This is a genomic window from Geodermatophilus amargosae, assembly GCF_900116515.1.
Lineage (GTDB): Bacteria > Actinomycetota > Actinomycetes > Mycobacteriales > Geodermatophilaceae > Geodermatophilus > Geodermatophilus amargosae.
On the sequence record NZ_FPBA01000026.1, the window covers coordinates 1 to 55,741 of the forward strand.

The 55,741-nt window shown below is 75.1% G+C and carries 62 protein-coding genes and 1 pseudogene (1 of these 63 cut by a window edge); 17 read left to right on the forward strand and 46 right to left on the reverse strand.

All coding sequences use genetic code 11. The annotated features are described in order from the left end of the window. The coding region (locus BM414_RS23650) for an ATPase, T2SS/T4P/T4SS family (RefSeq protein ID WP_245784942.1) at positions 1-248 on the reverse strand (248 nt) is incomplete at its 3' end. Between the two features lie 52 nt (positions 249-300). Further along, a complete protein-coding gene (locus BM414_RS23655) occupies positions 301-1,074 on the reverse strand; it encodes an enoyl-CoA hydratase/isomerase family protein (protein WP_093583587.1) in 774 nt (257 codons plus the stop codon). Between the two features lie 362 nt (positions 1,075-1,436). Here BM414_RS23655 and BM414_RS23660 point away from each other — a divergent pair, with 362 nt between their 5' ends. Further along, complete coding sequence (locus BM414_RS23660; protein WP_093583589.1) at positions 1,437-2,693, forward strand: serine hydrolase domain-containing protein; 1,257 nt, start codon at positions 1,437-1,439, stop codon at positions 2,691-2,693. A gap of 96 nt (positions 2,694-2,789) precedes the next feature. On the opposite strand, the gene BM414_RS23665 is transcribed toward BM414_RS23660, so the two are convergent. After that, positions 2,790-3,755 (reverse strand): EamA family transporter, encoded by a 966-nt coding sequence (locus BM414_RS23665; RefSeq protein ID WP_093583591.1) that lies wholly within the window; start codon positions 3,753-3,755, stop codon positions 2,790-2,792. A 34-nt stretch (positions 3,756-3,789) separates the two neighbouring features. On the opposite strand from BM414_RS23665, the gene BM414_RS23670 reads away from it, so the two are divergent. Beyond that, entirely contained in the window at positions 3,790-4,308 is a 519-nt protein-coding gene (locus tag BM414_RS23670) for an Lrp/AsnC family transcriptional regulator (protein ID WP_093583709.1), read from the forward strand. Positions 4,309-4,344: 36 nt separating this feature from the next. Here the strand turns inward: BM414_RS23670 and BM414_RS23675 are convergent, their stop codons facing one another. The 12 genes from BM414_RS23675 to BM414_RS31085 form a co-directional block, all read right to left on the reverse strand. Continuing rightward, on the reverse strand, positions 4,345-5,172 hold the full coding sequence (locus BM414_RS23675; RefSeq protein WP_093583593.1) for an ABC transporter ATP-binding protein: 828 nt from the start codon (positions 5,170-5,172) through the stop codon (positions 4,345-4,347). After that, complete coding sequence (locus BM414_RS23680) at positions 5,169-6,221, reverse strand: FecCD family ABC transporter permease (protein ID WP_093583595.1); 1,053 nt, start codon at positions 6,219-6,221, stop codon at positions 5,169-5,171. Before BM414_RS23680 ends, BM414_RS23675 begins: the two co-directional genes overlap by 4 nt. Beyond that, positions 6,218-7,261: a FecCD family ABC transporter permease gene (locus BM414_RS23685; RefSeq protein ID WP_093583596.1), complete on the reverse strand. Its 1,044-nt coding sequence runs from the start codon at positions 7,259-7,261 to the stop codon at positions 6,218-6,220. The genes BM414_RS23680 and BM414_RS23685 overlap by 4 nt, the downstream gene beginning before the upstream one ends. After that, complete coding sequence (locus BM414_RS23690; protein WP_093583598.1) at positions 7,258-8,286, reverse strand: ABC transporter substrate-binding protein; 1,029 nt, start codon at positions 8,284-8,286, stop codon at positions 7,258-7,260. Before BM414_RS23690 ends, BM414_RS23685 begins: the two co-directional genes overlap by 4 nt. Before the next feature lie 262 nt (positions 8,287-8,548). Further along, positions 8,549-8,815 (reverse strand): hypothetical protein, encoded by a 267-nt coding sequence (locus tag BM414_RS23695; protein WP_093583600.1) that lies wholly within the window; start codon positions 8,813-8,815, stop codon positions 8,549-8,551. Between the two features lie 297 nt (positions 8,816-9,112). Next, positions 9,113-9,817 carry a class I SAM-dependent methyltransferase gene (locus BM414_RS23700; protein WP_093583602.1) on the reverse strand — a complete coding sequence of 235 codons (705 nt, stop codon included), beginning with the start codon at positions 9,815-9,817 and terminating at the stop codon, positions 9,113-9,115. 56 nt (positions 9,818-9,873) lie between these two features. Beyond that, complete coding sequence (locus BM414_RS23705) at positions 9,874-10,341, reverse strand: CPBP family intramembrane glutamic endopeptidase (RefSeq protein ID WP_217644909.1); 468 nt, start codon at positions 10,339-10,341, stop codon at positions 9,874-9,876. Positions 10,342-10,359: 18 nt separating this feature from the next. Then, on the reverse strand, positions 10,360-10,575 hold the full coding sequence (locus BM414_RS30395; RefSeq protein ID WP_217644910.1) for a hypothetical protein: 216 nt from the start codon (positions 10,573-10,575) through the stop codon (positions 10,360-10,362). Positions 10,576-10,601: 26 nt separating this feature from the next. Further along, a complete protein-coding gene (locus BM414_RS23710) occupies positions 10,602-11,174 on the reverse strand; it encodes a dihydrofolate reductase family protein (RefSeq protein WP_093583711.1) in 573 nt (190 codons plus the stop codon). A 119-nt stretch (positions 11,175-11,293) separates the two neighbouring features. Beyond that, positions 11,294-12,634, reverse strand: a complete 1,341-nt coding sequence (locus BM414_RS23715; protein WP_245784943.1) for a dicarboxylate/amino acid:cation symporter — start codon at positions 12,632-12,634, stop codon at positions 11,294-11,296. 190 nt (positions 12,635-12,824) lie between these two features. Beyond that, on the reverse strand, positions 12,825-13,277 hold the full coding sequence (locus BM414_RS23720) for an SRPBCC family protein (RefSeq protein WP_093583604.1): 453 nt from the start codon (positions 13,275-13,277) through the stop codon (positions 12,825-12,827). Positions 13,278-13,421: 144 nt separating this feature from the next. Further along, a complete protein-coding gene (locus BM414_RS31085) occupies positions 13,422-14,966 on the reverse strand; it encodes a DUF4389 domain-containing protein (protein WP_093583606.1) in 1,545 nt (514 codons plus the stop codon). 230 nt (positions 14,967-15,196) lie between these two features. On the opposite strand from BM414_RS31085, the gene BM414_RS23730 reads away from it, so the two are divergent. Beyond that, on the forward strand, positions 15,197-15,967 hold the full coding sequence (locus BM414_RS23730) for a sensor histidine kinase (RefSeq protein ID WP_175551768.1): 771 nt from the start codon (positions 15,197-15,199) through the stop codon (positions 15,965-15,967). Positions 15,968-15,979: 12 nt separating this feature from the next. On the opposite strand, the gene BM414_RS23735 is transcribed toward BM414_RS23730, so the two are convergent. Together BM414_RS23735 and BM414_RS23740 are read right to left on the reverse strand one after the other, a co-directional pair. After that, positions 15,980-16,648 (reverse strand): response regulator, encoded by a 669-nt coding sequence (locus BM414_RS23735; protein ID WP_093583610.1) that lies wholly within the window; start codon positions 16,646-16,648, stop codon positions 15,980-15,982. Positions 16,649-16,780: 132 nt separating this feature from the next. Continuing rightward, positions 16,781-17,179: a hypothetical protein gene (locus BM414_RS23740; protein ID WP_245784944.1), complete on the reverse strand. Its 399-nt coding sequence runs from the start codon at positions 17,177-17,179 to the stop codon at positions 16,781-16,783. A 186-nt stretch (positions 17,180-17,365) separates the two neighbouring features. Between BM414_RS23740 and yidD the strand changes: the two genes are divergently transcribed. Further along, complete coding sequence (gene yidD / locus BM414_RS31090) at positions 17,366-17,788, forward strand: membrane protein insertion efficiency factor YidD (protein ID WP_245784945.1); 423 nt, start codon at positions 17,366-17,368, stop codon at positions 17,786-17,788. A 23-nt stretch (positions 17,789-17,811) separates the two neighbouring features. On the opposite strand, the pseudogene BM414_RS31095 reads toward yidD, so the two are convergent. From BM414_RS31095 to BM414_RS23765, 4 genes and pseudogenes are all read right to left on the reverse strand, one after another. Next, positions 17,812-18,231: pseudogene (locus tag BM414_RS31095) on the reverse strand (uroporphyrinogen decarboxylase/cobalamine-independent methonine synthase family protein); the annotation flags it as partial. Between the two features lie 58 nt (positions 18,232-18,289). Next, entirely contained in the window at positions 18,290-18,484 is a 195-nt protein-coding gene (locus tag BM414_RS23755; RefSeq protein WP_093583612.1) for a YbdD/YjiX family protein, read from the reverse strand. Continuing rightward, positions 18,481-20,694 (reverse strand): carbon starvation CstA family protein, encoded by a 2,214-nt coding sequence (locus BM414_RS23760; RefSeq protein ID WP_281246778.1) that lies wholly within the window; start codon positions 20,692-20,694, stop codon positions 18,481-18,483. The genes BM414_RS23755 and BM414_RS23760 overlap by 4 nt, the downstream gene beginning before the upstream one ends. A gap of 139 nt (positions 20,695-20,833) precedes the next feature. Next, on the reverse strand, positions 20,834-21,364 hold the full coding sequence (locus BM414_RS23765; protein ID WP_093583616.1) for a DUF1353 domain-containing protein: 531 nt from the start codon (positions 21,362-21,364) through the stop codon (positions 20,834-20,836). Between the two features lie 62 nt (positions 21,365-21,426). Here BM414_RS23765 and BM414_RS23770 point away from each other — a divergent pair, with 62 nt between their 5' ends. After that, positions 21,427-22,482: an iron-containing redox enzyme family protein gene (locus tag BM414_RS23770; protein WP_245784946.1), complete on the forward strand. Its 1,056-nt coding sequence runs from the start codon at positions 21,427-21,429 to the stop codon at positions 22,480-22,482. 121 nt (positions 22,483-22,603) lie between these two features. Then, a complete protein-coding gene (locus tag BM414_RS23775) occupies positions 22,604-24,163 on the forward strand; it encodes a methyl-accepting chemotaxis protein (protein ID WP_093583618.1) in 1,560 nt (519 codons plus the stop codon). A 122-nt stretch (positions 24,164-24,285) separates the two neighbouring features. On the opposite strand, the gene BM414_RS23780 is transcribed toward BM414_RS23775, so the two are convergent. The 4 genes from BM414_RS23780 to glnA form a co-directional block, all read right to left on the reverse strand. Continuing rightward, positions 24,286-24,609: a CDGSH iron-sulfur domain-containing protein gene (locus tag BM414_RS23780; protein WP_093583620.1), complete on the reverse strand. Its 324-nt coding sequence runs from the start codon at positions 24,607-24,609 to the stop codon at positions 24,286-24,288. Between the two features lie 43 nt (positions 24,610-24,652). Then, a complete protein-coding gene (locus BM414_RS23785) occupies positions 24,653-27,757 on the reverse strand; it encodes a bifunctional [glutamine synthetase] adenylyltransferase/[glutamine synthetase]-adenylyl-L-tyrosine phosphorylase (protein WP_093583622.1) in 3,105 nt (1,034 codons plus the stop codon). Positions 27,758-27,761: 4 nt separating this feature from the next. Then, entirely contained in the window at positions 27,762-28,499 is a 738-nt protein-coding gene (locus BM414_RS23790; protein ID WP_245784947.1) for a type 1 glutamine amidotransferase, read from the reverse strand. Between the two features lie 285 nt (positions 28,500-28,784). Then, a complete protein-coding gene (gene glnA, locus BM414_RS23795) occupies positions 28,785-30,125 on the reverse strand; it encodes a type I glutamate--ammonia ligase (protein WP_093583717.1) in 1,341 nt (446 codons plus the stop codon). A gap of 292 nt (positions 30,126-30,417) precedes the next feature. On the opposite strand from glnA, the gene BM414_RS23800 reads away from it, so the two are divergent. After that, positions 30,418-32,259, forward strand: coding sequence for an NAD+ synthase (locus BM414_RS23800; RefSeq protein ID WP_217644911.1), 1,842 nt, complete (start codon positions 30,418-30,420; stop codon positions 32,257-32,259). After that, a complete protein-coding gene (gene panB / locus BM414_RS23805; RefSeq protein WP_093583625.1) occupies positions 32,256-33,086 on the forward strand; it encodes a 3-methyl-2-oxobutanoate hydroxymethyltransferase in 831 nt (276 codons plus the stop codon). The genes BM414_RS23800 and panB overlap by 4 nt, the downstream gene beginning before the upstream one ends. Before the next feature lie 87 nt (positions 33,087-33,173). Here the strand turns inward: panB and BM414_RS23810 are convergent, their stop codons facing one another. After that, on the reverse strand, positions 33,174-33,551 hold the full coding sequence (locus tag BM414_RS23810; protein WP_093583627.1) for a DUF2784 domain-containing protein: 378 nt from the start codon (positions 33,549-33,551) through the stop codon (positions 33,174-33,176). A 140-nt stretch (positions 33,552-33,691) separates the two neighbouring features. Here BM414_RS23810 and BM414_RS23815 point away from each other — a divergent pair, with 140 nt between their 5' ends. Continuing rightward, positions 33,692-34,312, forward strand: a complete 621-nt coding sequence (locus BM414_RS23815; RefSeq protein ID WP_093583629.1) for a hypothetical protein — start codon at positions 33,692-33,694, stop codon at positions 34,310-34,312. A gap of 47 nt (positions 34,313-34,359) precedes the next feature. Continuing rightward, positions 34,360-35,469 carry a glycosyltransferase gene (locus BM414_RS23820; RefSeq protein ID WP_093583631.1) on the forward strand — a complete coding sequence of 370 codons (1,110 nt, stop codon included), beginning with the start codon at positions 34,360-34,362 and terminating at the stop codon, positions 35,467-35,469. A gap of 6 nt (positions 35,470-35,475) precedes the next feature. On the opposite strand, the gene npdG is transcribed toward BM414_RS23820, so the two are convergent. The 3 genes from npdG to BM414_RS23835 form a co-directional block, all read right to left on the reverse strand. Further along, positions 35,476-36,177, reverse strand: coding sequence for an NADPH-dependent F420 reductase (gene npdG / locus BM414_RS23825; RefSeq protein WP_093583633.1), 702 nt, complete (start codon positions 36,175-36,177; stop codon positions 35,476-35,478). 73 nt (positions 36,178-36,250) lie between these two features. Further along, positions 36,251-36,433 (reverse strand): hypothetical protein, encoded by a 183-nt coding sequence (locus tag BM414_RS23830; protein ID WP_093583635.1) that lies wholly within the window; start codon positions 36,431-36,433, stop codon positions 36,251-36,253. A 145-nt stretch (positions 36,434-36,578) separates the two neighbouring features. Continuing rightward, entirely contained in the window at positions 36,579-37,049 is a 471-nt protein-coding gene (locus BM414_RS23835) for a cupin domain-containing protein (protein ID WP_093583636.1), read from the reverse strand. A gap of 87 nt (positions 37,050-37,136) precedes the next feature. On the opposite strand from BM414_RS23835, the gene BM414_RS23840 reads away from it, so the two are divergent. Both BM414_RS23840 and BM414_RS31515 read left to right on the forward strand, forming a co-directional pair. Beyond that, entirely contained in the window at positions 37,137-38,318 is a 1,182-nt protein-coding gene (locus BM414_RS23840) for a GGDEF domain-containing protein (protein ID WP_093583638.1), read from the forward strand. A 58-nt stretch (positions 38,319-38,376) separates the two neighbouring features. After that, complete coding sequence (locus BM414_RS31515) at positions 38,377-39,711, forward strand: M24 family metallopeptidase (protein WP_093583640.1); 1,335 nt, start codon at positions 38,377-38,379, stop codon at positions 39,709-39,711. Here the strand turns inward: BM414_RS31515 and BM414_RS23850 are convergent. Genes BM414_RS23850 through BM414_RS23870 form a run of 5 tightly spaced genes read right to left on the reverse strand, consistent with a single transcriptional unit; the run spans position 39,702 to position 42,220 of the window. After that, positions 39,702-40,127, reverse strand: coding sequence for a ChaB family protein (locus BM414_RS23850; protein ID WP_093583642.1), 426 nt, complete (start codon positions 40,125-40,127; stop codon positions 39,702-39,704). The two genes, BM414_RS31515 and BM414_RS23850, sit on opposite strands and share 10 nt — an antisense overlap. Before the next feature lie 9 nt (positions 40,128-40,136). Further along, positions 40,137-40,577, reverse strand: a complete 441-nt coding sequence (locus tag BM414_RS23855; protein ID WP_093583644.1) for a thioesterase family protein — start codon at positions 40,575-40,577, stop codon at positions 40,137-40,139. Continuing rightward, complete coding sequence (locus BM414_RS23860; protein WP_093583646.1) at positions 40,574-40,804, reverse strand: hypothetical protein; 231 nt, start codon at positions 40,802-40,804, stop codon at positions 40,574-40,576. Before BM414_RS23860 ends, BM414_RS23855 begins: the two co-directional genes overlap by 4 nt. 10 nt (positions 40,805-40,814) lie before the next feature. Next, the gene (locus BM414_RS23865) at positions 40,815-41,072 is read right to left on the reverse strand and encodes a DUF2795 domain-containing protein (RefSeq protein ID WP_093583721.1); all 258 of its coding nucleotides are present in this window, start codon (positions 41,070-41,072) and stop codon (positions 40,815-40,817) included. A gap of 14 nt (positions 41,073-41,086) precedes the next feature. After that, complete coding sequence (locus tag BM414_RS23870) at positions 41,087-42,220, reverse strand: baeRF2 domain-containing protein (RefSeq protein ID WP_093583648.1); 1,134 nt, start codon at positions 42,218-42,220, stop codon at positions 41,087-41,089. A 153-nt stretch (positions 42,221-42,373) separates the two neighbouring features. On the opposite strand from BM414_RS23870, the gene BM414_RS23875 reads away from it, so the two are divergent. Beyond that, positions 42,374-42,709, forward strand: a complete 336-nt coding sequence (locus tag BM414_RS23875) for a DUF8129 domain-containing protein (RefSeq protein WP_093583650.1) — start codon at positions 42,374-42,376, stop codon at positions 42,707-42,709. Positions 42,710-42,765: 56 nt separating this feature from the next. Here the strand turns inward: BM414_RS23875 and BM414_RS23880 are convergent, their stop codons facing one another. The 9 genes from BM414_RS23880 to BM414_RS23920 form a co-directional block, all read right to left on the reverse strand. Next, on the reverse strand, positions 42,766-43,665 hold the full coding sequence (locus BM414_RS23880) for a type II secretion system F family protein (protein ID WP_093583652.1): 900 nt from the start codon (positions 43,663-43,665) through the stop codon (positions 42,766-42,768). Next, entirely contained in the window at positions 43,665-44,606 is a 942-nt protein-coding gene (locus BM414_RS23885) for a type II secretion system F family protein (protein ID WP_093583654.1), read from the reverse strand. The genes BM414_RS23880 and BM414_RS23885 overlap by 1 nt, the downstream gene beginning before the upstream one ends. Next, on the reverse strand, positions 44,606-46,051 hold the full coding sequence (locus BM414_RS23890) for a TadA family conjugal transfer-associated ATPase (RefSeq protein WP_093583656.1): 1,446 nt from the start codon (positions 46,049-46,051) through the stop codon (positions 44,606-44,608). The genes BM414_RS23885 and BM414_RS23890 overlap by 1 nt, the downstream gene beginning before the upstream one ends. Beyond that, the gene (locus tag BM414_RS23895) at positions 46,048-47,241 is read right to left on the reverse strand and encodes a CpaE/TadZ family protein (RefSeq protein ID WP_093583657.1); all 1,194 of its coding nucleotides are present in this window, start codon (positions 47,239-47,241) and stop codon (positions 46,048-46,050) included. Before BM414_RS23895 ends, BM414_RS23890 begins: the two co-directional genes overlap by 4 nt. Then, entirely contained in the window at positions 47,238-48,050 is an 813-nt protein-coding gene (cpaB, locus tag BM414_RS23900) for a Flp pilus assembly protein CpaB (RefSeq protein WP_093583659.1), read from the reverse strand. Before cpaB ends, BM414_RS23895 begins: the two co-directional genes overlap by 4 nt. A gap of 10 nt (positions 48,051-48,060) precedes the next feature. Then, positions 48,061-49,047: a pilus assembly protein TadG-related protein gene (locus BM414_RS23905; protein ID WP_245784949.1), complete on the reverse strand. Its 987-nt coding sequence runs from the start codon at positions 49,045-49,047 to the stop codon at positions 48,061-48,063. Further along, positions 49,035-49,430 (reverse strand): TadE/TadG family type IV pilus assembly protein, encoded by a 396-nt coding sequence (locus BM414_RS23910; protein ID WP_093583661.1) that lies wholly within the window; start codon positions 49,428-49,430, stop codon positions 49,035-49,037. Before BM414_RS23910 ends, BM414_RS23905 begins: the two co-directional genes overlap by 13 nt. 81 nt (positions 49,431-49,511) lie before the next feature. Further along, entirely contained in the window at positions 49,512-49,727 is a 216-nt protein-coding gene (locus BM414_RS23915; protein WP_175551769.1) for a Flp family type IVb pilin, read from the reverse strand. 183 nt (positions 49,728-49,910) lie between these two features. Next, positions 49,911-50,495, reverse strand: coding sequence for a prepilin peptidase (locus BM414_RS23920; RefSeq protein ID WP_245784950.1), 585 nt, complete (start codon positions 50,493-50,495; stop codon positions 49,911-49,913). Between the two features lie 305 nt (positions 50,496-50,800). On the opposite strand from BM414_RS23920, the gene BM414_RS23925 reads away from it, so the two are divergent. From BM414_RS23925 to BM414_RS31105, 4 genes are read left to right on the forward strand one after another with little or no spacing between them, the layout of a single operon-like run. Further along, a complete protein-coding gene (locus BM414_RS23925) occupies positions 50,801-51,646 on the forward strand; it encodes an alpha/beta fold hydrolase (protein ID WP_093583665.1) in 846 nt (281 codons plus the stop codon). Positions 51,647-51,669: 23 nt separating this feature from the next. Further along, positions 51,670-51,996, forward strand: coding sequence for a hypothetical protein (locus BM414_RS23930; RefSeq protein ID WP_139246015.1), 327 nt, complete (start codon positions 51,670-51,672; stop codon positions 51,994-51,996). Between the two features lie 30 nt (positions 51,997-52,026). After that, positions 52,027-52,293: a DUF1905 domain-containing protein gene (locus tag BM414_RS23935; RefSeq protein WP_093583669.1), complete on the forward strand. Its 267-nt coding sequence runs from the start codon at positions 52,027-52,029 to the stop codon at positions 52,291-52,293. A 40-nt stretch (positions 52,294-52,333) separates the two neighbouring features. After that, complete coding sequence (locus BM414_RS31105; protein WP_245784951.1) at positions 52,334-53,161, forward strand: DUF222 domain-containing protein; 828 nt, start codon at positions 52,334-52,336, stop codon at positions 53,159-53,161. A gap of 1,053 nt (positions 53,162-54,214) precedes the next feature. Here the strand turns inward: BM414_RS31105 and BM414_RS23945 are convergent. From BM414_RS23945 to BM414_RS23955, 3 genes are all read right to left on the reverse strand, one after another. Then, positions 54,215-54,604: an alpha/beta fold hydrolase gene (locus BM414_RS23945; protein ID WP_093583671.1), complete on the reverse strand. Its 390-nt coding sequence runs from the start codon at positions 54,602-54,604 to the stop codon at positions 54,215-54,217. After that, on the reverse strand, positions 54,604-55,344 hold the full coding sequence (locus tag BM414_RS23950) for a hypothetical protein (RefSeq protein WP_093583673.1): 741 nt from the start codon (positions 55,342-55,344) through the stop codon (positions 54,604-54,606). The genes BM414_RS23945 and BM414_RS23950 overlap by 1 nt, the downstream gene beginning before the upstream one ends. A 154-nt stretch (positions 55,345-55,498) precedes the next feature. Next, positions 55,499-55,741, reverse strand: the 3' portion of a protein-coding gene (locus tag BM414_RS23955; RefSeq protein WP_175551770.1) for an SIMPL domain-containing protein. The gene runs 405 nt beyond the window's last position; only the last 243 of its 648 coding nucleotides appear in the window; the start codon falls outside the window, past its right edge — the gene reads right to left on this strand; it ends in the stop codon at positions 55,499-55,501.

Genomic DNA, 55,741 nt, shown 5'->3' on the forward strand with positions numbered 1-55,741 from the left:
GGCAGCGGCACCCGGAGCTCGAAGACCTCCTCGCAGGTGATCACCCGCTCCCGCGCCGGGATCGCCGCGCACAGGCAGTTGAGGAGGGTGGTCTTCCCGGCCTGCGTGCCACCGGAGACCAGGACGTTCAGGCCAGCGCCGACGGCGGCCTCGAGGAACCGCGCCGCCTGCAGGGTCAGCGTGCCGGTGGCGACCAGCTCGTCGAGGCCGTGCGCACGCAGCACGAACTTGCGGATGTTCACGGCCATGTGCCGCCGGGTGATGTCGGAGTGGCGCCCTCGGATCGGATCCGGTCCCAGGTCAATCCGACCAGACCGGTGGCCGTCTGCCGAGGAAGGCGTCCAGCCCCTCACGGAAGTCCGCCGTCGCGCCGAGTGCCACCGCCTCCTCCCGCTCGATGGTCAAGCCCTCCTCGAAGGGCAGGTCGACGCCCTCGGTGATGCAGCGCCGAATCGCCGCCAGCGCCCGCGCCGGCTTCCGGGCCAGCCCCTCGGCGTAGCTCTGCACCTCCCCACGCAGCCGCTCGGCACCCACCACGACGTCGACGAGGCCGATGGCATGCACCTCCTCGGCGCTGAGCAGCGTGCCGTCATAGAGCAGGCGCAGCGCTCGTGCGCGGCCCAGCAGGCGGGCCAGTGCCTGCGTCGCGCCGACCGGCGGGATGAACCCGATGTCGATCTCCGGCTGCCCGAGTCGGGCGGTGCTCGCGGCGAAGCGGACATCGCAGTGCAGCACCATCTCCAGGCCGCCGCCGACCGCGGTGCCGTGGATCGCCGCCAGCAGCGGCTTGGGCGACGCGCGCATCCTGCGCACGAGGTCGTGGCACACGTCGACCCAGCGGCGCATGCCTTCGTCGTCCATGTCGGAGAAGACCCGCAGATCGGCGCCGACGCTGAAGTGGGCGTCCAGAGCGCTGGCGAACACCACCACCCGGACGGCGGGGTCGGTGAGGTGCCGCTGCAACGCGTCCGGGACCTCTCGCAGCATCTCCCAGTGGAAGGCGTTGACCGGCGGGCGGTCGTACTCGATCCAGCCCACCCGGTCGTGCACCGTGACCCGCAGGAAGTCGGTCATCGACCCTCACCCTCGCATCGTCGACCGACCCTAGAGGCCAGGCTCGACATGCCGAGGTGTTCGGCTTGCTCCCACAGGAGCGACAGAGAACCGCAGATGCCGGTGAGTGAGCGCCTCGGTCCTACGCGCGGGCATGCGCACGCCGGCCGCTGGAGAAGTCCGACGCCCCCCTACGCCAGGCCGGTCCGCGCGCGAGGGCCAGCGCGCGGAGTCGAGTCGTCGACCGTCCTCACCCGACGCGTCTCGTCGAAGGGCCAGACGGACCTACGTCCCTGGCGAACGCAGGGTGCGGGCGACCGGGCGATCGCCGGATGCGCCACGGGCGTATGGTCGGCGCCCCTCCCGATCGAAGGAGTCCGTGAATGACCCAGGTCGAGTCCCAGCTCACGTCTCCGGAGTCGGTGGGGATGAGCGTCAACCGCCTCGGGCGCATCGCGCCCGCGCTGCAGAAGTACGTCGACGAGCGCGGCTACCCGGGCTTCACGACGCTCGTGTCGCGCCGCGGCCAGCTCGTCCATGCGGGGCGGATCGGCTGGCAGGACCGCGAAGCCGAGGTGCCCCTGGCGGAGGACACGATCTACCGCTTGTACTCGATGACCAAGCCGATCATCTGCACTGCGCTGATGACGCTCTTCGAGGAGGGGAGGTTCCAGCTCGTCGACCCGGTCGCCAAGTGGATCCCGGCGTTCGGGGCGACGAAGATCGCCGGGCCGGGCGGGACGCTCGAGGACCAGTCGCCGCTGCGCCCGATGCAGATCCGCGACGTGATGAGCCACACCAGCGGGCTCACCTACGACTTCCTCGAGGACTTCCCGGTCGCGGAGCAGTACCGCGCGAAGCAGCTCATGCACGACCCGACGCGCACGCTGGAGAAGCTCATCGACGAGCTCGCGACGATCCCGCTCGCCTTCGCGCCCGGGACGATGTGGCACTACAGCCTGGGCACCGACGTCACCGCGCGCCTGATCGAGGTCATCTCGGGCCAGGAGCTCGGGGACTTCCTCCAAGAGCGCCTCTTCGGACCGCTCGGGATGACCGACACGGCCTTCGGCGTGCCGGAGTCCGCGCGCGGCCGCATCTCCGCCATGTACGGCCTGCCGGACATCCTCGCCGAGGACATGACGTTCAGCACCCTGGCGGGCGCGTTCGCCGCCGGCGACGTCGGCCGCCGCGACGTGGAGTCGACCTATCCGAGCGACGCGGCGGACGTCTTCCAGCGTGGCGGCCTCGGCCTCTTCGGGACGGGCTCGGACTACATGCGCTTCGCGAACATGCTGCTCACGGGCAAGGCGGAGGACGGCACACGCATCCTCGGCCGCAAGACGCTCGAGCTGATGCACACGAACCACCTCGCACCGGCGCTGCGCCCGTACGCCCTCGCCGGCGTACCGGCCCTCGGCTACGGGTTCGGCCTGGGCTCTCGCGTCGCCATGGACATCGGCCAGAGCGCGCTGGCCGGCTCCCCCGGCGAGTTCGGCTGGGCCGGTGCGGCGAAGACCTACTACTGGGTCGACCCCGTCGAGGAGATCGTCGGCGTGCTCCTGACGCAGCACATGGTCGGCTTCGACCTGCCCGAGGCCGACTTCCGGGCGGTCGTGTACCAGTCGATCGAGGACTGACCGGCGGTCCCGGGCGGCGGCGGGTCCCCGCCGCCGCCCGGGGGCGATCATCGCGCGTCGAGCCGCGTGAGCCGGGTCGGCTCGGCGTCGCAGGCCCTACGTGTGCCCGGGACGCGACGTGTCGGGCTCTCGCTCGTCGACCGGCCGTGGCGGCCGTGCTGGGCGGTACAGGGCCACGCCGGCAACGACCGGTGCGACACCGAGGACCTCTCGCGCCGTGGGCAGCTGGGCCAGGACCACCACGCCGATGACGGTGGCCGTGGCGGGCAGCAGGGAGACCATCAACGCATAGGTGGCGCGGGCGAGCCGGGCCATGGCGAGCTGGTCACAGACGTAGGGGATCACCGAGGAGGCGACACCGACGCCGACACCCGCGGCCAGGGCGACGGGGTCGACGAACGCGGGAGCGGCCGGCACCAGGCCGATCGGCAGCGCGATCAGCGAGGCGATGACCATCGACAGGGCCAGCCCGTCGAGCCCGGGGACCTGACCGCTGCTGGCGACGCGGTGGGCCAGCACGACGTAGCCGGCGAACAGCAGGGCGTTGGCGGCGGGGAAGGCCAACCCGACCGGCTCGGCCGCGAGGTGCACGTCGGTGAGCAGGTGGACCCCGGCCACGGCGGCCAGCAGCGCACCGGCGTTCCGCGCGCTGCGCACGGCGATCGCGGCCAGTGCGATGACCGGCAGGAACTCGACGGCCGCGACGGTGCACAGGGGGAGCCGGTCGATGGCCAGGTAGAAGCAGCTGTTCATGGCAGCGAGCACGGTCGCCCAGGCGACGAGCAGGCGTCGGGTGCCGCGATCGAGGGTCCGCCACACCCGCCCGGGTCTGCGCCACAGCGCCAGCACCAGCGCGGCCGAGGCGATCCGCAGCCACGCCACCCCGAGCACGTCGACCCGGGCGAAGAGGAGCACGGCGAACGCCGGCCCCAGGTAGTGGAACACCGCACTCACCACGAACCACGCATGCGGCGGCACCCGCTCGACCACGCGGCCCAGCTGACCGGGCCGCGCACCCGCCCCGTCAGTGGCCGGGCGAACGGGATCCCTCGGCTTCGCCATGCCCCTGTCCTGCGAAGGCACCGCAGCGGTGACCATGCACGAGTGGAGGAAGGCGCCCGTTTTGGCCTCCCGGAGAGAAGCCAGGAGCCGGAACAGCAGTCGCTTCGGAGCGCCGGCTCTGGACGACGTCGACCGGCGCCTGCTCGCGTCGCTGACCGAGGATGCCCGCGCCTCGGCCGCGGAGCTCGCTCGGCGCGTCGGGATGTCGGCCCCCGCGGTCCGGGAGCGGATCGCCCGCCTGGAGGAGACCGGGGTCATCCGGGGCTACCGACTCGACGTGGACCCCGCCGCGCTCGGCCTGCCGGTGGCCGCATGGGTGCGCATCCGGCCGGGTCCTGGTCAGTTGACCAAGGTCACCGACCTGGCCGCGCGGCTGTCCGAGGTGTCGGAGTGTCATCGGATCTCCGGGGAGGACTGCTTCCTGCTCAAGGTGCACGCCCCGTCGATCGAGGCCATGGAGGACGTGCTCGACCGCCTCCTGCTGCACGGTCAGACGATCAGCTCCTTCGTCGTCTCCACCCCGGTTCCGCCCCGCCTCCCGTCACCGAGCTGACCGGGCGCACCGTCGTGCAAGCGACCACCGGTCGGATCAGCCGGCCCACGGGGCGGCGGCGGGCGCAGCCACGTTGTGCCGGCCGAGGGGCAGCACCAGGGGCCGCCCCGACGTCGGGTCGACGATCACCCGGCTCTCCAGCCCGAACACGACCCGCACGTTCTCCTCGGTGAGCACCGCGGCGGGGTCGCCGGCGGCGTGCACCCGGCCGGCGGCCAGGGCCACCAGGTGGTCGGCGTAGCGGGCGGCGAGGTTCAGGTCGTGCAGGACCATCACGATCGTCGTGCCGCGGGTGCGGTTGAGGTCGGTGAGCAGGTCGAGGACCTCCACCTGGTGCGCGACGTCGAGGAACGTGGTCGGTTCGTCCAGCAGGAGCAGATCGGTCTGCTGGGCGAGGGCCATCGCGATCCACACGCGCTGGCGCTGGCCGCCGGACAGCTCGTCCACCGGGCGCTCGGCGAGGTCGGTGGTCTGCGTGGCCTCGAGCGCCGTGGCCACCGCGACGTCGTCCTCCCGGCTCCAGCGCGAGAAGACGCGCTGGTGCGGATGGCGGCCGCGGCCCACGAGGTCGGCGACGGTGATGCCCTCGGGGGCCAGCGGCGACTGCGGGAGCACCCCGAGCGTGCGGGCGAGCTCCTTGGCCGGCATCCGGTGCACCGCCCGGCCGTCGAGCAGCACCCGGCCGGCGCGCGGGGCGAGCAGGCGGGACATCGACCGCAGCAGGGTCGACTTGCCGCACGCGTTGGCGCCGACGATCGCCGTCATCCGGCCCGCCGGCAGGACCAGGTCGAGGTCGTCGATGACGGCGCGCTCGCCGTACCCGAGCACGAGCTCCTCGGCGGCGAGGGAGTGGGTGGTGGTCACAGCGAGCCTCCGGCCCGGTTGGTGCGGACGATCAGGTAGACCAGGTACGGCGCGCCCAGCACGCCGGTGACGACACCGACGGGGAAGCGGGTGTCGAGCGCGAACTGCCCGACGAGGTCGGCCACGAGCACCAGCAGCGCCCCGACGAGGGCCGCCGGCACGAGCAGGGAGCCGTTCGGCCCCACGACCCGGGCGGCGATGGGGCCGGCGAGGAACGACACGAACGCGATCGGTCCGCACGCGGCCGTGACGAAGGCGATCAGCCCGACCGCCGCCACGATCGCCACGAGCCGGGTGCGCTCGACGCGCGTCCCCAGGGCGGAGGCGGTGTCGTCGCCCAGCTGCAGCGCGGCGAGGTCGCGGGTCTGCGCGAGCAGCACGGGCCCGAACACGAGCAGGGCGACCACTGCCGGCAGCGTCGCCTCCCAGGTCGTGCCGTTGAGGCTGCCGGTCAGCCAGCGCAGCGCCTCGGCGAAGTCCCAGGTCCCGGCCTTCGACAGCACGTAGGAGACGACGCTCCGGGACATCGCGGCGACGCCGATGCCGATGAGGATGAGCCGGGTGCCCGCGACCCCGCCCGTGGAGGCCAGCGTGTAGACCAGCAGCGCCACGCCGAGCGCGGCGACGATCGACGTGACCGAGACCGCGGTCCCCGACAGGCCGAGGAACACGATCGCGATCACCGCCGCGGCGCTGGCGCCGGCGCTGATGCCGATCACGTCGGGGCTGGCGAGCGGGTTGCGCAGCATCGTCTGGAACGTGACGCCGGCGAGGCCGAAGCCCAGCCCCGCCACGACCGCGAGCACCGCCCGCGGCAGCCGCAGCCGCCCCACCGTGAAGGTGGCGCCGGGTACGTCCTGGCCGAGGACGACGCGGAACACGTCGCCGGGCGGGTAGACGGTGCGCCCGATCATCAGCGTGACGCAGAAGGCCGCGACGACGAGGCCGGCGAGCACGGCGACGACCAGCCGCCGGCGCGAGGCGCGGCGGAGCCGGCCACGGGCGACGGCGTCGACGGCCGACGACGGCGGGACCAGTCCCGCGGTCACAGCTCACGCATCCGCTGCCGGCGCACGAGGGCGATGAAGAACGGGGCGCCGACCAGCGCGGTGACGATGCCGACGTCGATCTCGCTCGGGCGCGCCACGATCCGGCCGAGCACGTCGGCGCCGACCAGCAGGCACGCGCCGGTCAGGGCCGTGAACGGCAGCAGCCAGCGGTGGTCCACGCCCACCAGCAGCCGGCACAGGTGCGGGACGACGAGCCCGACGAAGCCGATCGGCCCGGCCACCGCGGTGGCGGCCCCGCACAGCAGCACCGAGCCGGCCGCGGCCAGGCCGCGGGCCAGGGCGACGCGCTCGCCGAGACCGGCCGCGAGGTCGTCGCCCAGGGCGAGGGAGTTGAGGCTGCGCGCCGACAGCAGGCTGACGACGAGCCCGACCGCGAGGAAGGGCAGGACCGGGGTGATGGTCGCCGAGGTGGCGCCGCCGACCCCGCCGACCTCCCAGGACTGGATGCTGACGGAGAGGTCACCGCGGGGCAGGGCGATGGCGGTGATGAACGAGGTGAGCGCGGCGGCGGTCGCGGCCCCGGCCAGCGCGAGCTTCAGCGGGGTCGGGCCGCCCCGCCCCAGCGCGCCGACGGCGTACACGAACACCGTGGAGACGGCGGCCCCGGCGATCGCCGTCCAGATGATGCTGGCGGCCGAGAACAGCCCGAACCAGGCCAGCCCGGCGACGACGGCCAGCGACGCCCCGCTGTTGATGCCGAGCACGCCCGGGTCGGCCAGCGGGTTGCGGGTCACGCCCTGCATGACCGCGCCGGAGAGCCCGAGCGCCGCCCCGACGAGGACGGCGAGGACCGTGCGCGGGATCCGCTTGGTGACCGCCGCCTGGCCGAGGTCGTCCGACGACCCGCCGAGCGCGGCCAGGACGTCGCTCCAGCCCACCCCCCGGGACCCCACCGCGATGGAGGCGGCGGCGAGGGCGGCGAGGACCCCGACGACGACGAGCAGCCACAGCAGCCGGACCGGCCCCGGGCGCCGCGCGCCGGCGGTACCCGGGGCCGGAGCGGGTCGGAGCGCGGTCACTGCGCCTCGTCAGCCGCCTCGGCGAGCATCGAGACGTAGTCCTCGAGCACCCAGGAGATGGCCAGCGGGGTCGGGTTCGCCGCGGTGCCGGGGGGCGTGTCGGGCAGCAGGACGATCGCCCCGTTCTGCACCGCCGGGATCTGCGAGAGCAGCGGGTCGGCGTTCAAGGCGTCGACCAGCGCCTGGTCGCCGTAGGTCACGATGACGTCCACGTCGTCGAAGACGTCGATCCGCTCGGCAGTCACCGTCCCCGAGAACTGCTCGCTGTCGGTCGAGACGCTCGCGACGCTCTCGGGCGTCGAGAGCCCGAGGTCCTCGAAGAAGGCGCTGCGGGTGTCGAACGGCGTGCAGAAGCTGACCTCGCTGAGGTCGGTCGTGTCCACGTGGGTCAGGAACATCGTCGACGTGCCCTCGAGCTGCGGGTGCTCGGCGACCGTGTCGGCGATCTCCCGCTCGATGTCGGCGACGAGCTCCTCGCCCTCCTCGGCCATCCCCATGCCCGCGGCGTTGACCTCGATCATCTCCCGCCACGGCGTCGCCCACGGCGCCACCGGGTAGGCCACGACCGGCGCGATCTCGCTCAGCGTGTCGTAGTCCTCCTGGGTCAGCCCCGAGTAGCCGGCGAGGATGACGTCGGGGTCGGTGTCGGCGACTGCCTCGAAGTCGATGCCGTCGGTCTCGTCGAACAGCACCGGAGCGTCGGCACCGAGCTCCTCGAGCCGCTCCTCGACCCACGGCAGCAGGCCGTTGCCGTCGTCGTCGCCGAAGTTGGCGGCGGCCATGCCCACCGGGACGACGCCGAGGGCCAGCGGCACCTCGTGGTTGGCCCAGTTCACCGTGGCGACCCGCTCCGGCGTCGACTCGATCGTCGTCGTGCCGAAGGCGTGCTCGATGGTCACGGGGGCGGAGTCGCCGGAGGCCTCCGCCTCGTCGCCGGCCGCGGCCGACGACTCGGAGCAGGCGGCGAGTCCGCCGACGAGCAGGGCAGCGGTCGAGAGCGCTGCCAGACGTGGTGCCGAACGCATGGTGTCCTTCCGGTCCTGGCCGCGCTGAGGTCCAGCGCGGTCGTCCTCCACCGGTCGGCGGGGCCCGGGCGCAGGGGCAGCCGCTGACCGGCCCGCGCACGCGTCCACGCGGTGCACGGGGACACCCGACCGAGACGAGATGAGGCTTGCCTAACCAAACTTAGGGTGCCCTTGCTCGTCAGGCAACCACGAACAGGTCACGACACGGAGCAGCGCCCCGGCGGGGGTGCCGGGGCGCTGCGGTCGTGCGGTGGAACGCGGCCTACCGGAAGGCCACCGGCAGGTCCTGCATCACGGCGGCGTCGCAGTCGAACGGAGCGGGCTGGACCTCCGCGATGACGGCCACGGTGACGCCGCACACGTTGGCGGCGACGCCGATCGGGATCTGCACGTTCACGTCCTCGATGTTCACGTTGACCAGTCCACCGGTGAAGATCGGCTGGGCACTCGCAGGCGCGGCCAGGGCGACGCCTCCGATACCGAGGGCGGCGACGCTGGCCAGGGTCACGGCGGTTCGACGGATCTGCATGTCGGTACTCCTTCGTCACACCCGCGAGGGGTTGTACCGGTGACACGCCCCGACGCCTCCGGCATGACGCCGGTCACACAGCCGTCCGTCCGGCTCCGAGGCCCCTCGGGCTCCCACCCGGGCGCCCACAGCGCACGCCTCCAGCAGGCGGAGGCGCCCCTGACCTGCGGACACACGGCGAGGACGACCCCGTGCCGCGGCCCGGCGCCCGGGAGCCCGCGCCGCGCCGCGGTCCGGGCCCACGTCATCGACCCCGGCCGGACGCGTCCTCACACCCGGGACCGGACCGCCGGCACCTCAGGCGACGGGCGGCTCCGGCCGCTGGGTCAGCACCGCCTGCTGCCGGTACCGCGGGATGCTCACCGATCGTGCGGCCAGGCCCGAGGGCCGCTTCGTGGACTGGGGCAGCCGGAGGACCCGCCGGACCAGGAGGCCGGCAGCGGCCAGCGGATAGGAGATGGGGGTCAGGTCCTCCGCGACGACGGTGAGGCCGGCCCCGGCCAGCACCTCGTTCACCGCCGCGGCCGACCGGTACTCCCGGACGTGGGTGGAGTCCAGGACCCAGCCCGCCTGCGGGTTGCGCCGGAAGTACCAGGCACCGGGCAGCTTCACCGGCGTCTCGACGTAGACGAACCCCCCGGGCCGGGTGATCCGCAGCAGCTCCCGGGCGAAGACCCCGTCGTCGGGGACGTGCTCGATGACGTGGCTCGCGGTCGCGACGTCGAACGAGCCGTCCTCGACCGGCACGACGCCGTCGGGCGAGGTGTGGACGGTGTGGCCGTGACTGCGCGCCATCTCCGCACGGACACCGGACACCTCGTAGCCGGTCAGCGTCCACGCGTCCCCGTAGCCGGCTCGCAGCCGGTCGAGCAGCGCGCCCTCGCCGCAGCCGACGTCGATCAGCGTGCCGCTGGAACCGTCGAGCACCCGGCGCAGCAGTGGCGGGACGGTCGACTCGTCGTCGAGCTGCCGGTATGTCTGCGCGTACGTGTCCCAGTCCATCTGTCCTCTCAGCAACCGTCCAGGTGCACCCCGGGTGGGCAGGCTGCGGATGCTACTCAGGTCACACGGCGACCGGTGGCCGCGGCGGCGAGGACGCCGAGGTCGTTGGCGGCCAGGTGCAACACCGCTGGGGCCAGCAGGCTGCCGCTGCGCCGGCGCAGCCAGGCGAACAGGACGTCGACGCCGGCGGTGCCCAGGCACGCGGCGGCCACCGCCCCGGCCCGGCGCGCCGGTGCCGCGTCGAGGCCGTTGACCGCGAGCCCCTCCAGCGTCGGCGCCACGTGCCAGAGCCCGAACAGGACCGCGGCGGCAGCGTCGGCCTGCCGCCCGGGCAGCACCCGGCGCAGCGCCGGAGGCAGGACGCCGCGGAAGGCGACCTCCTCCCAGAGCACCGTGCCGACCGGGATGCGCACCAGCACCCGGGCGGTCAGGTCGGGGGGGTCCAGCCCGGTGACCCGCGCGTCGGCGAGCAGCGGCCGGAGCACGGGGACGGCGAGGGCTCCCGCGTAGCCGGCGCCGACCACCGCGGCGCAGGTCCCGCCTCACCGCGCGCCGGAGCGCAGCCGCCGGGGGTCGAGACCCAGCTCGTCCCAGGAGGTGCCCCGGGCGCGGGCGGCCGCCAGCAGCGCGGCGGTGGCGGCGGCGTTGACCGGCACGTATGCGCGCGGTGGCAGCCGGGGCACCACGAGGTCGTTCCACGCCGCGAGCAGCACGGCGAGTCCCGCCGCCCAGCCGGCGTCGGAGCGGGCGGCCGGCACCCCCGAGCCCGCCGCCGCGGAGCCCCTCAGCGCTGCCGCACGTAGCTGAGGACGGCGGGGCCGCCCGGGAAGGTCCGCACGTCGTCCAGGGCGAAGCCGGTGGGCGCGAAGTGCGCGCCGAAGGCCGGGCGGCCGGCTCCGGCGACGACGGGGTACTGCTTGACCACCAGCCGGTCGATCTCGCCGAGCAGCTGACCGGCCAGCTGCCCGCCCCCGGCCAGGTAGACGTCGAGGCCGGACTCCGCCTTGAGGGCGCGGACCGCCGCGACCGGGTCGTCGCGGACGACGGTCACCTCCGGGCTGGGCGACTCCAGCGTCCGCGAGACGACGACCTGCCGGAGGTGGGCGTAGGGACTCACGATGCCGGCGCCCAGGGCCGGGTCGTAGGTCCGCCGTCCCATCACGATCGTGTCGAAGCGCCGGTTGGGCGTGCCGTCGACCCCCATGGCCCGGCGCACGTGGGTGGGCAGCGCGTCGGCGTACTCGGCCGCCATCCACTCCGTGAACGGCTCCCCCAGGACGTAGAAGTCCACCTCGTCGTCGGGGCCCGCGATGACCCCGTCGATCGAGACCCCGATGTAGTAGACGAGATCGCGCACCCGCACCCCTCCGCCGTCGCCGGGCGCCACGGTCCCGGCCCGCGGCACGGCGCGCAACCGACTTCGGGCCGGCGACCTCCGCGGGGAGGTCGCCGGCCCGGGGAGGGGACCAGCCGGGGTCAGACGGCCGCGGGCTGCCGCAGGTCGGCGTCGACCCCGCCGGTCCCGGCGGCGACCGGGGCGGACGCGCGGCCCGTGCGGAAGCGCTCGAGGTCGAGGATGCCCTCGCGCTTGGCGACGATCGTCGGGACCAGCGCCTGGCCGGCCACGTTCACCGCGGTGCGGCCCATGTCGAGGATCGGGTCGATCGCCAGCAGCAGGCCGACACCGGCCAGCGGCAGGCCCAGCGTGGACAGCGTGAGCGTCAGCATGACCACCGCGCCGGTGACGCCGGCGGTGGCGGCCGAGCCGACCACGGACACCAGGGCGATGAGCAGGTAGTCGGTGACCGACAGCGGCACGTCGAAGAACTGCGCCACGAAGATCGCCGCGAGCGCCGGGTAGATGGCCGCGCAGCCGTCCATCTTCGTCGTCGCCCCGAGCGGGACGGCGAAGGAGGCGTAGGACCGCGGCACGCCGAGGCTCTGCTCGGCGACCCGCTCGGTCACCGGCAGCGTGCCGATCGAGGACCGGGAGACGAAGGCCAGCTGGATCGCCGGCCAGGCACCGGCGAACCACCGCAGCGGCGAGAGGCCGTGCAGGCGCAGCAGCACCGGGTAGACGACGAAGAGCACCAGCGCGAGGCCGGCGTAGACCGAGCCGGCGAAGACGCCGAGCGAGCCCAGGGAGTCCCACCCGTAGGTGGCCACGGCGTTGCCGATCAGACCGACCGTGCCGAGCGGCGCCAGGAGGATGACCCACCACAGCACCTTCTGGACGATCGCCAGGGCCGAGCGGACCAGGCCGAGGAACGGCTCGGCCGGCTCGCCGACCTTGAGCACGGCGATACCGATCGCGACCGACAGCACGATCAGCTGCAGGACGTTGAACGACAGCGAGCCGTCGGGCGAGCCCTGCAGGCCCAGGATGTTCTGGGGCACGAGACCGGTCAGGAAGTCCCACCACGAGCCGGTCGACTCCGGGACGGCCTGGGCGGCGGCGTCGACGCTGCTGTTGCGGCCGGGCTGGGTGAGCAGGCCCAGGCCGATGCCGATGGAGACCGCGATCAGCGCGGTGATCGCGAACCACAGCAGGGTCTGGCCGGCCAGCCGGGCGGCGTTGGAGACCTGCTTGAGGTTGGCGATGCTGACGATCACCGCGGTGACGATCAGCGGCGGGACCAGCACCTTGAGCAGCGTGACGAAGGTGCCGCCGACGGTCTGCAGGGTGCTGGTGAGCCAGTTCGGCGTCCCGTCGGCGACGGGACCGAGGTCGCGGGCCACGAGGCCGAGCGCGACGCCCACGACGAGGGCGAGGAGGACCTGCGCCGCGAACGGGACGCGGCGGAGACGGACGAGCACGGAGGGGCCTTTCGAGGAGGACTTCAGAGGCGACGGAGCACGGCGTCGCGTCGACAGCCCGCGGTCGTCACCCGGCCGAAGTCCAGCTCACGCCGCCGCGTGAGCCCCCAGACGTTCTGCACGGAAGGGGTCAATGCGGACGCGGCGGCGGTGCATCCCGGGTGTGCCGGTTGTCACCCCGGGACCGGGGTCAGGAGGCCGCGCGGTCCTCCCGCGCGAAGCGGTCGAGCGACCGCTTCGACGCCCGCGCCAGGACGTGCGGCCCGAGCAGGCCCTTGAGGGCGAGGACCACCGGACCGAGGACGCCCTTCGGGCCGTGCTCCTCGATGGCGATCTCGACCCGGGCTCCGCCCTCCTCCCGCGGGGTCACCGTCAGCCGCCCCGCACCACGCTGGCAGAACGTGCTCTCGAGCAGGGTCCAGCGCACGCCGCCCGGGTCGTCCCACTCGTACCGGAGGACGACGCCCATCCGCAGGCTGCCCTCCCGGACGACGGCCCAGGTGTCCCCGACGTCGACGACGGCGAAGTCCTCCGGGCGCAGCGTGTCCCGCCAGGTCTCCAGCCGGCGGTCGGTGAAGTCGGTGTAGGCGCGCAGCACCTGCTCGGCGCTCGCCTCGGTCGTGAACCCGCAGCGCATGCGCACGGACCACCACTCCTCCCCGGAGGGCGACGTCCCCGTGCGCGACGCATGTTCCCCGGGCAGGGGGCACCGCGTCCACCAGTGACGGCCGGACTCCCCCGGTGGGTCCGTGCGGTGCCCGGGCTGCCCGGGCACCGCACGACGTGCTCACCGCCGCTGCGGGCCGCCCGTCAGCACCGGGGCCGGCGGCGGTCCGGCAGCGGGCACCCCGCCCGGCGGCGGGTTGGCGGTGCCGGCCCGGTGCACGCCCAGGACCACCAGCGCGGTGCCCACGCCGGCCAGGAGCACCCCGCCGAGCAGCAGCAGGACCGAGATCCAGGTCAGGCCCGGCACGGGGGCCGCGACCGCGACCTCCGCGGAGACGCCGGCCGAGCCGTCGGCGCGCATGAGGACCAGCGTCCAGTCGCCGTCGGCCGGTCGCCAGTCCAGGTCCCGGGTGCCCGCACCGGCCACCGACGTCACCCAGATCCCCGCCTCCCCGGGCGCCGCGGCAGGTGCCGAGCCGGGGACGTCGCGGGTGGTCACCGCGTCGGAGGGGACGCCGTCGCCGCCGATCTCGTCGAGCACGGAGTGCCCGACGCCGTCGAGGTAGCGGGACACGTCGGCGGTGCGGCCGACCCCGACGAACAGCTCGTCGTCCGGATCGGCCGGGGTGGCCCGCAGCCGGACGGTGCCCAGGAGGTCGTCGACGACCCAGTCCAGCCCCTGCCCGCCGAGCGCCAGGTCCCCGGTGGTGACGGCGTACCGGTCGCTGGTGACGTCGGCGTCGGCGGACCACAGCAGGCCGTCCTCGCGCTGGGTGGTGTCGGCCCACAGCAAGGCCCCGCCGGCGGCCAGGGGTCCCGTGGAGGCGGCCAACAGCAGCGCACCGACGACGACGGCGACCACGCGCCCGGCCGTCCACCGGCCCGGCACCGGGTACGGACTCGGCGGCGCGGTGGCCGGCCCCGCCGGTGTGCCGGTCAGCACCGCGCCCGCGGGAGCAGTCACCGGGGAGGACACCGCGGGTCCCGAGCCGGGGTCGGTGCCCCCGAGGTCCAGCCGGAACGGCGGGTAGGTGTCGGTGAGCAGGCCGGTGTAGGCCGCCACGCGCAGCACCCAGCGGTCCATCCCCAGCACGATGTCGTGCACCGGCTCGGGATAGCGGCCGGTGACGAGCAGCACCAGCGCCGCCACGACGACGAGCAGGGGCACCAGCCCCCCGAAGGCCCAGCCGTCGTCCCAGACGTCGTCGGACCCCCAGCCGGCGGTCCCCACCCAGACGCCACCGCCGATGAACAGCGCGACCACCAGGTAGTGCGGCAGGGCGAGCAACCACTTCACCAGGACCAGGCCGCGCGACATCCGCTCCGGGTACGAGACGGAGAACGAGGCCGGGTAACCAGGGACCTCGCCGAGAGTGAACGGCGGGTACCGGTCGGTGCCGAGCGCGCTGTAGCCGTAGTACTGCACCCGCCAGGTCCAGCGCAGCACGCCGACGGAGAAGTCGAACAGCGGCCGCGGGTACCGGCCGGTCACGAGCACCGCGAAGAACGCGGCGACGGTGCACCCGATCCAGGCGAGCCACAGGACCACGAGCACGACGACGTGCGGGACCAGCAGCAGCCACTTGACCAGCCACAGCCAGCGGGAGAGCGGGGCGTCGAGCACCCCGTCCACCCGCACCGGGTGGACCGTCCGCGTCTCGGTCACCAGAGCCCTCCTCCCCCGCCGTGTGCGGTCCGCGACCGGTCGTCCCGGGTCGCCGGCGGACCTCCCCGAGATTCCTCGCGGCCGTGGGCGCCGGACACCGACCGAGGACCCGGGGCGCCCGGGACCTCCGCCCTCGGGCGCTGAGGCCACGCGGCGCGCCGGAAGCGGGTTCCCGGTCGCCGGGTCCGGTGCCAGGCTGGGGCTGCGAGGCTGACCGAGAGGAGGCGGCCGTGACCGTGTCCCGGATCGTGCCCGCCCCGGGCAGCGGCGGCGGCGTCGTGCTCGACGAGGTGCGCGAGCGCCTGGCCGACGTCCACCGCAGCCAGGAGCGGGTGGCCGACCTGCTCGACGCACTGCTCAGCACGGCCCCCGGGACCGATCCGGTCGCGCCGTCTGACACGCCCTCCGAGGTCGAGCTCGCCGTCTCCGCCGACCGCGACCGCATCGCCCGGGACCTGCACGACCACGTCGTGCAGCAGGTCTACGCCGCGTGCCTGTCCCTGCAGTCGGTGCTGCCGCGGGTGGCCGACCCGGCGGCCCACCGCCGGATCGTCGAGGTCGTCGAGCAGCTGGACGGGACGGTGCACGATCTGCGGATGACGATCTTCGACCTGCACGGCGGCGACTCCGGGGGCCTGCGCCGCCGGCTGCTGGACGTCGTCACGGCGACGGCGGGCCCGCTGTCGTCCACCGTGCGCGTGTCCGGGGTCGTCGACGACCTGGTCACCGGGTCGCTGGCCGCCGACGTCGAGGCGGTCGCCCGCGAGGCGGTGAGCAACTGCGTCCGCCACGCCGGGGGGCGGCACGTCACCGTCACCCTCGACGTCACCGGCGAGGTGGTGCTGGAGGTGGCCGACGACGGCCGCGGCATCGACCCCCGGGCCGCCCGCAGCGGGCTGCGGGACCTGGCCGAGCGCGCGCAGCGGCGCGGCGGCGGGCTCACCGTCTCCCCCCGGCCCGGCGGCGGCACCTGCCTGCGCTGGTGGGCGCCGCTCGGCTGACCGTCCGGGCGCTCAGCGCGGCAGTGCCCCCGTGCGGATCTCGGTGGCGAGCACGGCCGCCTGGGTGCGCCGCTCGAGGCCGAGCTTGGCCAGCAGGTGCGAGACGTGGTTCTTCACCGTCTTCTCGGCGAGGAACATCCGCTGGCCGATCTGCCGGTTGGTGAGGCCCTCCCCGATCAGCTGGAGCACCGCCCGCTCCTGCCCGGACAGCCGGGTCACCGGCCCGGGGGCCTCGACCGCCCGGCGCAGCCGGGCGAAGACCGCCGCCGTCGCCGTCGGGTCCAGCAGCGAACCGCCGGCGGCGACCGTGCGCACACCCTCGACGAGGTCCCGGCCGAGGACCTGCTTGAGCAGGTAGCCCGACGCGCCGGCGAGGATCGCGTCGACGAGGGCCTCGTCGTCGCTGTAGCTGGTGAGCACGACCAGCGCGAGGCCGGGCACGCGCGAGCGCAGCTCGCGGCCGACCGTGATGCCGTCGCCGTCGGGGAGCCGGACGTCGATGACGGCGACGTCCGGGTGCAGCGCCGGGACCCGAGCCAGCGCCTCGGCCGCGGTCCCCGCCTCGCCGACGACGGTCAGGTCCGGGGCGGCACCGAGGACGGCGGCCACGCCCCGCCGGACCACCTCGTGGTCGTCGAGCACGAAGACGGTCGTCGCGCGGGTCCGCCGGTCGGTCTCCACCGGTCGCCCTTCCGTCCCGCCGCCGCAGCGGCGTCCGGCCACCGGCCCGCCCGGTGGCGTCCCGTGGAACGCAGGCTAGGCCCGCGGACCGCCGGGCACACGGGGTCGGAGGTCCCGGTGCGGTTGCCGCGCCTACGCCGCGTCGTCGATGGCGTCGTCGATGGAGCCGTCGAAGGTGTCGTCCACGGCATCGACGATGACGTCGTCGGCGGCGTCCTCGAGGCCCACCATGACCTCGTTGGTCTGCAGGGTGACCAGCCGGGCCAGCGCGTGGTCCTCGACCGGCCGGCCGGAGACCTGCGCGATGGCGTCGAGCTGCGCGGCGACCAGTCCGCGGGCCGCCTGGTAGACGTCGGCGGCGGAGACGGCCATGTCGAGCTCGTCGAGCCACAGCCGGCCGTCGGGCAGCACCCGGACGTCGGAGTGGCCGCCCACGCCGAGGTCGGCGGCAGCACTGGTCAGGACGGACATGCCGGCGCGCAGCTCGGTCAGACGGCGGGAGCGGCGGTCGGGGGACGACGGCACGGACATGACGTCTCCTCTCGGACGGGCCCGATGACCTCGGGACGTGCCCTCAGAGTCGGCACCCCGGTCGCGCCGCTGGAGTCCTCCTGTGGCGCGCGCCGACCCGAGTGACGGGAGGGACGAGACGTTGCGCGCCCGACCCGCGCGGCGGGCCCTTCCCCCGGGGAGCGGCGACCTGCAGCATGCCCCGCCGTGACCAGCCGTCCCGGGTGCACCCGCCGTCGTCAGCGCTCCGAGCGGAAGGCCGGCGGTTCCGGCGACGGCTGCGACGGCTGCGAGAGCGGCTGTGACGCCATCAGTCTGTTCTCCCTGCTGTGGCTGGCCCTCCCCGCGGCGCTGGTCACGCCCGCGCCGGCCGGGACGCCGTGGGGGGCGCGCTGGCCGGTCCGGCTGGTCGTCGCCTACCGCGCGCGGGTCAGCCCGGCCCGGCCGCCGTGCTGCCCGTTCACGCCGACCTGCTCGACCTACGGGCTCGACGCGCTGCGGAACCACGGGCTCCTGCGCGGGGGCCGGCTCACCGTCGCCCGGCTGCGCCGCTGCCGCCCGGGCGCGGGTGGCAGCGACCCGGTGCCCGCCCCGGCCCGGGCCGCCTCCCAGGCCCTCGTCCAGGCGTAGCCCCACACCTCCTGGGCCACCGCGACGACCAGCGCCAGCTCGGCCACCTGCTCGTCGCGGGTGAGGGCGTTGCCCTCCACGGTCGAGGAGAAGCCGCACTGCGGCGAGATCGCGAGCCGCTCGAGCGGGACGTACCGCGCGGCCTCGTCGATCCGGCGCCTGAGGTCGTCCCTGCTCTCCAGCTCCGGCCGCTTCGTCGTCACCGGGCCGAGGACCACCCGCTTGCCCCGGGGCACGGAGCGCAGCGGCTCGAACCCGCCGGAGCGGGCGTCGTCGTCCTCGAGGGAGAAGCCGTCGACCTCCAGTCCGCCGAACAGCGCCTCGGCGACGAGGTTGTAGCCGCCCTCGGCCACCCACGAGGAGCGGAAGTCGCCCCGGCACATGTGCGTGGTGACCGTCAGGTCCTCCGGCCGCCCGGCCAGCGCGGCGTCGGTCTGCCGGATGTAGCGCTCGTGCTGGTGCTCGTCGCTCTCCCTGCGGGGGACCGGGGTCGCGCAGGCCTCAGCAGCAGCGGCTCACGGGGTTGCGCTCGAGCGCGTCGGCGCGCCGCCGCTCGAACTCCCGCCGGGACACCGGCTCGTGCCCGTGCTCGGCACAGTGCGCCAGGTAGTCGTCCCAGCGGGCCTCGCCGGTGAACTCCTTCAAGTACCAGCGCACGCCCTGCCAGGCCCGGACGACCGCGGCGGACGCCGTCACTTCTCCTCCGCCTCGGTGCGGCCGGCGCCGGCGCCGACGAGTCGCTCGTGCTCGGCGATGGCCCGCTTCTCCTCCTGCGTCGCGAACAGCCCGGCCGGCTCGACGAGCTTCGACGGCACGGCCGGTTCCTCGGTGGTCGGGAGACCACGGTTGCGGATCGCCTTCACGATGATCACGGCCGCGTGGGCGGCCACGACCAGCGTCAGCAGTGCGAAGAGGGCCTGCAGGATGCCGTTGAGCGTCGAGTTGAAGATGACCTGGTCCATCTGGCCCTGGTCCTGGGCGGGCGCCAGGACCTCCCCGGCGTCCTGGGCGTCGCGGTAGACGCCCGCCTGGGTGAAGTACCCGACCCGCGGATCACCGGAGAAGACCTTCTGCCAGCTCGCGGTCATGGTGATGACGAGGTCCCAGACCAGCGGGATGCCGGTCACCCACGCGTAGCGCAGCTTCCCGTGCTTGACCAGCAGCACCGTGCAGAGCGTCAGCGCGATGGCGGCGAGCAGCTGGTTGGCGATGCCGAACAGCGGGAAGAGCTGGTTGACGCCGCCCAGCGGGTCGGTGACGCCGATGTAGAGCACCGAGCCCCACAGGCCGACGACGACGGCGCTGGCGATGATGTTGCCCGGCCGCCACGACAGGTCGCCGAACTTCTTCCAGACGTTGCCGATCGTGTCCTGCAGCATGAACCGGCCGACCCGGGTGCCCGCATCGACGGCGGTGAGGATGAACAGCGCCTCGAACATGATCGCGAAGTGGTACCAGAACGCCTGGCCGCCGCCGCCGAACGCCTGGCTGAACACCTGCGCAAGACCCACGGCCAGCGCCGGGGCGCCGCCGGTCCGGGAGATCAGCGTGTCCTCCTGGACCGCCGCCGACGCCGCGCCGAGGCTCTCCGCGGTGGTGTCGAAGCCCAACCCCTGCACGAACGTGGCCGCCGACTCCACGGTCCCGCCGGTGGCACCGGCCGGGCTGTTCATCGCGAAGTAGAGGCCCTGGTCGATCACGCAGGCGGCGATCAGCGCGCTGACGGCCACGAACGACTCCATCAGCATGCCGCCGTAGCCGATCAGGCGGACCTGGCCCTCCTTGGCGACCATCTTCGGCGTCGTCCCCGAGGAGATCAGCGCGTGGAATCCGGACAGGGCGCCGCACGCGATCGTGATGAACACGAAGGGGAACAGCGATCCGGCGAAGACCGGGCCGGTGCCCTCCCGGGCGAAGTCGGTGACGGCCTCGGCCTGGAGCACCGGCCGGGCGATGATCAGGCTGATCGCCAGCAGGACGATGACGCCGACCTTCATGAACGTCGACAGGTAGTCGCGCGGGGTCAGCAGCAGCCAGACCGGCAGCACCGAGGCGACGAAGCCGTAGATGACCAGCGCGAGGACCAGCCACTCCTTGGAGAGGGTCAGCGCGTCGCCGAGACCGGTGTCCTCGATCCAGCCGCCGGCCACGATCGCCAGCAGCAGCAGGGCGACGCCGATGCCGGTCGCCTCGAGCACCCTGCCCGGCCGGAGCCGGCGCAGGTAGACGCCCATGAACAGGGCGATGGGGACGGTCAGCCCGATCGAGAACACGCCCCACGGCGACTCGGCCAGCGCGTTCACCACGATCAGTGCCAGGACGGCCAGGATGATGATCATGATCGCGAAGACCGCGATCAGCGCGGCGACCCCGCCGACGACGCCGATCTCCTCGCGGATCATCTGGCCGAGGCTCTTCCCGTTGCGCCGCATCGAGAAGAACATGACGACGAGGTCCTGGACGGCTCCGGCGAAGATGACGCCGACGACGATCCAGATGGTCCCGGGCAGGTAGCCCATCTGGGCCGCGAGGACCGGGCCGACGAGCGGGCCGGCGCCGGCGATCGCGGCGAAGTGGTGGCCGAAGAGCACCCGGCGGTCGGTGACGTCGAAGTCGACGCCGTTCTCCAGCCGCTCGGCCGGGGTCGCCCGCTTGTCGTCGGCCCGCAGCACCTTGTAGGTGATGAACCTCGAGTAGAAGCGGTACGCGATCGCGTACGAGCACAGCGCGGCGAACAGCAGCCACAGCGCCGAGATCGTCTCGCCGCGGGCGATGGCCAGCACGCCCCAGCAGACCGCGCCGACGACGGCGACCGCCGTCCACACGAGGACGCTCTTCAGCGGAGGGCGGCCCGTCCCGGCAGGAGCCCCGCCGTCGGTGTCCGACCTGTTGACGGTGGTGGACACGGGCATCCTCCTCGGTGCGCAGACGGCGCCCGGACGACGCCGTCCTGGAGACGCGGCGAGCATGCCAAGGGTGCGCACCGACCGCCCGCTGAGGCGTCCGGTCGTGACCGGCTCGTGACCGGCCCGCGGCACCGGCCGGTCAGCGGCGGGACGACCAGGGCCGCACCCCGGCCTCCCCCGACACCAGCCGCTCGACCGCCCCGTAGACGAGCAGGCCGGGGACGACCAGCAGCGACGGCGGCAGCACCAGGGGCGCAGCCAGCAGCGAGATCACCAGGACGCCCGGCGCCGACAGCACCCACCCGCGCCGTCGCTGCGGGTCGGCGAGGGCTCCCCACCGGACGCCGGTCCACATCAGCCAGCGCAGCACCACCGGGACGCCGGCCTCGCGCATCGCGCGGCGGAAGACCCCATCGGCGTCGCGGGAGGAGACGGCGCCGGTGGCGATGCCGACGGTGCACAGCCAGTCGTGCAGCACCGCCGCGAGCGTGTAGCGGCCGGCCCGGGGCACCAGCCACAGCACCGGCCGCGGCACCGTGGCCAGGTCGGTGCTGAAGCCTGCCGGGACGACGAAGCGGTCGCGCCGGCCGTGGTAGGCGAGCGGCTCGACCAGCGTCCAGCCCTCGGCGCCGGTGGTGCGCAGGAGCGCGGCGGAGGTCTCGAAGGGCACGCCGCGATCCTGCCGTCCGGGGGCCGCGCCCGCGCGGACGGCTCCTCGCGCGGCATCACATCGTGCGCGGTGCATCGAACCCGCCGCGGCTGGGCATGGCCGGGACCATGCGCCTGCCCGAGCCACGGGGCCCCCTGTCCGACGCCCTCCGCGACGACCTGCTCGCCGGGTCGGTCTCCCCCGCGACCGTCGACCTGGCCCGCACCACCGCCGAGACCAGTGCCGACCCCCTGCACGACGACGACCTGCAGCTGGCACTGGCGCTCTGCTACGAGGTGCACTACCGCGGGTTCGACGGGGTCGACGACACGCTCGAGTGGGACCCCGACCTGCTCACCCTGCGGGCGCACCTGGAGCGCCGGCACCTCGCGGCGCTGCGCGAGCTGACCGGACCCGTTCCCGCGACCGGCGACCCGGTGGACCAGCAGCTGGCCGCGCTGATCGCCGCCGACGACGGCCCGTCGCTGTCCTCCTACATGGCCAAGCGGGGCACCGCGGAGCAGTGGCGCGAGTACCTGACCCTGCGGTCGGTCTACCACCTCAAGGAGGCCGACCCGCACACCTTCGCCATCCCGCGGCTGTCGGGCCGCGCCAAGGCCGCGATGGTCGAGATCCAGGCCGACGAGTACGGCGGCGGTGCACCCGAGCGCATGCACAGCGAACTGTTCGCCGGGATGATGCGCGACCTCGGCCTCGACGCCGGTTACGGCGCCCTGTGGGACGACGCCCCCGCCGTGGCGTTCACCTCCGTCAACACCATGTCGCTGTTCGGCCTGCACCGGCGCTGGCGGGGCGCGGCGCTGGGGCACCTCGCCTGCGTGGAGATGACCTCCTCGGAGCCCAGCCGCCGGTACGCGGCCGGACTGCGCCGGCTCGGCCACGGCGGGGCGACGACCGTGTTCTACGACGAGCACGTCGAGGCCGACGCCGTGCACGAGCAGATCGCGTCGGTGGACATGTGCGGCTCGCTGGTGGCCGAGGACCCCTCGCTGACCGCTGACGTGCTGTTCGGCGCCGCCTGCTCCCTGGCGCTCGACGGGCTGGCCGCCGGTCACCTCCTCGGCGCGTGGGAGGCCGGGACCTCGGCCCTGCGCGGGGAGCGCGCGCTGGCGGCCTGAGTCGCGATCGGGTCACGTGCTCCGGCACTGACTCGTTCCGGCTGCACTCCGCGACGCCGCTGCCGAACCTCTGGGCGCAGGACACCGGAGGACCGGGGTCCCTCGACCCCGGAGGACGACCATGTGGCGGCGCACCGGCCAGGACCCGTCCGCGAAGCCGGACACCGCGCCCGTGCCGCGCGACGTCGAGACCCTCGAGAAGGTGGTCGAGGCCCTCGACGGCGGTGTGTCGACCGTGCTCGAGGCCCACGTCGCCGTCGTCCGGACCATCGTGGAGACCTGCGGTCTCGGGTACGGCGCGGTGTGGCTGCCCGACGGCGCGGGGGCGTTCCGGCTCGCCTGGGAGGGCGGCCCGCTCACCCCGGCCATGTCGGCCTCGTGGGCCCGCGACGGCCGGCTGACCGAGGAGGCCGGCCTGGGCGGGCGCGCGCTGCGGGAGCGCCGGACGGTCCACATGGAGGGCACCCCGGCCGGACGCGGTCAGTGCATCCGCTGGGAGACCGCCTGGGCGGCCGGTGCCCGCGACGGCTGTTTCCACCCCGCCGTCGACGACGGCCGGGTCACCGCCGTCCTCGAGTTCCACGACGCCACGCCGCTGCCGTTCTTCGGCGTGCGCCAGGAGAAGTGGCGCGCGATCAGCCGGCTGCTCAACCACGCCCGGCAGTCCGCCCTGGCCACCTCCGCGCTCAAGGAGACCCTCGACGACCGCGCCGCGGTGACCACCGTGGTCACCCGGGTCGGCGAGGCCACGGACGAGGCCTCGGCCCTGCGGACGGCGCTGGAGACGGTGCGCACGGCCTTCGGCTGGGCCTACGGCTCCTTCTGGGCACTCGACGAGGCCGAGGACGTGCTGCGCTTCCAGCTCGAGTCCGGCTCGGCCGGCGAGGAGTTCCGCAAGGTCACCCTGGCCGCCAGCTTCGCCGAGGGCGTGGGCCTGTCGGGCCGGGCGTGGAAGCGGCGCGACCTGGTGTTCGTCCGTGACCTGGCCGAGGTCACCGACTGCGTGCGCCGCCCCGCCGCCCAGCGGGCGGGCGTGAAGTCCGGCGTCTGCTTCCCGGTGACCGCCGGGGGCCGCGTCATCGGCACGATGGACTTCTTCGTCACCGAGACCATCGACCTGTCCGACTCGCGGGCCGACGCGCTCCGCAACGTGCAGCAGCTGGTCAGCCAGCGCCTGGACGTCCTGCGCCGCGCCGCGGCCGACGCCCAGCGCTCCCGCGAGCTGCTCGACAGCGTCGACCGGCTGCGCGAGGCCGCCGACGCGGCGGGCCAGGTGGCCGAGAACGCCGTCGCCCAGGCGTCGACGATGACCGCGGAGGTCGCGGCCCTCACCGAGGCCTCGACGTCGATCGGCGAGGTCATCCGGATCATCTCCGGCATCGCCGACCAGACGAACCTGCTCGCCCTCAACGCCACGATCGAGGCGGCGCGGGCCGGGGAGCTCGGCCGCGGCTTCGCCGTCGTCGCCAGCGAGGTCAAGGACCTGGCCCGGGAGACCGCGTCGGCCACGCAGCGGGTGTCGGACCAGATCGCCGGCATCCAGGCCAGCAGTGACCAGGTCACCGCCGGCATCCACGCCACCAGCGAGGTGATCGGCCAGCTCGACGCGGTGCAGGCCCGGATCACCGACGTGCTCGAGGAGCAGGTCCGGATGGCCCGGTCCATCCAGGACCACGCCTGAAGTGAGGACCCCGCTGCCCCCCACCGCCCGCACGCCCGCGGCGGGACCCTGCAGCAGGGCCACTCAGGAGCAACGGCGGGGCGGGCCGGGCACGGGGCCGGCCCGCGCCGCCGTGCGTCCGCTCAGTCGGGCGCCGGCCGGCCGGCCTGATGCAGGATCGCCGCGGCCGGGCGGGGCCGGCTGGGCGCGCTCGGCGCGGAGAACCCCGAGCGCTTGTGGGTGCCGTCGCAGAACGGCTTGATGCCGGACTTGCCGCACCGGCACAGCGCGACGGTCTTGCGGCCCGGGTCGATCTCGGCGCCGTCCTGGTCGACCAGCCGGAAGTCCCCGCGCACGATCAGCGGTCCGTCGCGGTAGGGCGTGATGGTGGCGCCCTCGCCCACGCCCCGGCCCTCGGCGGGCGGGTCGTCGTCGGGGAGGTCGTCGGCGGGAACGGCTGAGCTCACTCCCCCAGCGTGCCCCGCGGCCGCAACCGGCACACCCGGCGGGTCACCCGGCCGGCTGGCCGTAGAAGACCTGCTCGACGACGCCGCGGGCGTGCCGGGTGGTGCGCCGGTAGTCGTCGAGGAACTGCCCGGGGTCGACGTCGGCGCCGGAGCCGCTGGCCCGCGCGACGCCGGCCAGCTCCAGCCCGGGCCGGGGCAGCTGGTCCCCGGGCCGGCCACGGACGAGGAAGACGGCGTTGCGCGCGCGGCTGGCCAGCTCCCACGCCTCGCGCAGCGAGCCCGCCTGCTCCCCGGTGAGCAGGTCCGCGGCCGCCAGCTCCGTGAGCGCGCCGACGGTGGAGGGCGTCCGCAGCGCCGGCAGGCGGGCGGCGTGCTGCAACTGCAGGAGCTGCACGGTCCACTCGACGTCGGCCAGGCCGCCGCGGCCGAGCTTGGTGTGGGTGGCCGGGTCGGCACCGCGCGGCAGCCGCTCCCGCTCGACGCGGGCCTTGATCCGGCGGATCTCGGCGACCTGCCCGGCCGTCAGGCCGGCCTCCGGGTAGCGCAGCGGGTCGACCAGCTCCATGAAGGCGGCGCCCAGCTCCGCGCTGCCGGCCACCGGCGCCGCACGCAGCAGCGCCTGCACCTCCCACACCGACACCCAGCGCTCGTAGTACTCGCCGAACGCGTCCAGGCTGCGCACCAGCGCCCCCTGCCGGCCCTCGGGGCGCAGGTCGGCGTCGACCTCGAAGGCCGGGTCGGGCGCGGGCTCGCCCAGCAGCCGGCGCAGCGTGTGGGCGACCGTGTTGGCCACCTGCGCCGCGCGGCCCTCCTCGGCACCGGCCCGGGGCCGGTGCACGAAGAGCACGTCGGCGTCCGAGCCGTAGCCCATCTCGCCGCCGCCGAGCCTGCCCATGCCGATGACGGCGAGCTCCATCGGCACGTCGGCGGGGTCGATGCCGGCCTCCCGGGCCCACGCGCGGACCGCGACCTCGAGCCCGGCCTGCAGCGTCGCCACGGCGACGTCGGTGAGCGCCTGCCCGACCCCGGCGACGTCGAGGCGGCCCAGCAGGTCCGCCGAGGCGATCCGCAGCAGCTCCTGGCGGCGCAGCCCGCGCAGCACGCGGATGCCGGCCTGCGGGTCGGCCGCGCGCCCCGCGGCGGCGCGCCAGGCCCCGGCCAGCGACGCGGCGCCGCGCGGTTCGAGCTCGTCGTCGTCGGCGAGGATGCGCAGCGCCTCGGGCGTGCGGGTGATCAGCGCGGCCACGTACCGGCTGGACCCGAGCAGCCGGGCCAGCCGCTCGGCCACCTGCCCCTCGTCGCGCAGCAGCCGCAGGTACCACTGGTTGCCGCCGAGGGCCTCGCTGACCTGCCGGTAGGCCAGCAGCCCGGCGTCGGGGTCGGCGCAGTCGGCGAGGGTCTGCAGGACGACCGGCAGCAGGTACTTCTGCATCGACGCCGACCGCGACACCCCGCCGGTCAGCGCGCCCATGTGCCGCAGCGCCCCCTGCGGGTCGCCGAACCCGAGCGCGCGCAGCCAGTCGCCGGCGGCCTCGCTGCCGAGCTGCGCGGCCTCGGCCGGCACCCGCGCCACCGCCGACAGCAGCGGCCGGTAGAAGAGCTTCTCGTGCAGCCGGCGCACCTCGCGGGTGTGCAGGTTCAGCTCGGCGCGCAGCACGTCGACGGCGGTGCCGCGGGCATCGGGCTTGTAGCCCAGCGAGCGGGCCAGCCAGCGCAGCTGCTGCTCGTCGGTGGGCAGCAGGTGGGTGCGCCGCAGCCGCAGCAGCTGCAGCCGGTGCTCGACGGTGCGCAGGAAACGGTAGGACGCGATGAGGGTGTCGGCGTCGTCGCGGCCGACGTAGCCGCCGGCCCGCAGCGCGGACAGCGCGGGGAGCGTGCCACCCACCCGCAGCCGGACGTCGACCCGCCCGTGCACGAGCTGCAGCAGCTGGACGGCGAACTCGACGTCGCGCAGGCCGCCGCGGCCGAGCTTGAGCTCCCGGTCGGCCTGGCCCGGCGGGATGTTGTCCTCCACCCGCCGCCGCATGGCCTGCACCTCGGCGACGAAGCCGGGACGGTCGCCGGCCTGCCACACCATCGGGAACAGCTCCTCGACGTAGGCGCGGCCGAGGTCGGGGTCGCCGGCCACCGGTCGCATCTTCAGCAGCGCCTGGAACTCCCAGGTGCTCGCCCACTGCCGGTAGTAGGCGGCGTGGTTGGCCAGCGTGCGCACCAGGACGCCGGCCTTGCCCTCGGGGCGCAGCGCGGCGTCGACCTCCCACGCCGCCTCACGGCAGATCCGCATGAGCGCGGCGGCCACCCGGGTGGCGCTCTGCAGCGCCGGCGCCTCGGGGTCGCTGGGGTCGACCGGCTCGGCGACGAACACGACGTCCACGTCGCTGACGTAGTTGAGCTCCCGGCCGCCGGTCTTGCCGAGTGCGATGACCGCCAGCCGGCAGGCCGCCGCGCCCGCCGGCTGCTCGGCGACGGCGAGGGCGAGCCCGGCGCTGAGCACCGCGGCGGCGACGTCGGCGAGCTCGGCGGCGACGTCCTCGGCCGACAGCCCCTCACCGAGGTCGCGCCCGGCCAGGCTCAGCACCGCCCGCCGGTAGGCCAGCCGGAGCGCGGCGATCCGCTGCGGCGAGGCGTCGGGCGCCGACTTCCCCAGCCGCACGCCCCACGGAGGGTCGTCGGGGTCGGCGCCGACGGCCACCAGCATCTGGCGCTCCAGCGCGTACGCGGCCGGCCGCACGGGACCGCGCCCCTGACCGGAGCCGTCGGCGTCGAGGACGGTCCAGTCGCCGGGGTGGGCGGCGAGGTGGTCGGCCAGGCCCGCGCTGGCGCCGAGCACCGCGAGCAGCCGGCTGCGCAGCGAGCCCGAGCCGCGGAGCCGGGCGAGCAGCCCCGCGGCCGACCCGCCGGTGGGGTCGGCGGCGTCGAGGGCCTCCACCAGCCGCGACAGCGAGCGGACGGCGAGGTCGGGGTCGCCGGCGCGGGCGAGCGCGGAGACGACCGGCGCGGCCTCGGGGTCGGCGGGCTCGTTGCGCTCGAGGTCCCACAGCCCCAGGGCCGGGTCGGACAGCAGCAGCGCCGCCTTCTCGCCGTCCTCGAAGCCGAAGCGGGCCAGCCGCACGACCGCGCGGCGGGGCACCTCCCGGGCGGTGGTCACCGGCTCAGACCGCGGCGCCGCGGGCCGCGCGCACCAGGTCGGCGAAGCGGGCGGCGAACGGGGCCCAGACCTCCTCGAGGTCGGGGTGCACGGCGGCGGCGCGCTCGGCGACGGTCGCGGCGTCGAACGGGGTGGAGGCGACGCCGGCCGGGTCGCTGTCGGCCCAGCGCCGCACGATCTCCGGCGTCGTCTCGACGTGGAACTGCAGCGCGTAGCCCGCGCGGCCGGCGCGGAAGGCCTGGTGGGCGTAGCGGACGCCGCTGGCCAGCAGGGTGGCGCCGGCCGGCAGCTCGCTGATCTCGTCGTGGTGCCACTGCACGACGTCGGGGCTCAGCGGCACGGCGGCGAACAGTGGGTCGGACCCGGCGGCGTCGCGCCGGGCCACCAGCCCGGCGCCGACCTCGGGCCCGTCGGCGCCGGCCCGCACGCGCCCGCCGCCGGCCTGCGCCATCAGCTGCGCGCCCAGGCAGATGCCCAGCGCCGGGGCGCCGTCGGCCAGGGCGCGGGCCAGCAGCGCGCGTACCGGGCCCAGGCCGCTGACCGCGTCGTCGTCGAGGCTCGACTGCGGGCCGCCGGTGACCAGCAGCCCGTCGTGCCCGGAGAGGTCGGCGGGGACGTCGTCGCCGGCGTCGAGGTGCCGCTCGTCGAGGTCGAGGCCGGCGGCACGCAGCCACTCCCCCAGCCGGGCGGGCGGGGCGGTGTCGCTGGGCACGACGACGAGCAGGCGGGGGCGGTCCGGCACGGGTCCGAGGTTAGTGCGCCCCGGCCCGCCCCCGTCCGAGGACGGCCTCTGTCGCGCCATCGGCTCCCGCCCCGGGCTGTGCGGGTGTTCCTCGTGCTTCTGCGGTCCTGCAGGACCGCAGAAGCACGAGGAACACCGTCAGAGCGGAGCCGTGAGGCGGGGCGACAGCCTCAACGTGGACGTGGGCAACCCGCGCCCACGTGCCCCCACCACGAGCACCGACCCTGGTGACACGTCCTGGGAGGCACCGGCGTCTGGGACAGGAGCCTCTGTCGCGCTGTCGGCTCACAGGCCGGGCAGGTACCGCTTGAGCTCGAAGGGCGTCACGTTCTGCCGGTAGGAGTCGAACTCCTCCCACTTGTTGCGGAGGAAGAACTCGAACACGTGCTCGCCGAGGGTCTCGGCCACCAGCTCGCTGCCCTGCATCGCGGTCAGCGCCTCGCCGAGGGAGACCGGCAGGTCCTCGTACCCGGCGGCGCGGCGTTCGGTGTCGGTGAGCGACCAGACGTCGTCCTCGGCCTCCGGCGGGAGCTCGTAGCCCTTCTCGATGCCGCGCAGGCCCGCGGCCAGCAGGACGGCGAAGGTGAGGTAGGGGTTGCACGCGGAGTCCGGCGAGCGGACCTCGACCCGCGCCGACTGGCCCTTGTTCGGCTTGTACGAGGGCAGCCGCACCAGGGCCGAGCGGTTGGCCCGGCCCCAGGTGGCCGCCGTCGGCGCCTCGGTACCGGCCAGCAGGCGCCGGTAGGAGTTGACCGTCTGGTTGGTGACGGCGGTCAGCTCGCGGGCGTGGGTGAGCAGGCCCGCGATGAACTGGCGCCCGGTGGTCGACAGCCGGATCGGGTCGGCCGGGTCGTGGAAGGCGTTGCGGTCGCCCTCGAACAGCGACACGTGCGTGTGCATCGCCGAGCCGGCCAGCTCGGTGAACGGCTTGGGCATGAAGGTGGCGTACACGCCCTGGGCGAGGGCGACCTCCCGGACGACGTGCCGCAGCGTCATCACGTTGTCGGCCATCGACAGCGCGTCGGCGTAGCGCAGGTCGATCTCCTGCTGGCCCGGCGCGACCTCGTGGTGGCTGAACTCGACCGAGATGCCCATCGCCTCGAGCGCGAAGACGGCCTCCCGGCGGAAGTCGTGCGCCACGTTGTGCGTGGACAGGTCGAAGTAGCCGCCGTTGTCGGCGGGCTTCGGCGGCCGCCCGTCGGTGGGGAGGTCCTCGAGCAGGAAGAACTCGACCTCGGGGTGGGTGTAGAAGGTGAAGCCCATGTCGGCGGCCTTGCCCAGCGCCCGCCGCAGCACGTGCCGCGGGTCGGCCCACGACGGCGACCCGTCGGGCAGCGAGATGTCGCAGAACATCCGGGCGGTGTCGCTGGCCCGCCCCTTCGTCGCCGGCATCACCTGGAAGGTGCCCGGGTCGGGCTTGGCGAGCATGTCCGACTCGTAGACGCGCGCGAAGCCCTCGATCGCCGAGCCGTCGAAGCCGATGCCCTCGGCGAAGGCCGCCTCGATCTCCGCCGGCGCCACCGCGACCGCCTTGAGGTAGCCGGAGACGTCGGTGAACCACAGCCGCACGAAGCGGATGTCGCGTTCCTCCAGGGTGCGCAGGACGAACTCCTGCTGTCGGTCCATGCTGGCCATGATCGGGTCCGCTCGTTTCCGGGGCGTGTCGTCGGTGCACAGCCTGCCCGGTCGAGGGCGTCCACACACCGGCGGGCGGCGCCGCGTCGTGCCCGGGCCCCGGGACGGCCGCGCCGGGCGGTCGTCCGCCGCGGTGGTCACGGAGGCCGCGCGGGCGACACGCCGTCGCGACCGGCGTGTCGGCAACCGCACCCCCGTGATCGCCGCGCGGCCGGTGGCCGGCGGCCAGCGCGGCCGCGCACCCGGTGGCCGGGCCCGCGCGACGGCGACGAGACTGTGCGGCGTGAACGGTCCGGTGCAGCTGAGAGTCGCGATGGCCCAGGTCGACACCCGCGTCGGCGACCTGGCGGGCAACGCCGCGCTCGTCGTGGAGTGGACGCAGGAGGCCGCCGCCGACGGCGCGCACCTCGTCGTCTTCCCGGAGATGACGCTCACCGGCTACCCCGCCGAGGACCTGGTGCTGCGCGAGTCCTTCGCCCGCGCCAGCGAGCAGGCGCTGACCGACCTCGCCGGCACGCTGGAGCGGGAGGGGCTGGGCGGGGTCGCCGTCGTCGTCGGGTACCTGGCGCACACCGAGGGCCCGGGGCCGGCCGCCGTCGACACCCCGCCGGGCAGCGACGAGAGCGTCGACGACGAGCGGCCCGGCGACGCCAACCCCCGCCGCGGCCAGCCCCGCAACGCCGCCGCCGTGCTGCACGCCGGGCGGGTGGTCGGCCGCTACGCCAAGCGGCACCTGCCCAACTACGGCGTCTTCGACGAGGCGCGCTACTTCGTCCCCGGCAGCGAGCTGCAGGTCGTCCGGGTCCACGGCGTCGACGTCGCGCTGACCATCTGCGAGGACCTGTGGGTCGAGGGCGGGCCGTGCGGGGTGGCCGGGCAGGCCGGCGTCGACCTGGTCGTGTCCCCCAACGCCTCGCCCTACGAGCGGGCCAAGGACGACCTGCGGCTGCCGCTGGTCCGCCGCCGCGCCGCCGAGGCGAACGCGCCGATCGTCTACTGCAACCAGGTGGGCGGGCAGGACGAGCTGGTCTTCGACGGCGACTCGCTGGCCGTGTCGGCCGACGGCGAGCTGCTCGCCCGGGCGCCGCAGTTCGTCGAGCACCTGCTCTGCGTCGACCTCACCCTCGACCCGGCGCGCGTGCCGCAGCGGCGCGAGGGCCGGATCGGGCCGATGACGGTGACCCGGACGGTCCTGTCCGAGGAGCCGGTGGCCTTCCAGCCGCGGCCCGGGCACGTGGCCGACCCGCTCTCGGACTGCGAGGAGGTCTGGCGCGCGCTGGTGCTGGGCCTGCGCGACTTCATCGACAAGAACGGCTTCCCGTCGGTGGTGTTCGGGTTGTCCGGCGGCATCGACTCGGCGCTGGTGGCCGCGCTGTCGGTGGACGCGGTCGGCGCCGACCGGGTGCACGCCGTCGCCCTGCCCTCCCGGTGGTCGTCGGACCACTCGCTCGCCGACGCCGAGGACAGCGCCCGGCGGCTGGGCCTGCACTTCTCCACCGTGCCGATCGCGCCGATGGTCGACGCCTTCGAGTCGCAGGTCGAGCTGTCGGGGACGGCGGCGGAGAACCTGCAGGCCCGCATCCGCGGCACGCTGCTGATGGGACTGTCCAACCAGCACGGGCACCTGCTGCTGGCCACCAGCAACAAGAGCGAGGTCGCCGTCGGGTACTCGACGCTCTACGGCGACGCCGCGGGCGGGTTCGCGCCGATCAAGGACGTGCCCAAGACGCTGGTGTGGGAGCTGTCCCGCTGGCGCAACGCGTACGCCCGGGACCGCGGGGAGACCGAGCCGATCCCGCAGAACTCGATCGACAAGCCGCCGTCGGCGGAGCTCGCGCCCGGGCAGAAGGACAGCGACTCGCTGCCCTCCTACGAGGAGCTCGACTCCGTGATCGCCGACTACGTCGACCGCGACCTCGGGATGGCCGAGCTGCTCGAGCGCGGGCACGACCCCGAGGTCGTCGCCCGGGTGCTGCGCCTGGTCGACGTCGCGGAGTTCAAGCGCCGGCAGTCCGCGCCCGGCACGAAGATCAGCCTCAAGGCCTTCGGCCGCGACCGGCGGCTGCCGATCACCAACCGCTGGCGGGAGAGCCTGCCCAGCGTCCGCGAAGGAGCCCAGGCGTGACCGAGTCGGTGCTGTACGGCGGGACGTCGAACGCGCGGGTGCGCATCCACCACCTGCTGCAGGCCAAGGAGCGCGGCGAGAAGTGGGCGATGCTCACCGCCTACGACACCTACAGCGCGCAGGTGTTCGAGGAGGCCGGCATCCCGGTGATGCTGGTCGGCGACTCGGCGGGCAACGTCGTCCTCGGGCACACCTCCACGGTGCCGGTCACCGTCGACGACCTGCTGCTGATGACCAAGGCGGTCACCCGCTCGACCAAGCGGTCGCTGATCGTGGCCGACCTGCCCTTCGGCAGCTACGAGTCGGGGCCGCAGCAGGCCTTCGAGACGTCGGTCCGGATGATGAAGGAGGGCGGCGCGCAGGCGGTCAAGCTCGAGGGCGGGGTGCGGGTGGCGCCGCAGATCCGGATGCTCACCGACAACGGCGTCCCGGTGATGGCCCACGTCGGCTTCACGCCGCAGAGCGAGCACGCGCTCGGCGGGTTCCGGGTGCAGGGCCGCGGGGCCGGCGCCGACCAGCTGCTCGCCGACGCGCACGCCGTGCAGGAGGCCGGCGCGTTCGCCGTCGTCCTGGAGATGGTGCCCGCCTCGGTCGCCGCCCAGGTGACCAAGGAGCTGTCCATCCCGACCGTCGGCATCGGCGCCGGTGCCGACTGCGACGCGCAGGTGCTGGTGTGGCCGGACATGGCCGGGCTCAACGGCGGCCGGGTGCCGAAGTTCGTGAAGAGGTACGCCGACCTGCGCGGGGAGCTGCTGCGCGCCGCCCGCGAGTACGCCGACGAGGTGCGCGGCGGTGTCTTCCCGGGCCCGGAGCACTCGTTCGAGTAGTCGCAGGGGCGGCGTGGTCCCGGCCCGGGAGCCGCCGTTCGCGCACGTCCCCGATCGTGCTGGGCCTGGGCTCGTCGTCCTCGCCCTCTACGGCTGAGCCGGCCGGCTCTCCCCGGACCGGGTCCGGACGAGCAGCAGCCCGTAGCCGACGGCGTTGAGGCCGAGCGCCACGGAGTACATCCCCACCTGGACGGCGGCGGAGCGGACGTCGAGGCCGAGCGGGCCGAACAGGAAGTGCCCGAGGAAGCCGCCGTCGTAGGGCGCCGCCCCGGCCCGCTCCCGCAGCGCGAGCTCGACCGTGGTCAGCGGGCACGGCGCCCCCGCCAGGTTCACCGTGAGCACGGCCAGCGCCACCGGCGCGTGCACGCGCGCCAGCCCCGGCCGGCGCAGCGCCAGCAGGGCGCCGGTCAGCATGAACAGGACGACGGCCGCGTGCAGGACCGCGACCGCGTTCGCGAGCAGCACGTGCCCATCCTGCCGCGAGCGGGTGCGCTGACGCAGCCTCCCCGTCCCCGGAACACGGCGTCGGCGCACACCCTCGGGGTGTCCACCGTCCGGGTGGCGGTCCTGCGGACCCGGCGCGAGCCGACCTACCCTCCGCCGCCGTGACCTCCCCCGCGACGACCGGCCCGGTGCTCGCCGAGCTGCGCCCCAGCGGCCGCTCCTACGGCGCCTACGTCCTGCCGCTGGCGCCGCTCGCCGCGGTGCTCCTCGTCGTCCGGCTGGCCGCCGACGGCCTGTCCGTGGGCGTCTCGATCGCGATCGCGGGAGCCGTCGTCGTGGTGGCCCTGCTCGTCGCGCTGCTGTACTTCCGCGGGACGTCGCTGCTGCTCACGCCCGGCGCGCTGGTCCACCGCTCCCCGCCGGCCCGCGACCGCGTCGTCGCACCGGCCCGGGTCGCCGGCGCGGTCCTGGCGCCGCGGTACCGGATGCTGAACGGCCCCGAGTCGGTCCTGTTCGCGCTGCTCGGGCACGACGGCCGCGCGCTGGTGCGGATCCAGGGCGTGCACTGGGACGCCGGGCGGGTGGCCTGGTTCGCCCACGCCACCGGCGTCCGGCTCACCGAGGTCCCGCAGTCGGTGGACCGCCGCGACCTGCGCACCTGGTCCCCGGGCGCGCTGCCGATCAGCGAGCGCCGGCCGGTCGCGTTCTCCTGCGGCGTGCTCGGCGGGACCCTGCTGTTCGTCGCCGTGCTGGTGGTCGTCCTCGTGGCCACCGGGGTCTGACGCCGGACGGCCTTGTCCGCCCGGCCGCCGGCGGCCAGCCTGGGTGCATGCGCGTCCTGGTCGTCGCGTCCCCGCTGACCGGTCACGTCCTGCCGCTGGTCCCGCTCGCGCTGGCCCTGCGCCACGCCGGCGCCGAGGTGCTCGTGGCCACGGCCGGCGACGGGATCGCCAGCTGTCCGCCGGAGCTGTCCCCCACCGACGTCGCCCCCGGCCTGCGGCTGGGTCCGCTGTTCGGCCGGCTGATGCTGCGCCGGCCGCTGCTGGCCCGCCGCGAGATGGCCGGGCGGGGCGGGACGACGGGGGTCGGGCTGCTGTTCGGCACCCTCGGCGCCCGGATGGCCGACGGCGTCCTCGCCGCGGCCGAGGAGCACCGCCCCGACCTGGTCGTGCACGAGCCCCTGGCCCCGGCCGGCGCGGAGGCCGCCGCCCGCCGCGGGGTCCCGTCGGTGCTGGTGGAGGCCAACCTGTACGACGCCGGGGTGCTGCTGGCCGCCGCGCTGGGGACCTACCGTCCGGCCCGGGGGCTCGGCGAGCTGCCGCCGCCGGCGCGCGTGCTCACCTCGGCGCCGCCGAGCGTGGTCGGGACGCGGGCGGGGACGCCGGTGCGCTTCGTCCCGTGGACCCCGGACCGCCCCTTCGACACCGAGTTCACCCGCCCGGGCCCACGGCCGCGGGTGCTGGTCAGCCGCAGCACCGTGGCCTCCCCCGGCCCCGACCGGCTGATGCGCGACGTCGTCACGGCCGCGGCGGGCACCGACCTCGACGTCGTCCTGGTCCGCCCCGACCGCCGGGTCGCCCGCCGCCGGCTGCCGCCGCCGGTCCGGACGGCGGACTGGCTGCCGTTCCCGCAGGTGGTGCCGGCCGCCGCCGCCGTGGTGCACCACGGCGGCGCCGGCACCGTGCTCACCGCGCTGGCCGCCGGCGTGCCCCAGCTGGTGGTCCGCGGCGCCGGCGACCGCCGCACCAACGGCGACCTGGTCGCCATCCGTGGCGCCGGCGTGGCCGTGGACCCCGGCGGGATCACCGCCTCGCTGCTCGAGCGGCTGGTGGCCGACGCGGACGTGGCCGCGGCCGCCCGCGAGGTGGCCGCCGAGATCGCCGCGATGCCCCCGCCCGCCGACGTCGTCCCCGGCCTGCTGGAGCTCGCCGGGCGGTGACCGGCCTCAGACGTCGGTGACGCGGATGCCGGCGTGGGCCTTGTACCGGCGGTTGACCGACACGAGGTTGATGGTCAGCGCCTCGACCTGGCGGGCGTTGCGCAGCCGGCCGGCGTAGATGCCGCGCATCCCGGGCAGCCGCCCGGCCAGCGCCTGCACGGTGTCGGTGGCGGCGCGGACGTCGCCGACCACCATGACGTCGCCGTCGATGGTCGGCTGGGAGAGGTCCTCCAGCAGCCGGGCCGACAGGTGGTGGAACGCGCCGACGACGTCGGAGTCGGGGAGCAGCGCGGCCGCCTGCTGGGTGACGCTGCCCTCCTCCACGTCGAGCACGTAGGCGCCGAGCTCGTCGAAGCCCATCGGCACCACGCAGTCGACGACGACCTTGCCGGCCAGCGGCGCGGCCAGCTCGGCCAGCGTCGCGGCGTGCCCGGCGTAGGGGACGGCGACGATCACCAGGTCGGCGGCACCGGAGACGTCGAGGTTCGACCCGCCCTGCACCGACACCTCACCGCCGGAGACGGTCGCGGCCCGCCCGGCCACCTCCTCGGCCACCTCACGGGCACGGTCGGCATCGCGGGACCCGAGCAGCACCCGCTGGCCGACGGCGGCCAGCCGGACGGCGAGGCCGCGCCCCTGGGGGCCGGTGCCGCCGAGCACCCCGACGACCAGGTCCTCGACCGGACGACTCTCCGCTGCGGTGGTCACGCTGCCTCCTCCCGGGCACCGGCGGACCCGGTGCACCGGGCCCGATCATGCCGGGCGGATCAGGCGGGACCGGTCAGCGGCCCTCCCACTCCCGGTCCTCCTGGTCGAGCTGCTCGTTGCGCTCGGCCACCCCCTGCAGTGCGTTCTCGGCCTCCTCGCGGGTGTCGTAGGGGCCGAGGCGGTGCCGCTCGGCGCAGCCGTCACGGGTCTCCACGGTGTGGTGCTTCAGGCAGTAGAACCACGGTCCCTGCGCCACGGGCGCGCCTCCTGTCAGCCGGTCCCCGCCAGCGGGGACGCCTCGACCCCGCCATGCCCGGGGACGGCGCCTGACATGCTCCTCCGCTGTCCCCTGCCGCCGCTGCGCTGGGCGTACGTGCACGTCATCCACGCGGTCACGCGGCTCACTCCTCGACCATGACCTGGTCGTGCCGGGCGTAGAAGGCCGTCATCTCCTCCGGGCCGGGCCTGCGCCCGGAGCGCCGCATCTCGGCCGTCTCGGCGAAGAACTCCTCGCGGGCGATGCCGGGTGTGAACAGGATGAGGAACGACGCCGGCTCGTCGGAGTCGTTGCGGAAGCCGTGCACCCCGCGCTCGTGGGCGAGGGCGAAGTCGCCGGGCCGGTACGGCTGCCAGCGCCCGCCGGCGTAGAGCGTCAGCTCGCCGGAGAGCACGTAGAAGGACTCGGAGAACGTCTGGTGGTGGTGCGGCGCCGCGCCCGGCGACCTCGGGGTGAGCCAGTACTCGACCAGTCCGAAGCGCCCCGCGGTGACCGCGCCCGGCGCCACCATGCGCAGCGCCGCGGCCCCCGCCTCGGTGAGCGGGTGGTCGGCCAGGGTGCGGACATCGACGAGACCCGGCTCCGGGTACGACATGCGGGCAGCCTGCCAGCGACGACGTCCCGTCGGGAGCCCCCGCGGACGACCGCGCACGACACCGCCCCCATAGGGCAAGCTGCGGCGGTGACCCCAGTCCGGCCACGCGTCGTCGACGAGCCGCCGTCCGGGACCGTCCTCGGGCCCGGTGGTCCCGAGAACCGGGTGGCCGCGCTCCTGCTCGCCGTCCTGCTCGTCACCGGCGGCCTCACGGGCCTGGTCAACCTGGCCCTCGACGGCGTCGTCCGCGACGGCGTCGTGCGCACGACCTACGGCGTCACCATGGCCGCGTGCCTGCTGGCGGCCGTGCCGCTGGTGGTACGCCGCCGCGTCGGGGTGTGGCAGACCTTCGGCCTGGTGCTGCTCGGCGACCTCGTCTACGTCGTCGTCGCGCTGTGCATCGAGGACCCGGTCCGCTACGCGACGCCGCTGGTGCTGCTCTTCCCGTCGGTGGTGGCCGCCTGGTTCCTCGTCCCCTGGATGCTCGCCGTGCACATGGCGGTCACGCCGGTGGCCGTCGTGGTCGCGATGCAGCACAGCTACGACGGCGTGGGCGGGCTGGCGGTCCAGGCGGCCATCTCCGCGGGCATGCTCGACCTCGTCGCCGTGGGCGTGAGCCTGCTGCGCCGGCGTGAGCAGCGGCTGCTCGCGGCCACCGAGGCGCTCTCGCAGCACGACCCGCTCACCGGGCTGGCCAACCGCCGGTACCTGGTGGAGCAGGTCCCGCGCCTGTGGCGGCAGGCCCGCCGCGAGGGCCAGCGGGTCGCCGCGCTGGTCATCGACCTCGACCACTTCAAGCTGGTCAACGACCGGCACGGGCACGCCGCCGGGGACGCCGTCCTGCAGGCCGTCGCCGGTGTGCTGGCCGACACCGTGCGGCCCAGCGACGTCCTCGCCCGCCTCGGCGGGGAGGAGCTGGTGGTCCTCGGGCTGGTCGGCGACCCCGGCGAGGCGGCCCACCTCGCCGAGCGGCTGCGGCTCGCGGTGTGCGCCGCGCGCAGCGCGCACGGGCACGCGGTGACCGCCTCCATCGGCGTCGCCCTGACCCGCCCCGGCGACGGCGAGGACGCCGGCGGGGCGCTGTGGCGGCTGGTCGACCGGGCGGACGCGGCGATGTACGCGGCCAAGCAGGGCGGCCGCGACCGCGTGGCCACCTTCGCGCCTCCTCCGCCGCCCTCACCGCGCCGGGCCCCGGCCGCCGAGCTGCTGAACCCGCCGACCGTGCCCTGCCCGCGGCTGCCCGACGTCTCCCGGACCGAGTCAGGCTGACGGCTGACCGGCTGCTCTTCAGCGGGTGGCGGCGGCGGTTCTCTGCTTCCCTGTCCCCATGACGCTGGTCGTCCCCGACCCGACGCGGACGGTGCCCCTGCCGCTGCGTGAGCAGGCCGACGTCCGCGACCGGTGGCTGACCCAGCGCCTGCTCGACCTGCTGCCCGGCCTCATGGACCGCGCCGGCATCGACCTGTGGCTGGTCGTCGGCCGCGAGGGCAGCGAGGACCCGGTCCTGCCCACCCTGCTGCCGGCGACCTGGCTGTCGGCCCGCCGGCTCGTCGTCCTGGTCCTGCACCGCAGCGACGACGGCGTCACACCGGTCGCGGTCTCCCGCTACCCGGTGGGCCAGTACCTGCCCGGCTGGTCCCCCGAGGACGACGGCACGGAGGACGGCGGGGACGCTGACGGGGACGAGCGCGCCCTGTGGGCAGCGGTGCGGCGGATCGTGACCCAGGCCGACCCGCGCCGGATCGGCATCGACGTCTCCGCCGGGTGCCCGCTGGCCGACGGGCTGTCGGTGGCCGAGCACCGGCTGCTCGCCGGGGCGCTGGGCGACCTCGCCGACCGACTGGTGTCCGCCGAGGACCTCGTCGTCGGCTGGCTGGAGACGCGGCTGCCCGAGGAAGTGGCCGCGCTCGACGCCCTGGCCCGGCTCACCGACCGGGTGCTGGCCGAGGTCCTCTCCCCCGCGGCGCTCGTCCCGGGCCTGACCACCGCCGCGGACCTGGCGTGGGCGGTGCACGAGCGCCTGGCCGACCTCGGCACCCCGCCGTGGTTCCACCCCGGGGTGACCGTGCAGCGCGCCGGCGTGCCGCTGCGACCGGACTCCGGGGTCGACCTGCCCGCCGTGCCGCAGGACGCCGTCCTGGAGCCCGGCGACCTGGTCACCTGCGACGCCGGCCTCTCCAGCCTGGGCCTGGCCACCGACCTGCAGCGCAGCGCCTACCTGCTGCGCCCCGGGGAGGACGCCGCCCCGGCCGGCCTGCGGCAGGCGTGGGCCGCCAGCCGCCGCGCGCAGGAGCTGACCGCGGCCGCGCTGGTGCCGGGCCGCACCGGCAACGAGGTGCTCGCCGACGCCCGGGCCGCCACCGCGGCCGAGGGCCTGCCCACCGACGTCTACTCCCACCCGGTCGGCGTGCACGGGCACGGCGCCGGGCCGGCGATCGGCCGGTGGGACGACCAGCGCGGCGTCCCCGGCGACGGCGACCGCGTGCTGCACCCGGGCACCGTCTTCGCCGTGGAGCTCGCCGTCCGCGTGCCGGTGCCCGAGTGGGACGGCCAGTGCCTGCGGCTGGCGCTCGAGGAGCAGGTCGTCCTCACCCGCACCGGGACGGCGCCGCTCGGCCGGCCGCAGCGCGAGCTCTGGACCGTCCCGGCCGATCAGCCCTGACGGGCCTTCGCCGTCGCCCTGTCGTTGGCCTTCTGGATGGCGTCGACCAGCTCGTCCTTGGTCATCGACGAGCGGCCTTGCACGTCCAGGCGCTTCGCCACGTCCATCAGGTGCTCCTTGGTGGCGTTGGCGTCGACGCCACCCTTGGTCTCCCGGTCCGTGTCCGCGCCGCCCTCGGCCTGCGCGTCGGAGGGGCCGTTGTGCTCCTTCGGCTCCCAGTGGTCGCCGACCTTCTCGTGGGTGTGCTTGACCGCCGCCCACGCCACCCGGTTGGCCCGCTGCTCGTCGCCGTCGTACCCCTCGACGGCGGAGTCGTGGGCCTTGGCGAACGTGCGCTGCGCCTTCTCGTCCGAACGCCGCAGCGTGCTGGGGATCTCCTCGGGCTCGGCGTCGCCGCCCTTCGTCGTCTTGGCCATGCCGCTCCCCTACCCGGCGGCCCCGTCGGCGATGCTGCCGGCGACCCCGCCGTCGCCCGGTCGGTCGACCAGCCAGCGCGACCAGTGCGCGCGCTGGTCGTCGGTCAGCGGCACCGACGCGTCGGCGGCGTAGTCGAAGGCGACCAGGACCATGTCCGCGCGCAGGGCCACCTCGCCGTCCTGGGTGAGTTCCTGGCGCATGCCGATGGAGCTGCGGCCCAGCCGGGTGATCGAGGTGGCGACCGTCAGGTGCTCACCGACCCGGTAGTGCACCTGGCGGAGGTAGTCGATCTCCAGCCGGGCGAGGATGATCCCCGCGCCCGGCGTGGAGTCGACCATCGACAGCCGTGCGTCCTCGAGCAGCCCGAGCACGCGGGCGTGGTTGACGTGCCCGAAGACGTCGGTGTCGGACCAGCGGAGCTGGACCGGGTGCTCGTGCAGCCCGCTCAGGGCAGGTCCGCCGTCTCGGCGGACTGGCGGTGCGCGCCCTGGGCGTCGTCCGGGTCGGCGTGCACGGTGCGCTCCTCCGACTCGGCCAGGATGATCTCGGCGGCGACCTCCTCCATGCCGCTGCCCTTCATCCCCGCCTCCTCGGGGAGCAGGTCGGCGCGCGTCTCGATGTTGTGCTCGGTGACGTTGGCCAGGGCCTCGGGGCTCGGCTCCTTCTGCGTGACCACGGGGTCCTCCTCAGAACCGGTGCTGCTCGGTGCCGATGCCCAGCTCCCGGGCGACGTCCTGCACGTTCTCGAACTGCCGGCCCGACGGCAGCCGGCGCAGGTCCGACAGGACACGGTCGGGAGCGTTCGACTCCTCGGCGCGGGCGACCAGGGTGTCGCGGTCGGCCGGCCAGACCTCCTTGCCGAGCGTCTCGGCGATCGCCGCGCGACGGTCGAGGTCGGCCGGGCTGGTCCCGGCGGGGGTGCCCTCCTGGTGGGGGTCGGTCATGGCTGCTGCCTCCGTCACTGTGGGGTGGGCGTGGACTCGTCGGTGTAGCGGAGGATCGCCGCCACGGGGATGTCGCCCGGCATGGCCGCGCGCGGCACGACGACGAGGCCGGCGGTGCTGGCCACCGCGGCCGCCAGCAGCGCGCTGTCGGCCGGCACCGAGTGCACCTCCTGGACACCGAGGGCGTCCATGTCGGCCTGGTCGACGCCGAGCTCGAGCGGCGAGGCGCCCACGAGCAGCTGCTCGTCGTCGGCGGGGTCGGCGAGCACGAGCGTCTCCACCTGGGCCTTGCGCAGGGCCTCCACCACGTTCGCGGTGCCGGTCACGGCCAGGCCGTGGGCACCGGCGGAGCTGATCTTCTCGACGGTCTCGGCCTCGTCGCGGGCCTCGTGCTCGGCGACCAGCTCGGCGGCCTTGCGCTCCACGGGCTCGCGGTCGGCGCCGGCGGCGCGGCCGCCCTCGTCGATGGACACGATCAGGTCCGACCACAGCCCGCTGGCGCGGTCGGTGAGGATCTGCCGCGCACGCATGTCCCCGGCCAGCAGCACGAAGCGGGGGTGCACCCGGCGCACGACCGAGGCGATGTGCTCGGCGACGTCGTCGGCGTTGTGCACCCACTTGTTCTCGGCGTTGTGCTGGTACCGGTGGTGCGCCCAGCCGCCACCCTGGATCTTGCGGATCTGGAAGCTGTCGCCCTCCACCGTCTCCTCCTCGTCGGCGTGGCCGGGGAGGTGGGCGAGGGTGAGGTCGGCACCGACGCGGTCGGTGAGGACGACGACGTGCGGCACGCGCCCGGGCAGCGCGCGCAGCACCGGCAGCAGGTGCGGCCGCGGCGACCACTCGGCGAGCTCCTGGCGCGGGACGTCGGCGAGGGCCTGGTCGAGGACGACCGTGCCGTCGGCGGCGGCGACGACCGCACGGCCGCGGATGGTGCCTGCCTCACCGCCGTCGTTGCCCTCGAGCAGCCGGCTGCGCACCGCCTCGACGACGGCCGACGGCGCACCCTGCTCGGTGAGCTTGTCGGCGACCGCGCGGACACGGAGGTCGAGCTCGGTGTCGGCGTTCTCGGTGTTGTGCGTGACGTCGGCCGTCACGGTGGCGAAGGGGCCGTCGGCCTCGAAGACCGGTGCCAGGAACGACACGTCCATGGGGTGGGGACCACTTCCTCGGTGCTCATGGGGACGGTGCTGGTCGGTGTGCGGGACGGCGTCCGCGGCGGGACGCGCACTGCTCGCCGCCTACCCACCGACCCGACCGCCACACACCGTGTCGGATCCGGGAGGGGCGGGTAGGCGGTCGCCATGACCGAGCACGACCAGCTGCCGCTGCCCGACTACGACCACCTGCCGGTGGATGGACTGATCTCGCGCATCCGCACGCTGGACGCCACCGGCCTGCAGACGCTGCTCGACTACGAGAAGGCCCACGCAAACCGCCTCAAGGTCGTCATGGCCATGGGGAACCGGCTGAAGTCGCTGCACGAGGGCGCCCAGCCCTCCGGCGGCGACCCGGCCGCCGCGGCCGCCGACGACCCGGCGCCCGCCTCGTCCGGCTCGAAGGTCTCCGAGGCGACGACCGGCCCGGCGATCAACCCGCCGTCGCAGGGCGACCCCACCAACCCGGCCCAGCCGCGCTAGGCCTCCCCCACACGACGACGGCCGCGCACCCGGTGGGTGCGCGGCCGTCGCGTTCCTCAGCCGAAGGCCTCGACGATGTCCATGACAGCCGGGCCGAGCAGCACGATGAACAGGACCGGCAGGATGCACAGCATCAACGGGAAGATGACCTTGACCGGGATCTGCATGGCCTTCTCCTCGGCGCGCTGCCGGCGTTTGAGCCGCATCTCGGCCGCCTGGGTGCGCAGCACGTCGGCGATCGAGACGCCGTAGACGTCGGCCTGGACGACGGCCCGGATGAACCGCCGCAGGTCCTCCACTCCGGCGCGTTCGGCCAGCGCGAGGTAGGCCTCGCGGCGAGGTTGGCCGACGCCGATGTCCTGCAGGGTGCGCACCAGTTCCTCGGCCAGCGGACCCCGCCCGTTCTTCCCGGCCCGGGCCATGGCGGCCTCGAAACCGAGGCCGGCCTCCACGGCGATGGTCATCTGGTCGAGGGTGTCGGCCAACTCCAGCCCGATGGCCTGCTGGCGTTCCTGGCCCCGGCTGTAGAGCAGCAGTTCCGGGACGGAGTACGCGACGACCGTGGTGCCGACGGCCACGAGCACGGTGAGCGCCCCCGGCCGGCCGCTGACGACCAGCAGCCCGAGGGCCGCCGCGATCGCGGCCAGCACCAGCTTGGCGGCGACCAGCCGGGAGACGGGCCAGGCGGCGGGCCGCCCGGCTGCGCCGGCCATCCGGTCGAGCCGGACCACGGTGCCCGCCGGTGTCAGCGCGGAGACCAGGCGCCCGAGCAGCCCCGGACGTGCCCGGACGGCGGCCCGCGGGTCGGCGCCGGACATGTCGAGCCCACGGGTGAGGTTGGCCCGGGACCGCGCGGCGGCGTCCTGCGGGCGCGCGAACAGCGCCCAGCCCAGCAGGGGGACGCCGGCGGCCACCGCCAGCGTGGCGGCGAGGATGGTGGCGGGGACGGTGCTCATCAGAACCGGATCGCCACGGTCTTCTTGAGCCACAGCGCGCCGACGACCAGTAGGACCACCGACACGAGGATCATGATCCAGCCGGGCAGGGACTCGGTGAACGCGGAGAGGTAGACCGGGTTGGTGGCCGTCAGGAAGGCGACGATGCCGACCGGCAGGGTCATGAGCACCCAGGCCGACAGCCGGCCCTCGGCCGACAGTGCCTTCACCTGACGGCGGATGGCGTTGCGCTCCCGGATCGTGGTGCCGACGGTGTCGAGCACCTCGGCCAGGTTGCCGCCGACCTCCCGGTGGATGGCGATGGCCTGGGCGGTCCAGCGGAAGTCGTCGCTGTCCACCCGCACGGCCACCTCGTCGAGCGCGGCGCCGAGGTCCCGGCCCACCCTGGTCTCGTTGACGATCCGCGCGAACTCCTCCCCGATCGGGGCCGGCGCCTGGTCGGCCACCGCGTCCACCGCGCGCAGCAGGCTGTGCCCGGCACGCAGGCTGCTGGCCATCAGCTGCAGCGCGTCGTCGAGCTGGTCGGCGAACCGGGCCTGCCGCCGGCCGGTCCGGAGCCGGACCGCCACCCGCGCGCCCAGCGGGGCGAGCAGCGCGAGGAGCAGCCCCGCGAGCACACCGCCGAGCAGCCAGCCGACCGCACCGAGCACCAGCGTGGCCAGACCGGTGAGCAGCACGACCTCGGGCAGCCCCATCGCGATGCCGGCCCTCTCCAGGGCGGCCGCGCCGGCCCCGGCTCCGCCCCGCCTGGCCAGCACCTGCTCGACGCCGCCCTGCGCCTGCGTGGTCACCTTGGACAGCAGCGTCGGCGGCGGCGCCGTCGTGGGGTCCAGGCGGGCCAGCGGCACCCGGCGCGGACCGGCCGGCACGGCGCCGAGGACCAGGAGGGCCAGGCCGCCGGCCACGAGCACCAGCCCGAGGAACAGGAGCGCCGGGGACATCAGGCCCGCCTCCGCACCTGCGCCGGCTGGGGCATCCCGAACACCGACGGGGAGACCCGGATGCCGAGATCCTCGAAGCGGTCGGTGAACCGCGGCCGCACGCCGGTCGGGACCGGCTTGCCGAGGAAGCGGCCGGAGGGGTCGACGCCGGCCGAGTAGTCGAACAAGAACGCGTCCTGCAGGGTCACCGTCTCCCCTTCCATGCCCTGCACCTCGGTCACGTGGGTGACCCGCCGGGTGCCGTCGCGCAGGCGGGTCAGCTGGACGACGACGTCCACGGCCGAGGCGATCTGCTCACGGATGGCGCGCAGCGGCAGGTCCATGCCGGCCATGAGCACCAGCGTCTCCAGCCGGGCGATGGCATCGCGCGGGGAGTTGGCGTGCACCGTCGACAGCGAGCCGTCGTGGCCGGTGTTCATCGCCTGCAGCATGTCCAGCGACTCGCCACCGCGGCACTCCCCGACCACGATCCGGTCGGGGCGCATCCGCAGGCTGTTGCGGACCAGGTCGCGGATGGTGACCGCGCCCTTGCCCTCGATGTTCGGCGGGCGGGACTCCAGCCGGACGACGTGCTCCTGCTGCAGCTGCAGTTCCACGGCGTCCTCGATGGTGACGATCCGCTCGCCCTCCGGGATGAAGGACGACAGCACGTTGAGCAGCGTCGTCTTCCCCGTACCGGTACCACCGGAGACGATGATGTTGAGCCGGGCCTCGACGCAGGCGTGCAGCAGCTCGGCCATCTCCGGGCTGAGCGTGCCGAACCCGATGAGGTCCTCGACCCCGAACGGGTCCTTGGCGAACTTCCGGATCGTCAGCGTCGAGCCGGAGAAGGCGAGTGGCGGGATGATCGCGTTGACGCGGGAGCCGTCGGCCAGCCGCGCGTCGACCATCGGCGAGGACTCGTCGATCCGGCGTCCCACCTTGGAGACGATCCGGTCGATCACCCGGCGCAGGTGCTCGTCGGAGGTGAACCGGGCGACGCTGCGCACCAGCTTGCCGCCCTGCTCCACGTAGACCATGTCGGGGCCGTTGCACATGATCTCGGTGACCGTAGGGTCGTCCAACAGCTTCTGCAGCGGGCCGAAGCCCAGCACGTCGTCGGCCAGCTCCGCCGTCAGCCGGGCCCGCTCGTCGGGCGAGAGCGGCACCTTCTCCTCGTCGACGACGACGTCGAGCTCGCCGAGGACGATGCCGCGCAGCTGCTCCTCCGACAGCGACGGGTCGTTCATCCGCGACCCCATGCGCTCGAACAGCGCCTTGGCGACGCGGTCCTTCAGCCGTGTGAGGGCGTCGGTCGGGGGTGCCGCGGCGGCCGGAGGGACGGACCGGGGCACGAGGACCACCGGCGGCGCCGACTCCGGCACCGGCTTCCGCAGCGCGACGGGCGGGGGCGCCGGCTCGGCGGGCCGCCCCTTGGCCGCGGCGAGGCGGGAGGCGAGGTTCACGACGCCGCCGCCCGGTGCTTGGCGCGGTAGCGGCCGGGCTTGACCAGCGGGGTGGCCGCGAACCGGGCGACCAGCCGGCGCAGCTCCCTGGCCGCCGGGTCCTTGCCGTTGCTGGCCAGGATCGGCACGCCCTGGTTGGTCGACGCCGGGACCGCCGGCGACCGCGGGATGACGACGTCCACCCCCGCGCCGATCGCGCACTCGACGTCGCGCCGGGACAACCCGTTCTTCTGGTCGGCCATGTTCATCACCATGTGCCGGCCGGCCGGGATCATGCCGAGCTCGCCGAGCACCTGCACCTCCTTGCGCAGGCCACGGACGCCGGGGACGTCCATGCTGCTGAGCAGGACCACGTCGGTGGCGCTGTCGATGGCGGCCAGCGTCTGCTCCGAGAGCCCGGGCGCGGTGTCCACGACGACGTAGCGGAACTCGCGCGACAGGGCGCTCAGCAGGCGGGTGACGTCCTCGGCGGTCACGGTGTCCCCGGCGGCCGGCGACTCCGAGCCGCAGACGGCGAACAGGCCGCTGAGGTGCCGGGTGAGGAAGGTCTTGAGGACCATCGTGTCCTGGTTGGCCGGGCCGTGGACGGCGTCGGGCAGCGTGTACTCCGGCACCAGGCCGAGCGCGGAGGCCACGTCGCCGAACTGCACGTCGAGGTCGACCAGCACGGTCCCCTGCGGGGACGCGGTGGCCAGGCCGACGGCGAGGTTGGTCGCCACCGTCGTCTTGCCGACGCCACCCTTGGGCGAGGCCAGCGTGATGACCCGGCCGGTGAACCGGGCGGTCTCCTCCAGGGGGCGCAGGACCCGGCGCCGGTCGGCGGCGGCCGCGCCGGCGCGCTCGACGGCCGCGGCGACGTCGGCCGGCTCGGCGCCCGGTGGCAGCAGGTCGCGGATGCCGGCCCGCATCGCCGCCTGCCACAGCTCCGGCGTCGGCTCGGCGAGCAGGACGACGCTGATCCCGGGGCACTGCACGTCCAGCCGCCCGGCCAGGGTGAGCACCTCGTGCACGGGCGCCAGCGGGCCGACGAGCAGGACGTCGGGCAGCTCGCCGTCGATGAGCAGCTCGAACAGCCGGGCCGGATCGGCGGGCAACCGTCCGGGCGGCAGGACCTGGACGTCGCCGTCCACGGCGGCCACGACCGCCGCGCGGAGGTCGTCGCCGGCGCCGGCGAGGACGACGCGGCTCATTCCGCCGACTCCGCGGCCACGGTGCCCAGGGCGGCGAGCAGGTCGCCGTAGACGTTGCCCTGGGTGACAACCCGGGTGCCGGAGGTGTCGGTGCCCTCGCGCTCGAGCGCCAGCCAGACGGTCGCGTGCTCCATGCCGAAGACCACCCGCTCGGCGTCGCGGGCCGGCAGGGCCATCGTGACCATCACGTTCCCCGTCGGGGCGACGCTGGTGGCCGAGGCGGTCTCCACGTCACCACCCTCGGCGCCCGCGGGCGCCGGAGCGCCCTGGACCTGGGTGACGAGGACGCCGTGCAGGGTGGCGTGCGTGGTGCCGATCTGCTCGTCCTCGGGGTCGGCGTCGATGTTGCCCTGCAGGTCCATCGAGACGTAGACGCCGACCTCGTCCCCGGCGGCCAGCCGGCCCCCGACCGCACGCTGCGGCTCGAGCACCACGCTCACCTCCGAGAGCCCCTCGGGCACCGGCACGGTGCCGGGCGCCTGCAGGTCGGTGGGCGCAGCGAACCGCCCGGCCAGCAGCTGCTCGCCGGGCTCGAGGTCCACGGTGGCGACCTGGCCGGCGAGCTGCTCGAGGTCGGTGACCCGTCCCTCGACCGCCGCCTTGGCGGGCATCACCTCGGTACGGACCAGGCCGGCGAGCTCCTCGGCGGGGGTGCCCTCGGGGACCGGCTGGTCGACCACGAGCACCTCGACCGTGCGCACCCCGGCGAGGGCCCGGGCGTCGGCGCCACGCACGTAGGCCAGCAGCACCACGGTGCCGGCGGCCACGAGCACCAGCGCCGCGACGGCGGCGAGCAGTCGGCGTCTCACGTGAGGGCCCCTATCGGATCAGTCGGAGGATGGACGCGCCCAGGTCGGGGGCGTCGGTGCTGGTGTCGAAGGCGCCAGAGGCGTCGACGAAGCGGGTGAAGTAGCCGCGGATGCAGCGGTCCTCGCCCCTGCAGGGCTCGCCGGAGTCGTACTGCCCGCCGAAGTGGTAGCCGGTGATCGTGAAGGCGGCGTAGCCGTAGACCTCGTACCAGGCCCCGCTGCCGGTGCCGCCGGCCTCGTCGAAGATCGGCAGCAGCACGGTCCGGCCGACCAGTGCCGCGATGTCGCCGACCGAGCAGCCCTGCGAGGGGTTGTTGCCCGGCTCGGAGTCGTAGCGGTGGCCCACGCGCGTGGTCGCCCTGCAGGTGTTGCCGCCGTCGGACTCCAGCCAGCCGAAGCCGCCGGGCACGAACAGGTGCGAGGGCCCGGTGCAGCCGGTGTCGGACTTCTTGGGCAGCACGATGGTGCGTTGCGTCGTGGTCGACGGCATGCCGCCGCCGGTCTGGGCCTGCCACTCGCACCAGGAGAAGATCAGCGGCAGCATCGCCGTCCCGCCGCTGGGCGCACCCCAGGTGACGGTCGCCGTCGCAGACACCGAGCTCGAGTCGTGACCGATGACGGGAGCGAACCAGTGCTCGCGGGGGGCGCTACCGGTGACCGTCACGCGGGTGGGGGCGCTCTGGAGCACCGGTGGCGCCGCGGTGGCCGCCCCGGCGCCGGCGTCGGCGTCGCTGTTGGCGTCGACCAGTTCCTGGGCGGTGGCCTGCATGTCGCCGCAGGCGCCGCGGGCGCAGTCGCGGGCCACGGCGAGAGCGGCGGCGTCGGCGGCGACCTGCAGCCGCGCCCGGTCGGCGTAGAGGGCGCCGACGTCGACGGCGATCGCCGTGAACCCGAGCAGCGGAACGAGCAGGACGGAGAGGATGACGGCCGCCGCACCCCGCTCGCCGGCCAACCGACGCCGGACGCGGGCGCGCAGCGCGGGGATCAGCCGTTGCACCGCATGACCCCCGTCCCGGTGAGGTCGACGTCGGCCCCGAAGAAGCCGGTCAGGACGGGCATCGGGTAGCTGATGGTCACCCGCACGTTGGCCGTGGTCGTCGTGGTGGCCGGGCACGCGGCGGGCGAGATGGCGATCTGGGCGTCGGTGATCGCCGGATCGAGGGTCGGGGCGGCGTCGCGGACGGCGGCCCGGGCGGCGGCCGGATCGCTCTGCAACGCCATCACCCGAGCGCCCTCCCGGGCCGCCGCGGACAGCGTCCCCTGCACCTGGAAGGCGTGTCCGAACTCGATGATGCCGAGGACCAGGACGATCAGCAGGGGCACGATCAGCGCGAACTCGACGACGCTGGCGCCGCGCTCGCGCCTCAGCCGCTCCCTCATCTCACCCTCCCTCTCCTCGACGTGCCGGCCGGGCGTCGTGGCGACTCGTCGCCACGACGCCCGGAGTCCGATGCGTGTGGATCAGCTCTGCGCGTTGGCGCCCTCGAGCCCGGTCACCACCTTGTCGAAGAGGTCGCGCAGCTCCGGGCCGAGCAGGAGCAGGGTCGCGATGATCGCGACGGCGATCAGACCGACCAGGAGGCCGTACTCGACGGCGGTGGCGCCCTTCTCCTCCCGCTCCACGCGGTCCTTGGCGAGGGAGACGAGGGTGACGAGGGTGGCGAGCGGGTTCAGCACGGTTCTCTCCAGTGGGGGCGGGCCGCCCGGTCCGGGTCGGTCGACCCGGCCTGTCACGGCGCTGCCATTCCCGTCGGACAGGAGATGCGGGGACTTGAGCGACCTTCACCCCATGTGCGGAGGGGGTTCATCCCACCGAGTGCGTTCCGCACGTCGACGGTGACGGTCAGTATCCGACCGCGCTCAGATGACCAGCGGAGCCAGGACGACCAGTCCGGTGCCCAGCAGCAGCGCCGGGCCGAAGGGCAGTTCCGTGCGCAGCCCCACGCGGCGGGTCGCCATGAGCGCCAGCGCCAGCAGCGCCTGGACGACGAAGCCGGCGGACAACCCGAGGAGGACGTGCGGCCAGCCCAGCCAGCCGAGGTTCAGCCCGAGGACGGCGCCGAGCTTCACGTCCCCCATCCCGATGCCGGCCGGGGAGACGAGCGCCATGCCGAGGAGGACGGCGAACACCGCCGCGGCCGCGAGCCCTGCACGGATCAGGGCCGGCCACTCCCCCGTGACCGCAGCGGCGCCGGAGAACAGGACGGCGCCGGCGACCAGGGTGGGCAGCACGACCCGGTTGGGCAGCAGGTGGTGGTCCCGGTCGATGACGGCCAGCAGGACCCCGGCCACGACGAGCAGGAGGTAGGCGGGCAGCTCGGCGGAGGCCCCGAAGCGCAACGCGGTGAGCGCGCACAGGGCGGCGGTGAGGAGGACCGGGACCGGCCGCGTCGCGCGCCGCTCCCCTGCGCGGTGGTCCTGGGTCGGCGGCGCCGGTGCGACCACGGAGAACCGGGCGTCACGATGCCTCGTCCCCGATCGCCGTACAGTCGGCCACGGGTAACTCGCGGCAGCGCGGTCGACTGCCGACCCTGCGGCCAGGCCGAGGAGTACGGCGACCCCGGTGGCGGCAGCGGCGGCGGACACGCGGTCACGATGACACGGCCCGGCCGGCGCGCCCGTGAACGAAACCCCACCCTCCGGGTGAGATCCCGGGGCACCGCCCGCCCCCGGAGGCCGGGTCCCCAGGACGGCGGTGCCAGGATCACGGCGGGCGAGTGGCCGGCGCCCGGAGACCACGGGGAGGACGGATGGAACGCGGGACACCGTCGGAACTCCGGCTCCCCGACGGCCGCGGCCTCGCGTGGTCGGAGTGGGGGCCGCAGGACGGCCGGCCGGTGCTCTTCTGCCCCGGCGCCGGGATGAGCGGCGTCCTGGGCTTCGGGACCGACCTCCTGTCCGACCGGGGTCTGCGGCTGCTGGCCCTCGACCGTCCCGGGCTGGGCCGGTCCTCACCGGACCCGGCGAAGACGTACGGGTCGTGGGCCGCCGACGTCGGGCACCTGGTCGAGGCGCTCGGACTGCGCCGGGTCCTCGGCGTCGGCTTCTCGCAGGGCGCCCCGTTCGCCGTCGCACTCGTCGGCGCCAGCCTGCTCGACGCCGTGGCCCTGGTGGCCGGCCAGGACGACCTGCGCGCCCAGCGGCACCTCCTCGTGCCCGAGGTCGCCGGGATGCTCGACGCCGCCGAGGCCGACCCGGCCGGGTTCGAGCGGGAGATCGCCCGGGTCGCGGGCGCCGACTGGCTGTGGCAGGTCATCCTCACCACCGCCGCACCGGTGGACCGGGCGCGGTACGAGGGCACCGACCTCGGCCCCGCCGTCCGCGCGGCCCTCGACGACGGGTTCCGCCAGGGCGCCGCCGGTTACGCGCGCGACCTGGTCACCGCGCTGGGTCCGTGGCCCGTGCAGCCCGAGGACCTGACCGTGCCGGTGCACCTCTGGTACGGCGCGCAGGACACCAGCACCGTCCACTCCCCCGACCTCGGCCGGACGCTGGCCGGCCGGATCCCCGGCGCCCGGCACACCGTGCTCGACGACGAGGGCGGCGCGCTGCTGTGGACCCGCGCGCGGGACGTGCTGGACGCGCTCGCCGCCTGACCGGCACCCGTACGGTCCCGGCCGTGCACGTGGTCCGGGCACTCCGGCAGGCGGCCGTGATGCTGTCCGTGGGGGCCGCGCTCGCCTGCGCCGCGGCCGGTGTGTGGGTGGCGGTCGCCGACGGCGGCTCCAGGTCCCGGCTGGGGATCTCGATGATCGTGGTCGGCGGGCTCATCGGACTGCTCAGCGGGACTCTGGCGGCCCGGGCCGAGACCTCCGACGCCCGCGCCTTCCTCGGCACGGGGCCGGAGCGGGAGCAGCCGGAGCTCAGCGGCGCCCTCGGGCCGGTCGGCGTCTTCCTGTTCGTGGCCGTGCCCCTGGCCGGCGTCGGGCTGGTCCTCGCCGGCTGACCTGTCGTCCCCCTCCGGCACGCTGGGCGCGTGCCCTTCGACGCGACGCTCGTCCGCTGGCCCGGCGCGGGCGGCTGGGTCTTCGCTCCGGTGCCCGCGGAGCACGCGCCCGAGACGGCCGGTTCCTTCGGCCGCGTGCCGGTGACGGCGACGGTCGACGGGCGGACGTGGTCGACCAGCGTCTGGCGCGACCGCTCGGCCGGCTGGCTGCTCCCGGTGCCGGCGCGGATCCGCCACGGCAAGGACGACGGCGACGTGGTCACCGTCGAGGTCGAAGTGGACCCGGCCCGGCTCTGACCTGCGGGAACTGTCGGACCCCATCCGTAGGTTCGGGGTCGTGCAGGAGGTCGCCGGTCCCAGGTCGCTCATCGAGCGGGCCCTCGCAGGGTGGCTGGTCGAGCAGCCCGCGCCCCTCCGGCGCCTGCCGGTCGCGCTGCTGTCCCGCGAGCGGAAGGCCGCGGAGCTGCAGCGATTGCAGGCGGTGAAGGCACGGGCCGCCGCCTACGAGGCCGAGCTGGTCCTGGGTCTGGCCGACGACTCCCCCGATGACGACGACCCGGCACCCGGGACACCCGGCGCTCGGGCGCGGTCGTGGAAGCCCGATCCCGAGCTGCCCGGCGTCTCGGAGTTCTTCCCCGCCGAGCTGGCGATGGTCCTCAACTGCGGGCGGCTGGCCGCGAGGCAGTTGGCGCACCGGGCCTGGACCTACCGCACCTATCTGCCGGCCACCTGGGCGGCGATGGCCGCCGGGGAGCTGGACGAGTACCGCGCCCGGACGCTGGTCGAGGTCCTGGAGCACACCGACCCCGCGGTCGCCCGCCAGGTCGAGGTCCGGCTGCTGCCCGAGGCAGCGCAGCTGACCGTCGGGAAGCTGAAGAAGCGCGCCTTGGCCCTTCTGCTCGAGCTGGACGCCGAGGCCGCCGACCGGCGGCGGGCGCAGCTCGGCGGCGCGCCGACGTCCGGGTCCACCCGTCCCCGCAGGAGGGCATGGCCACCCTCGCCGCCGATCTGCCCGCCGACGTCGCCGCCGCCTGCCACGCGCTGGTCGATGAGCTGGCGCGGATGCTCGAGGCCGACGGCGACGAGCGGCCCATCGGTGAACTGCGCACCCTGGTGTTCGCCGACCTGCTGCAGCGCCCCTGGGACGACACCCGCCCACCGGTGACCGCGCACCTGCAGATCATCGCCACCCTCGCCGCACTGGCCGGCCGCAGTGACCAGCCCGGCGAGGTCAACGGCCTGCCGATCACCGCCGCACAGCTGCGCGACCTGCTCGCCCAGCTCGACGCCCTCGGCGTGCGCACCCCCGAGGGCGGATCGGTCACACTCGCCCTCACCGACGAGGACGGCGCCCTGCGGGCCACCAGCACCCTGGACCAGCTGCGCCGCCTCGCCCACCGCGGCTGCCCCGACCACCCCGCCGCTCCAGGCGCCGACTGCGGCTGTGCCGTGCTCGACCGGCCCGAGCCGGTCGACCGCTACGGCCCCTCCGCCGCCCAGCACCGCTTCGTGAGCACCCGCGACCGCACCTGCCGCTTCCCCACCTGCGGCCAGCGGGTGGGGTGGGCCGACGCCGACCACGTCATCCCGCACACCTGCGGCGGCGCCACCGACTGCGCCAACCTGTGCTGCCTGTGCCGCAGCCACCACCGCCTGAAGACCTTCGCCCGCGGCTGGCGGTTCCAGATGAGCCCCGACGGCGTCCTCACCGTCACCACGCCCTCGGGCATCACCCGTACCACCCGGCCACCGGGCCTGCGATCACCACCCACAGACGACACCGGACCGCCGCCCGCCGAACCGGACGACGACAGCCCACCGCCCTTCTGACCCGAGAGCCGGACCGGTCATCGACGTGCACATTCCACCGGGGGGGGGGGGGGAGACCGCCGTCGTCGAGGGAAGTGGGCACTTCCCGTGGGTCGAGCAGCCGGCCGCCTTCCGGTTCGCCGTCGACGCGTTCCTCACGGGCCGGCCACCGCGAGCACCGGCGCGACCCCGGTCGAGGCCTACTGCGCCCCGGCGACCACCAGGACGGGTGCGGTCACGGCGCGGAGCCGCTCGTGCAGGTCCGCGGGCGTCTCCCCGGCCATGAACGCGCGCGCCGCGGCCACGGAGTACCGCATGCCGCCGGCGTGTGCCTGCGCCGTCGCGTCCCAGCGCGCGTAGCCGAGGGGCGCACTGCGCAGCCGCCAGGCCGTGAAGGCATCGTCGTCGGTCAGGTCCGGCTCCTCCCCGAGTGCCTCGAGCGCCGCACCAGCACCAGGGCGGCCACCCGCTCGGGGAACCGGGCGGCGTGCGCGACCGCCAGGCGGGTGCCTGCCGAGTGCGCCACCACCGTGCACCGGTCGAGGCCGAGCGAGGCCCGCAACCGGTCGACGTCGTCGGCCTGCTCCCACCGTGAGGCCGGCGCCGCGTGTGCGGACCGGCCGACGCCGCGCAGGTGCGGCACCACGAGCCGGTACCGCTCCCCCAGCCCGGCCAGGTCGCCGAGGTAGGCGGGGTGCGCGGCCGCGCCGCCGGCGAGCACGACCAGGGTCGGCCCGTCGTCCCGGCCGACGACGTCGGCGCGCAGGACCGCGCCGTCCGCGGCGGTGTGGGCCGCCATCAGCGCCCGTACCGGACGTGCAGCAGGCCGTCGTCGGTGTCGGTGAGGCGTCCGCCGGCCGCGGCCATCGCCTCCGCGGCCCGGGTCAGCCGCTCGTAGGCGGCCGCGGCGTCGGGCAGCGTGGCGGCCCGGTCGGCCGCGTGCCGGAACGTGAGCCCCTCGAGGGTCCGGACCAGGACGCCGCCCAGCACGGCGTGCACCCGCAGGGCGCTGCCGTCGGCGACGAGGTCGCGGCCGGGACCGATCCGGGCGGCCACGACAGCCCACCGCCGCGTGCCGAGCTCACCGGCGGACACCTGGCGGCCCACCTCGGCCAGCACGTCCGCCGGCAGGACGGGACCCGTCACCTGGACGAGGCGTCCTCCGGCGCGGGCCACCACCGGGGTGTCCGGGACGGCGTCGAGGGACAGCACGTCGTCACCCGGGACGGGCGGCTCGTCGACCACCCGGACCCGCCAGCACAGGACGGGCGCCGTACCCGGTCCCGGGAGCGGCACCGGGCCGGGAGCGGTGCGGGCGCGCTGGCGCCGGGACGGCCGGGTGGCGACCAGGTGGCCGTCGCGCATCGGCTCGGTCAGCGTCCAGCCGGCGGCGTGCGCGGCGCGCAGGTCGGCGGCCAGCGCACGGACCCGGGCAGCGGCCTCGGTGAGCGTGGCGACGTCGTCGAGGTCCCAGCGGTGCTCGGTCTCGTACCGGGAGCCCGGCCAGGGCGACGGCGGGCGGGAGGGCTGGATGGTCATGTCGGTCCTCGCGCGGGCGGGCCGCTGCCCGGCGGGGATCCGGCAGCAGCTGCCGGGCCGGCGCCGGGCGGACGGTCCGTCCCGAGGGTCTGGGCCGGCGGGTGTCCCCGGGCGGGGGCCGGCGCCGACCGGCCGATCATGACACGCGCCGCGGTCACTCCCCCAGCGCGTAGGTGGCCTCCACGACGGCGTGCACGGTCACGTCCTGCGGATCGAGGTCGAGCGCCGGGCCGCCGCCGGCCGAGCCGCGGGCCATGGCCGCCATCGTCTCCGGGCCGCCGGCGGCCGCCGAGGACAGCCCGGGGTCGGCGAGTTCGCGCAGCGGCCCGAGTGTCCGGCCGACGGCGTCGGCGAGGTCGGTGGCGGCCTCCCGGGCGGCGCCGACGGCGGCCCGGCG

Coding starts and splice junctions, on each gene's coding strand:
- BM414_RS23655 (WP_093583587.1), bottom strand. CDS start 1,074: ATGACCGACTTCCTGCGGGTCACGGTGCACGACCGGGTGGGCTGGATC.
- BM414_RS23660 (WP_093583589.1), top strand. CDS start 1,437: ATGACCCAGGTCGAGTCCCAGCTCACGTCTCCGGAGTCGGTGGGGATG.
- BM414_RS23665 (WP_093583591.1), bottom strand. CDS start 3,755: ATGGCGAAGCCGAGGGATCCCGTTCGCCCGGCCACTGACGGGGCGGGT.
- BM414_RS23670 (WP_093583709.1), top strand. CDS start 3,790: ATGCACGAGTGGAGGAAGGCGCCCGTTTTGGCCTCCCGGAGAGAAGCC.
- BM414_RS23690 (WP_093583598.1), bottom strand. CDS start 8,286: ATGCGTTCGGCACCACGTCTGGCAGCGCTCTCGACCGCTGCCCTGCTC.
- BM414_RS23695 (WP_093583600.1), bottom strand. CDS start 8,815: ATGCAGATCCGTCGAACCGCCGTGACCCTGGCCAGCGTCGCCGCCCTC.
- BM414_RS23700 (WP_093583602.1), bottom strand. CDS start 9,817: ATGGACTGGGACACGTACGCGCAGACATACCGGCAGCTCGACGACGAG.
- BM414_RS23740 (WP_245784944.1), bottom strand. CDS start 17,179: ATGTCCGTGCCGTCGTCCCCCGACCGCCGCTCCCGCCGTCTGACCGAG.
- BM414_RS23775 (WP_093583618.1), top strand. CDS start 22,604: ATGTGGCGGCGCACCGGCCAGGACCCGTCCGCGAAGCCGGACACCGCG.
- glnA (WP_093583717.1), bottom strand. CDS start 30,125: ATGGACCGACAGCAGGAGTTCGTCCTGCGCACCCTGGAGGAACGCGAC.
- BM414_RS23820 (WP_093583631.1), top strand. CDS start 34,360: ATGCGCGTCCTGGTCGTCGCGTCCCCGCTGACCGGTCACGTCCTGCCG.
- BM414_RS23835 (WP_093583636.1), bottom strand. CDS start 37,049: ATGTCGTACCCGGAGCCGGGTCTCGTCGATGTCCGCACCCTGGCCGAC.
- BM414_RS31515 (WP_093583640.1), top strand. CDS start 38,377: ATGACGCTGGTCGTCCCCGACCCGACGCGGACGGTGCCCCTGCCGCTG.
- BM414_RS23850 (WP_093583642.1), bottom strand. CDS start 40,127: ATGGCCAAGACGACGAAGGGCGGCGACGCCGAGCCCGAGGAGATCCCC.
- BM414_RS23865 (WP_093583721.1), bottom strand. CDS start 41,072: ATGACCGACCCCCACCAGGAGGGCACCCCCGCCGGGACCAGCCCGGCC.
- BM414_RS23870 (WP_093583648.1), bottom strand. CDS start 42,220: ATGGACGTGTCGTTCCTGGCACCGGTCTTCGAGGCCGACGGCCCCTTC.
- BM414_RS23875 (WP_093583650.1), top strand. CDS start 42,374: ATGACCGAGCACGACCAGCTGCCGCTGCCCGACTACGACCACCTGCCG.
- BM414_RS23880 (WP_093583652.1), bottom strand. CDS start 43,665: ATGAGCACCGTCCCCGCCACCATCCTCGCCGCCACGCTGGCGGTGGCC.
- BM414_RS23885 (WP_093583654.1), bottom strand. CDS start 44,606: ATGTCCCCGGCGCTCCTGTTCCTCGGGCTGGTGCTCGTGGCCGGCGGC.
- BM414_RS23895 (WP_093583657.1), bottom strand. CDS start 47,241: ATGAGCCGCGTCGTCCTCGCCGGCGCCGGCGACGACCTCCGCGCGGCG.
- BM414_RS23910 (WP_093583661.1), bottom strand. CDS start 49,430: ATGAGGGAGCGGCTGAGGCGCGAGCGCGGCGCCAGCGTCGTCGAGTTC.
- BM414_RS23925 (WP_093583665.1), top strand. CDS start 50,801: ATGGAACGCGGGACACCGTCGGAACTCCGGCTCCCCGACGGCCGCGGC.
- BM414_RS23945 (WP_093583671.1), bottom strand. CDS start 54,604: ATGGCGGCCCACACCGCCGCGGACGGCGCGGTCCTGCGCGCCGACGTC.
- BM414_RS23950 (WP_093583673.1), bottom strand. CDS start 55,344: ATGACCATCCAGCCCTCCCGCCCGCCGTCGCCCTGGCCGGGCTCCCGG.